This window comes from Kribbella yunnanensis, from assembly GCF_039529655.1.
GTDB classification, from domain to species: Bacteria; Actinomycetota; Actinomycetes; order Propionibacteriales; family Kribbellaceae; genus Kribbella; species Kribbella yunnanensis.
This window is the reverse complement of record NZ_BAAANF010000006.1, coordinates 1-57,671: the sequence shown is the minus strand read 5'-3', so window position 1 is coordinate 57,671 and position 57,671 is coordinate 1. Positions and strand designations below refer to the sequence as shown.

48 protein-coding genes (1 of these 48 running past the window's edge) are annotated in these 57,671 nt (G+C 67.5%); 20 read left to right on the top strand and 28 right to left on the bottom strand.

Going from position 1 to position 57,671, the window contains the following annotated elements:
* From ABD231_RS09825 to ABD231_RS09810, 4 genes are all read right to left on the bottom strand, one after another.
* Positions 1 to 937, bottom strand: partial view of a nitric oxide synthase oxygenase gene (locus ABD231_RS09825; protein WP_344148467.1) — the 5' portion only. Its footprint begins 308 nt before the window's first position; 937 of the gene's 1,245 nt are visible here — the first part of the coding sequence; its start codon is at positions 935 to 937; its stop codon lies off the left edge, out of view.
* Positions 934 to 1,404 (bottom strand): hypothetical protein, encoded by a 471-nt coding sequence (locus ABD231_RS09820; protein ID WP_344148465.1) that lies wholly within the window; start codon positions 1,402 to 1,404, stop codon positions 934 to 936. The genes ABD231_RS09825 and ABD231_RS09820 overlap by 4 nt, the downstream gene beginning before the upstream one ends.
* Positions 1,352 to 2,641 carry a globin domain-containing protein gene (locus tag ABD231_RS09815; RefSeq protein WP_344148462.1) on the bottom strand — a complete coding sequence of 430 codons (1,290 nt, stop codon included), beginning with the start codon at positions 2,639 to 2,641 and terminating at the stop codon, positions 1,352 to 1,354. Before ABD231_RS09815 ends, ABD231_RS09820 begins: the two co-directional genes overlap by 53 nt.
* Positions 2,642 to 2,921: 280 nt before the next feature.
* Positions 2,922 to 3,854, bottom strand: coding sequence for a TIGR01777 family oxidoreductase (locus ABD231_RS09810; protein WP_344148460.1), 933 nt, complete (start codon positions 3,852 to 3,854; stop codon positions 2,922 to 2,924).
* Positions 3,855 to 3,906: 52 nt separating this feature from the next.
* Here ABD231_RS09810 and ABD231_RS09805 point away from each other — a divergent pair, with 52 nt between their 5' ends.
* Both ABD231_RS09805 and ABD231_RS09800 read left to right on the top strand, forming a co-directional pair.
* The gene (locus tag ABD231_RS09805) at positions 3,907 to 4,647 is read left to right on the top strand and encodes a sugar phosphate isomerase/epimerase family protein (protein ID WP_344148457.1); all 741 of its coding nucleotides are present in this window, start codon (positions 3,907 to 3,909) and stop codon (positions 4,645 to 4,647) included.
* A 73-nt stretch (positions 4,648 to 4,720) separates the two neighbouring features.
* A complete protein-coding gene (locus ABD231_RS09800) occupies positions 4,721 to 5,965 on the top strand; it encodes a glycoside hydrolase family 18 protein (protein ID WP_344148454.1) in 1,245 nt (414 codons plus the stop codon).
* Positions 5,966 to 5,999: 34 nt separating this feature from the next.
* Here ABD231_RS09800 and ABD231_RS09795 read toward each other — a convergent pair whose 3' ends face one another.
* The 5 genes from ABD231_RS09795 to ABD231_RS09775 form a co-directional block, all read right to left on the bottom strand.
* A complete protein-coding gene (locus ABD231_RS09795) occupies positions 6,000 to 6,857 on the bottom strand; it encodes a class F sortase (RefSeq protein ID WP_344148451.1) in 858 nt (285 codons plus the stop codon).
* A gap of 1 nt (position 6,858) precedes the next feature.
* Positions 6,859 to 7,737 carry a hypothetical protein gene (locus tag ABD231_RS09790; RefSeq protein ID WP_344148448.1) on the bottom strand — a complete coding sequence of 293 codons (879 nt, stop codon included), beginning with the start codon at positions 7,735 to 7,737 and terminating at the stop codon, positions 6,859 to 6,861.
* Positions 7,738 to 7,964: 227 nt separating this feature from the next.
* Complete coding sequence (locus ABD231_RS09785; RefSeq protein WP_344148445.1) at positions 7,965 to 8,903, bottom strand: zinc metalloprotease; 939 nt, start codon at positions 8,901 to 8,903, stop codon at positions 7,965 to 7,967.
* 118 nt (positions 8,904 to 9,021) lie between these two features.
* The gene (locus tag ABD231_RS09780) at positions 9,022 to 11,148 is read right to left on the bottom strand and encodes a bifunctional polysaccharide deacetylase/glycosyltransferase family 2 protein (protein ID WP_344148442.1); all 2,127 of its coding nucleotides are present in this window, start codon (positions 11,146 to 11,148) and stop codon (positions 9,022 to 9,024) included.
* Positions 11,145 to 11,621: a hypothetical protein gene (locus tag ABD231_RS09775; RefSeq protein ID WP_344148439.1), complete on the bottom strand. Its 477-nt coding sequence runs from the start codon at positions 11,619 to 11,621 to the stop codon at positions 11,145 to 11,147. Before ABD231_RS09775 ends, ABD231_RS09780 begins: the two co-directional genes overlap by 4 nt.
* A gap of 423 nt (positions 11,622 to 12,044) precedes the next feature.
* Between ABD231_RS09775 and ABD231_RS09770 the strand changes: the two genes are divergently transcribed.
* The 4 genes from ABD231_RS09770 (at position 12,045) to ABD231_RS09755 (ending at position 17,824) form a co-directional block, all read left to right on the top strand.
* Positions 12,045 to 13,013: an EfeM/EfeO family lipoprotein gene (locus ABD231_RS09770; protein WP_344148436.1), complete on the top strand. Its 969-nt coding sequence runs from the start codon at positions 12,045 to 12,047 to the stop codon at positions 13,011 to 13,013.
* Positions 13,010 to 14,350 (top strand): iron uptake transporter deferrochelatase/peroxidase subunit, encoded by a 1,341-nt coding sequence (gene efeB / locus ABD231_RS09765; protein WP_344148433.1) that lies wholly within the window; start codon positions 13,010 to 13,012, stop codon positions 14,348 to 14,350. The genes ABD231_RS09770 and efeB overlap by 4 nt, the downstream gene beginning before the upstream one ends.
* Before the next feature lie 24 nt (positions 14,351 to 14,374).
* Positions 14,375 to 16,018, top strand: a complete 1,644-nt coding sequence (locus ABD231_RS09760; protein ID WP_344148430.1) for a phospholipase C — start codon at positions 14,375 to 14,377, stop codon at positions 16,016 to 16,018.
* 114 nt (positions 16,019 to 16,132) lie between these two features.
* Positions 16,133 to 17,824: a DUF885 domain-containing protein gene (locus ABD231_RS09755; protein ID WP_344148427.1), complete on the top strand. Its 1,692-nt coding sequence runs from the start codon at positions 16,133 to 16,135 to the stop codon at positions 17,822 to 17,824.
* Here ABD231_RS09755 and ABD231_RS09750 read toward each other — a convergent pair.
* Positions 17,769 to 18,446 (bottom strand): phosphatase PAP2 family protein, encoded by a 678-nt coding sequence (locus ABD231_RS09750; RefSeq protein WP_344148424.1) that lies wholly within the window; start codon positions 18,444 to 18,446, stop codon positions 17,769 to 17,771. The two genes, ABD231_RS09755 and ABD231_RS09750, sit on opposite strands and share 56 nt — an antisense overlap.
* Positions 18,447 to 18,450: 4 nt before the next feature.
* A complete protein-coding gene (locus ABD231_RS09745) occupies positions 18,451 to 18,714 on the bottom strand; it encodes a hypothetical protein (protein ID WP_344148421.1) in 264 nt (87 codons plus the stop codon).
* Between the two features lie 99 nt (positions 18,715 to 18,813).
* Here ABD231_RS09745 and ABD231_RS09740 point away from each other — a divergent pair, with 99 nt between their 5' ends.
* Positions 18,814 to 19,284: a MarR family winged helix-turn-helix transcriptional regulator gene (locus tag ABD231_RS09740; protein WP_344148418.1), complete on the top strand. Its 471-nt coding sequence runs from the start codon at positions 18,814 to 18,816 to the stop codon at positions 19,282 to 19,284.
* Positions 19,281 to 19,667 (top strand): MerR family transcriptional regulator, encoded by a 387-nt coding sequence (locus ABD231_RS09735; protein ID WP_344148415.1) that lies wholly within the window; start codon positions 19,281 to 19,283, stop codon positions 19,665 to 19,667. Before ABD231_RS09740 ends, ABD231_RS09735 begins: the two co-directional genes overlap by 4 nt.
* A gap of 4 nt (positions 19,668 to 19,671) precedes the next feature.
* Here the strand turns inward: ABD231_RS09735 and ABD231_RS09730 are convergent, their stop codons facing one another.
* The 4 genes from ABD231_RS09730 to ABD231_RS09715 form a co-directional block, all read right to left on the bottom strand.
* Complete coding sequence (locus tag ABD231_RS09730) at positions 19,672 to 20,619, bottom strand: aldo/keto reductase (RefSeq protein WP_344148412.1); 948 nt, start codon at positions 20,617 to 20,619, stop codon at positions 19,672 to 19,674.
* Positions 20,620 to 20,662: 43 nt separating this feature from the next.
* A complete protein-coding gene (locus ABD231_RS09725) occupies positions 20,663 to 21,166 on the bottom strand; it encodes a nuclear transport factor 2 family protein (protein ID WP_344148409.1) in 504 nt (167 codons plus the stop codon).
* A gap of 63 nt (positions 21,167 to 21,229) precedes the next feature.
* The gene (locus tag ABD231_RS09720; protein WP_344148406.1) at positions 21,230 to 22,192 is read right to left on the bottom strand and encodes a DUF1444 domain-containing protein; all 963 of its coding nucleotides are present in this window, start codon (positions 22,190 to 22,192) and stop codon (positions 21,230 to 21,232) included.
* Positions 22,193 to 22,502: 310 nt separating this feature from the next.
* Positions 22,503 to 22,952: an Lrp/AsnC family transcriptional regulator gene (locus ABD231_RS09715; protein WP_132414440.1), complete on the bottom strand. Its 450-nt coding sequence runs from the start codon at positions 22,950 to 22,952 to the stop codon at positions 22,503 to 22,505.
* Between the two features lie 157 nt (positions 22,953 to 23,109).
* On the opposite strand from ABD231_RS09715, the gene ABD231_RS09710 reads away from it, so the two are divergent.
* Entirely contained in the window at positions 23,110 to 26,592 is a 3,483-nt protein-coding gene (locus tag ABD231_RS09710) for an indolepyruvate ferredoxin oxidoreductase family protein (protein ID WP_344148397.1), read from the top strand.
* Here ABD231_RS09710 and ABD231_RS09705 read toward each other — a convergent pair.
* Positions 26,589 to 27,212: an SAM-dependent methyltransferase gene (locus ABD231_RS09705; protein WP_344148394.1), complete on the bottom strand. Its 624-nt coding sequence runs from the start codon at positions 27,210 to 27,212 to the stop codon at positions 26,589 to 26,591. The two genes, ABD231_RS09710 and ABD231_RS09705, sit on opposite strands and share 4 nt — an antisense overlap.
* A gap of 80 nt (positions 27,213 to 27,292) precedes the next feature.
* Here ABD231_RS09705 and ABD231_RS09700 point away from each other — a divergent pair, with 80 nt between their 5' ends.
* A complete protein-coding gene (locus ABD231_RS09700) occupies positions 27,293 to 28,081 on the top strand; it encodes an alpha/beta fold hydrolase (protein ID WP_344148391.1) in 789 nt (262 codons plus the stop codon).
* On the opposite strand, the gene ABD231_RS09695 is transcribed toward ABD231_RS09700, so the two are convergent.
* The 3 genes from ABD231_RS09695 to ABD231_RS09685 all read right to left on the bottom strand — a co-directional run bounded on the left by ABD231_RS09695 (position 28,068) and on the right by ABD231_RS09685 (position 31,350).
* A complete protein-coding gene (locus tag ABD231_RS09695; RefSeq protein ID WP_344148388.1) occupies positions 28,068 to 28,889 on the bottom strand; it encodes a hypothetical protein in 822 nt (273 codons plus the stop codon). The genes ABD231_RS09700 and ABD231_RS09695 overlap by 14 nt on opposite strands.
* A gap of 10 nt (positions 28,890 to 28,899) precedes the next feature.
* Complete coding sequence (locus ABD231_RS09690; protein ID WP_344148385.1) at positions 28,900 to 30,282, bottom strand: hypothetical protein; 1,383 nt, start codon at positions 30,280 to 30,282, stop codon at positions 28,900 to 28,902.
* Positions 30,283 to 30,399: 117 nt separating this feature from the next.
* Positions 30,400 to 31,350, bottom strand: coding sequence for a zinc-binding dehydrogenase (locus ABD231_RS09685; RefSeq protein ID WP_344148381.1), 951 nt, complete (start codon positions 31,348 to 31,350; stop codon positions 30,400 to 30,402).
* 80 nt (positions 31,351 to 31,430) lie between these two features.
* Between ABD231_RS09685 and ABD231_RS09680 the strand changes: the two genes are divergently transcribed.
* The 4 genes from ABD231_RS09680 (at position 31,431) to ABD231_RS09665 (ending at position 35,965) form a co-directional block, all read left to right on the top strand.
* Positions 31,431 to 31,775 carry a TetR/AcrR family transcriptional regulator gene (locus ABD231_RS09680; RefSeq protein WP_344148378.1) on the top strand — a complete coding sequence of 115 codons (345 nt, stop codon included), beginning with the start codon at positions 31,431 to 31,433 and terminating at the stop codon, positions 31,773 to 31,775.
* A gap of 84 nt (positions 31,776 to 31,859) precedes the next feature.
* On the top strand, positions 31,860 to 33,140 hold the full coding sequence (locus tag ABD231_RS09675; protein WP_344148375.1) for a serine/threonine-protein kinase: 1,281 nt from the start codon (positions 31,860 to 31,862) through the stop codon (positions 33,138 to 33,140).
* A 161-nt stretch (positions 33,141 to 33,301) separates the two neighbouring features.
* Positions 33,302 to 35,233 carry a LamG-like jellyroll fold domain-containing protein gene (locus ABD231_RS09670; RefSeq protein ID WP_344148372.1) on the top strand — a complete coding sequence of 644 codons (1,932 nt, stop codon included), beginning with the start codon at positions 33,302 to 33,304 and terminating at the stop codon, positions 35,231 to 35,233.
* Positions 35,234 to 35,266: 33 nt separating this feature from the next.
* The gene (locus ABD231_RS09665; RefSeq protein WP_344148369.1) at positions 35,267 to 35,965 is read left to right on the top strand and encodes a GAF and ANTAR domain-containing protein; all 699 of its coding nucleotides are present in this window, start codon (positions 35,267 to 35,269) and stop codon (positions 35,963 to 35,965) included.
* Here ABD231_RS09665 and ABD231_RS09660 read toward each other — a convergent pair.
* From ABD231_RS09660 to ABD231_RS09650, 3 genes are read right to left on the bottom strand one after another with little or no spacing between them, the layout of a single operon-like run.
* Complete coding sequence (locus tag ABD231_RS09660; RefSeq protein ID WP_344148366.1) at positions 35,962 to 36,801, bottom strand: carbohydrate ABC transporter permease; 840 nt, start codon at positions 36,799 to 36,801, stop codon at positions 35,962 to 35,964. The genes ABD231_RS09665 and ABD231_RS09660 overlap by 4 nt on opposite strands.
* A 1-nt stretch (position 36,802) precedes the next feature.
* Positions 36,803 to 37,693, bottom strand: coding sequence for a carbohydrate ABC transporter permease (locus ABD231_RS09655; protein WP_344148363.1), 891 nt, complete (start codon positions 37,691 to 37,693; stop codon positions 36,803 to 36,805).
* 5 nt (positions 37,694 to 37,698) lie between these two features.
* Positions 37,699 to 38,976, bottom strand: a complete 1,278-nt coding sequence (locus ABD231_RS09650; protein WP_344148360.1) for an ABC transporter substrate-binding protein — start codon at positions 38,974 to 38,976, stop codon at positions 37,699 to 37,701.
* Positions 38,977 to 39,118: 142 nt separating this feature from the next.
* On the opposite strand from ABD231_RS09650, the gene ABD231_RS09645 reads away from it, so the two are divergent.
* The 3 genes from ABD231_RS09645 (at position 39,119) to ABD231_RS09635 (ending at position 45,396) form a co-directional block, all read left to right on the top strand.
* Positions 39,119 to 40,762: a hypothetical protein gene (locus ABD231_RS09645; RefSeq protein WP_344148357.1), complete on the top strand. Its 1,644-nt coding sequence runs from the start codon at positions 39,119 to 39,121 to the stop codon at positions 40,760 to 40,762.
* A 74-nt stretch (positions 40,763 to 40,836) separates the two neighbouring features.
* A complete protein-coding gene (locus tag ABD231_RS09640) occupies positions 40,837 to 41,838 on the top strand; it encodes a LacI family DNA-binding transcriptional regulator (RefSeq protein WP_344148354.1) in 1,002 nt (333 codons plus the stop codon).
* A gap of 42 nt (positions 41,839 to 41,880) precedes the next feature.
* Positions 41,881 to 45,396 (top strand): S8 family serine peptidase, encoded by a 3,516-nt coding sequence (locus ABD231_RS09635; protein ID WP_344148351.1) that lies wholly within the window; start codon positions 41,881 to 41,883, stop codon positions 45,394 to 45,396.
* 44 nt (positions 45,397 to 45,440) lie between these two features.
* Here the strand turns inward: ABD231_RS09635 and ABD231_RS09630 are convergent, their stop codons facing one another.
* The 5 genes from ABD231_RS09630 to ABD231_RS09610 are packed head-to-tail and all read right to left on the bottom strand — an operon-like array spanning position 45,441 to position 51,688.
* On the bottom strand, positions 45,441 to 47,183 hold the full coding sequence (locus ABD231_RS09630; protein ID WP_344148348.1) for a glycoside hydrolase family 35 protein: 1,743 nt from the start codon (positions 47,181 to 47,183) through the stop codon (positions 45,441 to 45,443).
* 9 nt (positions 47,184 to 47,192) lie between these two features.
* Entirely contained in the window at positions 47,193 to 48,539 is a 1,347-nt protein-coding gene (locus tag ABD231_RS09625; protein ID WP_344148345.1) for an ABC transporter substrate-binding protein, read from the bottom strand.
* A gap of 38 nt (positions 48,540 to 48,577) precedes the next feature.
* Positions 48,578 to 49,969: a ricin-type beta-trefoil lectin domain protein gene (locus ABD231_RS09620; protein WP_344148342.1), complete on the bottom strand. Its 1,392-nt coding sequence runs from the start codon at positions 49,967 to 49,969 to the stop codon at positions 48,578 to 48,580.
* A 10-nt stretch (positions 49,970 to 49,979) separates the two neighbouring features.
* Positions 49,980 to 50,786: a carbohydrate ABC transporter permease gene (locus ABD231_RS09615; protein WP_425554165.1), complete on the bottom strand. Its 807-nt coding sequence runs from the start codon at positions 50,784 to 50,786 to the stop codon at positions 49,980 to 49,982.
* A 29-nt stretch (positions 50,787 to 50,815) separates the two neighbouring features.
* Positions 50,816 to 51,688, bottom strand: coding sequence for a carbohydrate ABC transporter permease (locus ABD231_RS09610; protein WP_344148336.1), 873 nt, complete (start codon positions 51,686 to 51,688; stop codon positions 50,816 to 50,818).
* 111 nt (positions 51,689 to 51,799) lie between these two features.
* Between ABD231_RS09610 and ABD231_RS09605 the strand changes: the two genes are divergently transcribed.
* Positions 51,800 to 52,810: a LacI family DNA-binding transcriptional regulator gene (locus ABD231_RS09605; RefSeq protein ID WP_344148333.1), complete on the top strand. Its 1,011-nt coding sequence runs from the start codon at positions 51,800 to 51,802 to the stop codon at positions 52,808 to 52,810.
* A 3-nt stretch (positions 52,811 to 52,813) separates the two neighbouring features.
* Here ABD231_RS09605 and ABD231_RS09600 read toward each other — a convergent pair whose 3' ends face one another.
* Positions 52,814 to 53,443 (bottom strand): DUF1961 family protein, encoded by a 630-nt coding sequence (locus ABD231_RS09600; RefSeq protein WP_344148330.1) that lies wholly within the window; start codon positions 53,441 to 53,443, stop codon positions 52,814 to 52,816.
* Between the two features lie 98 nt (positions 53,444 to 53,541).
* Here ABD231_RS09600 and ABD231_RS09595 point away from each other — a divergent pair, with 98 nt between their 5' ends.
* Together ABD231_RS09595 and ABD231_RS09590 are read left to right on the top strand one after the other, a co-directional pair.
* The gene (locus ABD231_RS09595) at positions 53,542 to 55,341 is read left to right on the top strand and encodes a heparinase II/III family protein (RefSeq protein WP_344148327.1); all 1,800 of its coding nucleotides are present in this window, start codon (positions 53,542 to 53,544) and stop codon (positions 55,339 to 55,341) included.
* Positions 55,341 to 57,203, top strand: coding sequence for a DUF2264 domain-containing protein (locus ABD231_RS09590; RefSeq protein ID WP_344148324.1), 1,863 nt, complete (start codon positions 55,341 to 55,343; stop codon positions 57,201 to 57,203). Before ABD231_RS09595 ends, ABD231_RS09590 begins: the two co-directional genes overlap by 1 nt.
* The last annotated feature ends 468 nt before the right edge of the window (positions 57,204 to 57,671 follow it).

Sequence of the window (57,671 nt, the reverse complement as noted above, 5' to 3'; positions counted from 1 at the left end):
TCTCGTTCGAGGTGTCGAGGCCCATCCGCTCCGCGATCTCGGGGACCAGCGCGTAGCGGTCGGTGTCGCCGAGGTTGCGGGCGCCGATCTCGGTGCCCATGTACCAGCCGTTGAAGGGTGCGGCCGGGTAGGAGACACCGCCGATGATGAGGCGGTTGTTGCTGATCACCGGGACCGCGTGCCACCGCAGTCCCAGGTCGGCGAACCACGGCAGCTCGGGATGCGCGAGCGAAACCTCATGCACCGCGGATCCGGGCAACTCGAACATCCGCACGCCGTCGTCGACGGTCTCCACGACAAGCGGGAGTACGTCGAAGTCTCCCGGCGAGCCGGGTGGTCGCCAGCCCCGGTGCAGGAGTTCCGTGGTGAAGGCGCGGTAGCGGGGGTCGCCGATGATCCGGCCGTCGGGCTGTTCATAACCGGCGTACCGGATCAGTTGCTCGCTCCAGATCCGGGGCGCGGGCCGGGCAGGCGTCTCGGGAGCGAACACGCTGATCATCGGCCGGATCTTGCCGCCGTTGTGGGCGACGCGGAGGTGATCGAAGCAGTGCTCGGCGACTTCGCCGGCGGTCGAGACGGTTCGCAGGTCGCGCACTTGCAGGCTTTGCCAGTACAGCCGTCCGATGCAGCGTGCGTTGTTGCGCCAGGCGACGCGGGCGCCGAAGACCAGCTCCTCGGCGGTGTGCCAGTAGGTCCCGGTCAGGTCGATCTCGCGCCGGACCGCGGCGATCCGTGCCTCGATCGGCCCGGGGTTCTCCGAATGAAACAGCTGCAGGAATTCTTCGGCGGCGGCTTGCACCGCCCCGGTATCGATAGCGGGTTCGGGAGCTGGTTTGCTCACCTCGGGGCGTGCGCGGACTCGCCCAGGGCTGGGGGCGGCCAGCCGGCCGGCTCGTGGGGCGCGACGCCGGCCTGCCCAGATCCGAACCACGCTCATCGATCCGCAGCACCCGGCGTACCGGGCGGTGGTGTATTGGCGAGGTGGTCGACCTCGTTCGCGAACGACTCCACGATCGACTGCATCTGCGCCTGGGCGGTCTGGGCGTAGGTGCGCACCTGCTGGCCGGCCGTGTCCATCGCCTGCGCGACGATCCGGCGCTCGTGCTCACGCGCCTGACCGATGCGTTCGCGGGTGTCCCGGCTGACGTCCTGAACCATCTCCTCGACCACCAGTTGCGCCTGGCTGAACATCTGGACGACCTGTTCGTTCACCCGGTTGCCGGCCTCCTCGTAGTGGGCCAGCTCCGCCTGGACACGCTGGAGTTCGGACCGCCCGCGCTGCAGCTCGGCCAGCAACCGCTCGTTCTTGGCGCGGGCGTCGTTGAGCTCCAGCTCGGTGGTCTGGACCTGATCAGCCAGCAGATCGAGGTATTCGTAGACCTTTGCCGCGTCGAGCCCGCGCATCCGGCGCCGGAACTCCTCGGCCCGGATCGAGCGCGGCGTCTGGTACGCCGATACGTGGCGGCTGTGCTTGCTGATCGTCACTGGGGGTCTCCTGACCCGCGGCGTGCTCGCCCGCGGCCGCATAGTAGAAGTGCTCGTACTGGATGTGCTCGGGTTGCATCCCCGCGGCGGCCAGCTGTTCCAACGTGTGCGCGACCATCTGCGGGCCGCCGCACACCATCGCCGTACGTCCGGTCAGCAGTTGCCTTGCCGCGACCGTGCCGACCTTGCCGCGGGTGCCGGGATAAGACGCGTCGTCGGACACCACCTCCGTGTACTCGAACCACGGCCGGAGGTCGGCCAGTTGGCGCAGCCGCGGGCGGTCGTACAGATGCCACGGCATCCGGACACCGTGCAGTAGGTGGACCAGCGGTCCGATCCCCGTGCGCTGCCACTCGTTGTCGATCTGCTCGAGTACGGCGAGGAGCGGCGCGAGGCCGGTCCCGCCCGCGACCAGCAGCAGCTCGCGCGGATCGCCTTCGCGCCGGGTCAGCCGCTCGCCGACCGGTGCCCCGAGCTTCACGATGTCACCGGCCTTCAACGACCGCACCACCGCCGGGCTCACCTGACCGCCGTCGATCTGCTGTACATGCAAGTCGATGGAGCCGTCATGGCGCGGAGCGTTGGCCGGACTAAAGTACCGCCACTGCCGAGGGCGCTGCGGGATCTCCATCGACACCGACTGGCCGGGGCGGAACTGGAACGGGCTCCTGGGTCGAACCGTCAGCAAGGTGAGATCCATAGTCCGCCGCTCGGCCGACACTACGTCAGCCTCCCAGTAGTCCGGGCTGGACTCCGACGAGTTCTCCGCCGCCTCGACCATTATCCGCGCGACCACCTGGTACGCCGCCGTCCAGTGCGCGGCGAGCTCCTCGTCCCACTCGGACCCGAGGAAGTGCATCAACGTCGCGCACAACGAAGCGCCGACGACGTCGTAGTGCTCCGCCATGACGGCGTACTTGCGATGATCGCGACCGAGATGCCGCAGGAACGCGGCATCCTTCTCGAGCTGATCGGCATGACTGACGATCCGCCCGAGCGCGCCCACGAACTTGTCCCGCTGGTTGGACATCGACAGCGGGAACATGGTGCGGACTTCCGGGTGTGACACGAACAGGTGCGAGTAGAAGTACAGCGGCACCTGGTCCCCGAAGGTGGTGACCTGGTCCCAGCTGCGTTGCAGGGCATACGCGTCCATCGAGATCTGCTATCCGGCTCGGAACGGCAGCTCCTCGAGAGCAACGGACGGCCCGGACAGATGCTGTGGTGACAAGGGTTCCCTCCCAATCCAGTCCCCGAGTCGGTGTTTCACCTCTCCGACCTACCCGTGGTGCGGTAGGCCGAAACCGGAGAAACGGACTCAATAGTCTCGAAAATCAGAGTGGAGCAAAACCCCTTGTACACAAACAAAACGCTTGATGCAGAAGCATCGCGTCACGTGCAGGTCGCCGATCGTAGACCTGTTCCCCCTGTGCTGGCTACCTCCTGGCCTTTCTGTTGCTAGCGGCAACTAACTCTCCGGCCGCGCCCGACCATTCTGGGTAATTGAAGGTGAAGCCTGCCTGGGTGAGTCGGCCGGGGATGACTCGGCGGCTCTTCAGGAGGAGTTCGGTGTCGGAGCGGAGTACTAGGGCGCCTAGCTCGGCCATCCACTTGGTGGCGGGGAGACCGATCGGCATGCCGATTGCTTGGCGGAGTGAGCGGATGAAGTCGCGTTGGGGGAGTGGGTTCGGCGCGGCCAGGTTCACTGGGCCGGTGAGGTCGCTCTCCAGCAGGAAGGTGACTGCGCGGGCTAGGTCGGTCTCGTGGATCCACGACATGTACTGGCGACCGCCTGCGATCGGGCCGCCGAGGCCGAGTCTCGCCATTCGGCGGAGCATGTCGAAGGCGCCTCCGCGATCCGGTGACATGACGATCGCTGTGCGCAACGCGACCTTCCGGGTGTTCGGCGTACGGGCCTGCTCCTGCTCCGCCTCCCAGGCGGTGGCGATGTCGATGCTGTACTTCCAGTACGCCGGTACGTCGGGCTCGTAGCCGCCGATCACACCGTGCTCATCGTGGGCCGGGCCGAACGTGTGGGCGTAGATCGTCGCCGTGCTCATCTGCAGCCAGACGCGAGGCGGCGTACCGGCGGCGGCGATTGCCTCGCCGACGACCCTCGCGGAGTCGACGCGGGAATCCATCATCTCCTGCAGGTTCGCCGGGGTGTAGCGGCAGCTGACGCTGCGGCCGGCCAGGTTGATCACCGCGTCGGCGCCGTCGAGCTCCTTCGCCCACGGCCCGAGCGTCCGCCCGTCCCAGCGCACTCCGGACGACCTGCCGATCACGACGACCTCGTGACCCTGAGCCGCGAAGTACCTGGTCAGAAACGAGCCGATATGCCCGGTCCCGCCGGGGATCACGATCTTCACGTCTCGACGGTAGCAGTGGAATTGAACGCGTTCAAATCTTTAGGCTTCGACCGTGCCGAACCTGATCGCCCTGCAGATGTGGTCCTTGCATGACGAGGCCGGGAGGGATCTGCTGGGTGTCTTGGAGCGGGTCGCCGAGATCGGGTACGGCGGGGTGGAGAGCTACGACCTGTACGGCCATGCTCCGAAGGTGGTGCGGGCACGTCTTGACGGCCTCGGACTCGAGCTCTGTAGCTCGCACGCTCCGTTCCCGGCGGGAACCGCGGCGACCGCGATCCTCGATACGTACGCCGAGCTGGGCGCCGGCACGCTCGTGTGGAGTCTCGAGCCGGATGAGTTCACCACTCTCGACGGGATCCGGCGGGGCGCGGAGCGGATCAACGAGGCGGTGGGCAACGCCGCGTCGTACGGGATGCGGATCGGGTACCACAACCACTTCGCCGAGTTCCGGAACTCCTTCGGCGGGCGATCGGCGTACCAGGTCTTGCTAGCTGAGCTGGACCCGGCGGTGGTGCTGGAGCTCGACGCGTACTGGGCGCAGACGGGCGGTGTCGATCCGGTCGGTCTCGCGGCCTCGCTGGGGGAGCGGCTCGAGTACGTCCACCTGAAGGACGGTCCGGCGCAGGGGATGGATGACCAGCTGGTCCCGTACGGCGAGGGCGTGGTCGACGTGGCCGGGGTCGTCCGCGCCAACCCGTCGGTTCGGTGGAACATCGTCGAGGTGGACCGGTCGTCGTACGAGAGGTTCTGGCTGCTGAAGAACTGCTACGAACGCCTCGTCGAATTAGTTTAGGAACTTTTGTTTCTTAACCTACGGTGCTGGGGAGGATGCGGGCAGTCGCCCTGTCATACCCGGAGGAACCACTATGAGAATCCGCCCCATCTCATCCGTTCTGACCGCGGTCGCGCTGCTGGCAACCGGCCTGATACCGGCCGCCGGCGCGTCCGCGGTACCCCTCGCCGAACCGAGTGCTCCGGCCGCTGCCGCCCCGGCGGCCGGCAAGCGCGTCGTCGGGTACTTCACCGAATGGGGGGTCTACGACCGGAACTACCACGTGAAGAACATCAAGACGAGCGGATCGGCCGCGAAGCTCACCAACATCGTCTATGCCTTCGGCAACACCACCGGCGGCCGGTGCGTGATGGGTGACAGCTACGCCGCCTACGACAAGGCGTACGACGCGGCCGGGTCGGTCGACGGAGTCGCCGACACGTGGGACGCCGGAGCGCTCCGCGGCAACTTCAACCAGCTTCGCAAGCTGAAGAAGCAGTTCCCGAACATCAAGGTCGTCTGGTCCTTCGGCGGCTGGACGTGGTCCGGCGGCTTCACGCAGGCTGCTCAGAACCCGACTGCCTTCGCCGACTCCTGCTACCGCCTGGTCGAGGACCCGCGGTGGGCCGATGTCTTCGACGGGATCGACATCGACTGGGAGTACCCGAACGCCTGTGGGCTTTCGTGTGACACGAGCGGTCCCAACGCGTTCAACAACGTGATCACCGCATTGCGCAACCGGTTCGGCTCCTCGGCGCTCGTCACCGCGGCGATCACCGCCGACGGCACGAACGGCGGCAAGATCGATGCCACCAACTACGCGGCGGCGGCCGGCAAGCTCGACTGGATCATGCCGATGACGTACGACTACTTCGGTGCGTTCAACGCGCAGGGCCCGACCGCGCCGCACTCGCCACTGACGTCGTACAGCGGGATCCCGACGGCCGGCTTCTACAGTGACGCCGCGATCCAGAAGCTGAAGAGCAAGGGCATCCCGGCCTCGAAACTGCTGCTGGGTATCGGTTTCTACGGCCGCGGCTGGACCGGCGTCACCCAGGCCGCGCCTGGTGGTCGCGCAACGGGTGCTGCTCCCGGCAAGTACGAGGCCGGTGTCGAGGACTACAAGCTGATCTCGACCCGGTGCCCGTCGAACGGCACTGTTGGCGGTACGGCGTACGCGTTCTGCAACGGGCAGTGGTGGGGCTATGACACCCCGGCCACGATCCGGAGCAAGATGACGTACGCGAACGGCCAGGGTCTCGGCGGCGCGTTCTTCTGGGAGCTCTCCGGAGATACCGCGAGCGGAACCCTGATCACCGCGGTCAAGACCATCGGTTGATCTGTCGAGCTGAGGCAGCACCTCGGGTGCTGCCTCAGCTGGTTCGTTGCGCGATCACGACAGCGTTGCTGAGGTAGACCTTGCCGTTCCAGTCCTCGCAGGTGATCAGGACCAGGCGGCCTGGTACGGACTGGTCGAGGATGCGGGTCGCGTTTCTCGCGAAGGACTGCTTGCGGTACGTCGTCACGCTCGTGACCCGATAACCGAGCTGTCCGCGGGCGGTGCTCACGCCGACCGCGTCGCCTGGTTGAAGCTGCTCGAGGTTGTCGAACGCGCCGCCGCCGGCGTGGACCGTGTGGCCGGCGATGACGGCTGATCCGCGCCGCGCTCCGGGTAGCGCGCCACCGTTCCACCAACCCACCTTCCGTGGATTCGACGGTGGAGTCAGCGCGCCTTGCCTGGTGGAGATCCCCTGTACGGCGGCCGATACCCGCAACCGTGGAATCGACAGCCGCACGGGCTTACCGGGCCGGGCGGCCTGCGGTCGCGCAGTTCGCGGCTGGGCAGTTGGCCGTCGGGTGGTCGCCGGTCGGACGGCCGGCCGCCGGGATGATGCCGCCGGGGTGGGCCGCGTTGTGCTCGGCGTGGGTCGGGTGGTGCGCAGGCTGGGCGGCGTCGTGCTCCCACGCAGGAGGATCGGCGTCGGGAGCGCGCTGGTTGCGGGATCATCTGCGGTCCCGGCCAAGAGGATTTCGAGGCCCACGGGGTGCGAGAGGCGCTCGGCGTGCGCGAGTGGTTTGGCGGCGGCAGGTTCCGTTGACTGGCCGGTTACTCCGGCTGGGTCGCCGACCTGGAGGGAGCCGCCGACCAGGGCGAGTGCGACGGCGGCCAAGGCGAGCGACCCGCCCCACCGGAGTGGAGCGGGTCGACCGCCGCGATGGGCCGTGGTCACGTCAGCTGCTGTGCCGGCCCCGGCGCCGGAGGACGATCGCCGCACCTGCGGCGAGCATCAACCCGCCGGCCACGAGCAATCCGCCGCCCAGCAAGGAGAATGGGCTGCTGCTGTCCGTCGTACCCGGATCGCCGCCGATGCCTGCGTCGACCACTGTCGGCACACCTGTCGTCGGCTCATCCGAGCTCGGCGCTACCGGCGTACTGGTGGTGGTTGAGCTGTGACCACCGGTCGGCTTCGTCGTCGGAGCCGTTGTCGGAGCCGTGGTAGGCGGCGTCGACGCGGGCGTCGTTGGCGGAGTCGTGGGTGGTGTTGTCGGCGGAGTGGTGGGTGGGGTCGTGGGAGGCGTTGTGGGTGGAGTGGTTGGGGGTGTGGTCGGAGGCGTGGTGGGCGGGTTGCAGCCCTTGACCCAGAAGACCTTGTGCTTGGTGTCCGCGCCCTTGGAGCCCTGGGCGTGAATGGTGATCTTCACGTGGTAACCCTGCTGCGGATGCGGCTGACCGGTGAACGCAAGGGTGTACGTCACCTTCGCGTCCAGGTCGTTGCCGCCGCCGGCCGGGTCGCCGCCGATGAACGGTGTCAGATCACCGGACTTCACCTGCAGGCCGCCGTTCGCGGTCGGCGCCTGGTCGGCGAAGATCACGCTCGCGGACAGGTTTCCCTCGTCATAGTTGTAGAACTCGACCACGAACGTGCAGCCCTGGTGCGGGTTGTTGTCCGGTGGTCCGCTCTGGATGTCGACGCCCTCGATCTTGATCGTGCCGTTGTTCCCCGGCGCTTGCGGGCCGGTGGCAACGAGTGGCGCTGCGACCGACGCGGCCGCGGGTACGGCCAGGGCAGCGGCTCCCGCCAGTAACGACACTGTCCCTGCGGCGGCCACCAGACCACCTAGCCGGGACCGGCTTCCTCCCCGTGCGACCATGCTCTTCCTCGATTCGGATCTCCGTCATCTGTTGAAGGGGCCCCACAGCAGAAGTATGCGCGTTTCGTTGCCATGAACAACAACTCACGGTAACGATTCAGGGGTCGAATCGCTATCAAGATCACGGTCCGTAAATGCCAACAGCCGCTCCGTCACTGCCGGAGCGGCTGCTGCGAGCGGGTGGTTCAGGCGCGGTACGCCGTCCACATCGAGCTGATCCGGGAGCTCTGGCCCGGGGAGAACTGGTTGTAGCAAGTGTCGTACGAGTAATCCATGTAGTTGTGGATCGGGTCCAGACCCGGCAGCGAGCAGGAGTCCCGGCCCTCCGGGCAGCCGTTCGTCGAGCTGCTCTGCGCGGGAGTGTCCGACACCTCGTCGTTCGTGCTCGTGCAGCCGCCCTGGAACGTGTGGTAGAGCCCGAACCAGTGCCCCGCCTCGTGAGTCGCGGTCTCACCGAGATCGTAGTTGGTCGCCGTACCGCCCGGCAGGGACGTGTACTGGACGCGGATCCCGTCGATGCCCGGGTTGCGGGCGTAGTCCCACGGGAAGGTCGCGATGCCGAGGTAGGCGAAGTCGACCAGCCAGATGTTGAGCGCGTTCGCACCGCCCTTGCGGGTCTGCTTGCGGTACGTGCTGCTCTGCTTGTCCTTGTGCCAGTTGTTGTTGTTGTACCGGAAGGTCCCGGCCAGCGTGAACGTGAAGCCAGTGTTCGCTGCCGCCGATGACTCCTGGCCGGCGAACGTCTTGTTCAGTACGGCGATCTGATCGGCGATCTGCGTGTTGGTCACATCGCCGTTGCCGGCGGCGTCGCGCATCACGTGGACGTAGACCGGGACGCTGGCCGCGGCCAGCGCGCCCTTCGGAACGCTGACGCCCCGAGCAGCCTTTGCCTTCAGCAACTGAGCGGTCCGCGCCTGAATGGCCTTCTGCTCGGCCAGGCTGACCTCACGGGTGTCGGCGCCGCGACCACCCTTGGCAGCCGCACTGGCAGGCGGCACGAAGCAGTCGTTCGTCGGTGCTGCCGGCAACTTGGCCGTTGCCTGCCCGGTCACCGGGCTGAAGGCGAGCGCTGCGCCGGTCAGGACAACAGCCAGCGCTCGTGGACGGGGGACGAGAGATCGCATGGGGGTGCGCTCCTCCGGGATCGGGCCGCTCGGGCGGGCGGCCGGTTGACCGGAATACTGCGAGTCCGATCGCTGATCCGGAAGCGATCAGGCGGAAATATCGGGAAAATCAGGGAAATCATTCGCTTGTCGAGGCGTTCGGCGGGAGGGCCAAACCGCCATACCGCTCCATCCGTTGCCAACCGAGCCGGGACCCGGCCAGTGCGGTGAAGAGCGACTGGATCACCACCAGGTACATCAGCTGCCGATAAACGAACTGTTGCAGCGGAAGGCTCCAGAGCGGACCGGGCCTCTCGCCGTCCAGCCGGAACGCATACAGCCCCATGCCAAACTGGAGTGCCAGGAAACCGGCCCAGACCAGGCCGACCCGCCACGGGTTCAGGAAGAGGAACCCGTAGAGCGCGAACACGTCGACCACTGGCGCCAGCAGCGGCAGCAGGACCTGGAACAGCAGCAGGTAGGTCAGTCCGCGCCGGCCGAGCTTGCCTGCTTGGCCGCGCTGCACCCAGGCGCCGCGATGCTTCCACATCGCCTGCAGCGTCCCGTAGCACCAGCGGTACCGCTGTCTCCACAACGCCCCGAGACTCGCGGGCGCCTCGGTCCACGCCCGCGCGCGTTCCTCGTACACCACGCGCCAGCCGTCCCGGCAGAGTGCCATCGTCAGGTCGGTGTCCTCGGCAAGCGTCACGTCGCTGAGCCCGCCGATGCGTTCGAGCGCGCCGCGCCGGAATCCGCCGATCGCGCCTGGCACGGTGGGCATGCACTCGGCGAGGTCGAACAATCTGCGGTCGAGGTTGAAACCGACGACGTACTCGATGTGTTGCCACCGGCCCAGCAATCCTTGGCGGTTGGCGACCTTCGCGTTCCCGGACACGGCTCCGACGGCCGGATCGGCGAAGGGCTGCACGAGCATCCGGACCGCGTCGGGTTCGAAGACGGTGTCGCCGTCCACCATGACGACCAGCTCGTACGACGCGGCGCGGAGCCCGGTGTTCAACGCGGCCGGCTTACCCGCGTTCGGCTGCCGGATGACGCGGACGCCTGGCAGGTTCAGCGACTCCACCAGATCCGCGGTGCCGTCACTCGAGCCGTCGTCGACCACGATGACCTCGAGTGGATGATCGGAAGCGACCAGTGATCGCACCGCCGCCTCGATACCGGCCGATTCGTTGTAGGCCGGGACGATCACGGAGACCGGCTCGGTTACCGGCTCACCGCGTGGCTCGTAGCGGTCTCGCGCGTGCCGCTTGGCCGCGACCACCGTGGTGATTGCGCGCAACACGCTCAGCGCACCGGCGGCGTACAGGAGCCACATGATGATGCCGAGCGCGCCGTCGCTCAGCCGCATCGCCCAGATGACTGCCTGCCCTCGTCCGCGCTCCACCGTGCTGGCCTCGTGAACCGGCTGGGAGATCCCGACCGTGTCCGACACGGTTGCGAAACGGAAGTGCCGCGCCTTAAGTGCAGGAATGAGTTTTTGCAGCGCGTCCAGCGTCTGGGTTCGATCGCCGCCCGCGTCGTGCATCAGCAACACCTGTCCGGTGGTGCCCTTCGGCGTCGAGTTGGCGATCACCCGCGCCGTACCCGGTCGCCGCCAGTCCTCGCTGTCCTGGGTGGTCAGCACCGTCAAATAGCCGGCCGCGCGGGCCTGCTTGATTGCCGACCAGTCGGTGTTCGTGAGGGCGTTCGCCTCGGACGAGTACGGCGGCCGCAGCAACGACGTACTGACGCCTGTTGCGCCCGCCAGGATCAGCTGGCTCTGTCGCAGTTCGAGGGACCGTCGCCAGCCCGGCGCGGTCGCCAGATTCGTGTGGGTGAAGGTGTGCAGGCCGATTTGGTGGCCTTCAGCAACAATCCGGCGCGCCAGCTCCGGATGCGCGGCCACCTCGGTCCCTACCACGAAGAACGTCGCCTTGACCTGCTGCGCCCGCAACAGATCCAGCACCTTCGGAGTCCAGACCGGGTCCGGCCCGTCATCGAAGGTGAGCGCGATCGTCTTCGCGTTGGGCCGGGCCGAGCGCGGCGAGGCAGCCGTCGCGTCGATCAGCGGCCCACCCGCAGCGACCTTCGCTGGTACGGCGTCGTGCGAACCCACCGCGGTCACCGCGCCATCGGGCGCGCTCCCGAAGAGGTGGTGCGTGTACCCATGCAGCAACAACGAACCGCACAGCGTGACAAGCAGAATCGTCAGAACGATCCAGTGCGTCCGCAGTGGAACCTCACGGGCCCGACGAGCACGTGTCACGGGCGCGACGGCGACTTGGTCCGCCCAGGAGGCGCCGTCGGCTTCCCGTGCCCCGGCGTCTTCGTCGGCTTCCCCGGGGTCACCGTCGGCGTCGCCGTACTAGGTGCCGTAGGCGTCACCGTCACCGGGCTCGACGGAGCGGCACTTGGTGTGGTTGTCGCGACCGGCACGCTGGTCGGCCCAACGACGGGTCGCACCGAACCAGGACCGGTCCTCGTGGACTCGGTCGGCCTCGGAGTCTCCGTCGCACGCTGTACTTCCGGCGTCACCCGAGGCACAGGCGGCCGCCGACCGGCCTCCGGCAACGGAATCCACGGCGTATCGACCTGCGGCCCACCCAGCACACTGCTCACCAGCAGCACCACATACCCCACAACCGGTACGGCGAGGACCACCCCGAGACGACGGATCCTGCGACGGCGATGCCCGGACGAGTCCACGAACACCGGACTCCGGGCGGAGAGCGGCTTCACAATCGCGTGATCCTACTCGCCTTTGCCACCAAGCATTCCCAGCCAAACGTTTGCTTGCCACCGACCGAACCTCCCGCCGGACGACACACCGGCCGACGACAAACTGGTGAACGGGTGGGTGGGGTAGGCGAACGCGGGGTTGCCGTGGGGGCAATTCTCGGGGACGTTTCCATCGTTGGTGGAAGCAAGTGGGTTTGGGCGGCTTAGCGTCGGGGTGATCAGTCGTTCACCCCTTCGGAGTTCCTTGTGCGCTTGGGTTTTGTTGGTGCGCTGGTTGTGTGTTTGCTTGCTGTCGCTGGGTGTTCCGGGGGTGGCTCTGGGGCTGGTCCGCTGACCGTGACGGTGGCGCGGGGGAACTGTGGTGGCGGGTGGGAGCGTCCGCGGGGTGGGTTGCAGACGATCCAGGTGAGCAATGCGGGGACGGTGACGACTGAGGTCGATCTGATCGATCCGGGGACTGGTGGGGTTTACGCCGAGGTTGAAGGGCTGGCTCCGAACACGACGCGGCCGTTGCGGGTGACGCTTGGCCGGGGGAGTTATGCATTTCGGTGCTTTGGTGAGGACACCGAGGCGGTGACGGGGCCGGAGATTCGGATTACCGACGGGCCTCCTCCGGTGGCGGCGGTTTTGCCGGTCAGTGGTGAGGACCTTGCGGGTGCGGTGCGGGCGTACCGCGGGTATGTCGCCGACGGGCTGGTGACATTGGGGCGCGAGGTCGGGGTGTTGGTTGGGGCGTTGCGTGGTGGTGATCTGGGGGCGTCTCGTGCGGCGTGGTTGACGGCGCATCTGGCGTATGAGCGGTTGGGGGCGGCGTACGACACGTTCGGCGATTTCGGGGACAAGATTGATGGGTTGCCGGACGGGTTGCCTGGTGGTGTGCGGGATGGCGGCTTCGTCGGGTTGCGGCGGATCGAGTACGGCTTGTGGCACGGGCAATCGCCTGCCTCGTTGGTGCGGGTTGGTGTGCAGCTCGGGTCGGACGTCGCGGGGTTGCGTGCCGAGTTTCCGCAGGAGCGGACTGATCCGAACGACCTGCCGTTGCGGGCTCACGAAATCATGGAGAACGCACTGCAGTTCGAGCTGACCGGTCAGGCCGACCAGGGCAGCGGTACCGGGCTCGCCACGGTCGGGGCGAACCTGGACGGGACGCAGGCTGTGCTGAATGCGCTCGCGCCGGTGATGAGCAAGCGGTACGCCGGTTGGTCGCGCGTGGCCCCGTGGATCGCGAAGACCCGGGCACTGGCCGGTACGGCGAAACGGCCGGATGGCACGTGGATCGCGCCGACCGCGCTGGATCCGCGGACCCACGAGCGACTCGATGCCGCGGTCGGACAACTCGTCGAGGAACTAGCCCCGATCGCCGCAATCGGCGACGTCCGGAGGACCTCATGAGCACCGAGAAGACGGGCGAGGAGCGCCAAGGCACGGGGCGACGGGCATTCCTACGCGGCGCACTGGGCGCCGGGGTAGCGGGGGTCGCGGTGGGGGCGAGCGGTGGTGCCGTGATCGCCGGCGCCGGGCGGGCGGACGTGGCGGGGTCCGGCGCGGCACCTGTGGGCGGGCAATCGGACGCGGTGCTCGCGGACGGGCGCTCGGGCGCGGCCCCTGCAGCGGGACGGTCGGGCGGGGCCGCAGCTGCCGTTCCGTTCCATGGGGTGCATCAGGCTGGGATCATCACGCCGGCCCAGCCTCACGCCGTGCATGTGGCGTTCGACGTGCTGGTCGACAACCGGGCGGAGCTCGCCGAGCTGTTCCGGACGTTGACTGACCGGGCGCGCTTCCTCACGGCTGGCGGCACTCCACCTGATCCGGGGATCTCCGCGCCGCCGACCGACTCCGGCGTACTCGGGCCGACCGTCCCGGCGGACCGGCTGACGGTGACCGTCGGGGTCGGGGCTTCGTTGTTTGACGAGCGGTTCGGGCTGGCGGCGCGCAAGCCGCGCGGCCTGACGCCCATGACGACCTTCCCCAACGACCACCTCGATCCGGCCGAGTCCAACGGCGACCTCAGCATTCAGATCTGCGCCGACAACCGCGACACCGTCATCCACGCTCTGCGCGACCTCGCCCGCCACACGCGCGGCGCGATGCAAGTCCGATGGCGCTACGACGGCTTCAGTTCACCTCCGCGACCAGCCGGCACCCCGCGCAACCTGATGGGCTTCAAGGACGGTACGTCGAACCTCGACCCGACCGACAAAGCCTTGATGGACAAGCTGGTGTGGATCCAGAAGACCGACCAGCCGTGGGCAGTCGGCGGCAGCTACCAGGTCGTGCGCCGGATCCGGATGCTGGTCGAGTTCTGGGACCGCGTGTCGATCAACGAGCAGGAGAACATGTTCGGCCGCCGCCGCGATACCGGCGCACCACTCGACGGGAACGACGAGTTCGACGTACCGGACTTCGCCGCCGACCCGATCGGCGCCGCCGTCCCGTTGACGAGCCATATCCGCCGGGCGAATCCGCGCACCCCGCAGAGCGACGACAGCCGGATCCTGCGCCGCCCGTACAACTACGACCGCGGTGTCGACAACGTCGGCAATCTCGACATGGGGCTGGTCTTCGTCTGCTTTCAGCAGGATCTGCAGCGCCAGTTCGAGACCGTGCAGAACCGGCTGACCGACGAGCCGCTCGTCGACTACATCCAACCCGTCGGCGGCGGCTACTTCCTGGTCCTGCCCGGCGTCCAGAACACCGACGACCATTTCGGCCGCGGGCTATTCACCTGAGCTGTTCCCATCAAGGAGGAATGCGTGGTCATCAAGCCGCGTAACTGGAGCAAAAGAACCCGTACGGCGGCGATCGCCGGCGTGGCCGGAGTCAGCGCACTGGCGCTGGTCGCTGTGGCCGGCCCGGCCTGGGCGGGTGACGGCTGGTGGCATCACGGCGGCGGTCATCATCCCCAGCCGCCGGTGAGTGCGAGCACGCCGATCAAGCACCTGGTCGTGATCTTCGACGAGAACATCTCGTTCGACCACTACTTCGGCACCTACCCGAACGCCGCCAACACCGACGGCACGAAGTTCAAGGCCGCGCGCAACACCCCGCGAATCAACGGCCTGACACCCAAGCTGCTCAAGCAGAACCCGAACCAGAACAACCCGAGCCGGCTGAGTCACGAGCAGGCGATGACGTGCGACCAGAACCACGGGTACGGCGCGGAACAGAAGGCGTACAACGGCGGTAAGGCCGACAAGTTCGTCGAGTACACCGAGACCGACAAGTGCACCGGCCAACCGATCCTGTACGGCGCGCCCGGTCTCGTCATGGACCGCTACGACGGCAACACGGTGACCGGGCTGTGGAACTACGCCCAGCACTACGCGATGAGCGACAACTCGTACGGCACCGTGTTCGGCCCCTCGACGCCCGGGGCGCTCAACCTGATCTCGGGGCAGACGCACGGTGTGTACGCCGTCGATCCGATCACCGGCAAGAAGGTCACCGACGCGTACACGGTCGCCTCCCCAGACGCGAACGGCGTTGGCACGGTCATCAACGACCCGGACCCCGCCTTCGACGACTGCTCCGGCAACAATCACACCGCGAAGAACGCGCTCGGTGCGATGACCGGTAAGAACATCGGCGACCTGCTCACCAAGCAGGGCACCACCTGGGGCTGGTTCCAAGGCGGCTTCCGCCCGACCGGTACCGCGAGCGGGTACTCGGTCTGCGGCGCGACGCACCAGAACGTCGGTGGCAACACCGTGGTCGACTACAGCCCGCACCACAACCCGTTCGAGTACTACAAGTCGACCAGCAACCTCAAGCACCTGCCGCCGACCTCGGTCGCGAAGATCGGGCACACCGACCAGGCCAACCACCAATACGACCTGACCGACTTCGATGCCGCCGTACAGGCCGGCAACCTGCCGTCGGTGAGCTTCCTGAAGGCGGGGGAGTACCAGGACGGTCACGCCGGCTACTCCGACCCGCTCGATGAGCAGCAGTTCCTGGTCAGCAAGATCAACGAGTTGCAGAAGTCGAAGGACTGGGCCTCCACTGCGGTGGTTGTCGCCTATGACGACTCCGACGGCTGGTACGACCACGTGACACCGCCGAACGTCAACGGCTCGAGCGACGCGGCCAACGACCAGGCGGCCCTGTGCGGCACCAAGCCCGCCGCCGGCGGCTACGCGGACCGGTGCGGCTACGGCCCGCGCCAGCCGCTGCTGGTCATCAGCCCCTACAGCAAAACCAACTACGTCGACCACCAGCGCACCGACCAGACCTCGATCCTCAAGTTCATCGAGGACAACTGGCGGACCGGCCGGATCGGCGACGCCTCGTACGACGCGCGTGCCGACTCGCTGACCGGCATGTTCGACTTCTGGCACCGACCGAACAGTCGCCCGGTCATCCTCGACCCCAGTACCGGAGCCGTCACCAAACACTGAGTTGATTCCAACGCTGGCTTGAATTCGAGCACCGAGAAAGGGGTCCGAAAGTCCCGGGAAAACCTGCGCAGCAAGGCATTCCGGGCATGGCCGTGACGGCGGTACGGTCGCTCGATGACGGACACCACGGCACCCACCAGCCCGATCGACGAGCTCTCCGAGCGGTTCCTCGCGGCCCATGCCGAGTTGTCGCCGGCCGCGGCGACGCTGATGGGGATGCAGGGGTACGACGACAAGCTTCCGGATCGATCACCGAGTGGCTTCGAGGCGCTGATCGAGCTGCATCGATCGACGATCGCCGAGGCGAAGTCCGTGGCCGTCTCCTCGTTACGGGAGGAGACGGCCAAGGACGCGCTGCTGGAGCGGATCGAGCTCGAACTCGAGCGGTACGAGGCCGGCGTCCCGCAGTACGAGCTGAACGGGATCTCTTGTGTGCCAGTCGAGATCCGGGCGGTCTTCGACCTGATGCCGACCGCGACCGACGAGGACTGGGAGCAGCTCGGCACCCGGCTGAACCAGGTCGGTACGACGCTCGACGGGTACCGCGAGACCCTCCTGCAGCAGGCCGCGGCGGGTCGGGTCTCGGCCGCTCGGCAGGTCCGGGTACTGGCCGAGCGGATCGCCAGCTGGACCGGTGCCGAGGGCAACGACTACTTCATCGGGTTGACGGCGACAGCGCCTGAGTCTGCTGTCAGAGAGCTTGTCGAGGCAGCTGCGATCGCAGCCAGCAAGGCGTTCGGGGAGTTCGGTGAGTGGTTGACCGCAGAGTTGTTGCCGCAGGCACCTGAGCGGGATGCGGTCGGCCGCGAGGTCTACCAACTCGCCTCGCGATATCACATCGGTGCGACTCTCGATCTGGAAGAGGCGTACGCCTGGGGCTGGCAAGAGCTGGCCCGGATCGAGAAGGAGATGCAGACCATCGCGGCCGCGCTGAACGGCGGCGACCGCAGTATCCCGGCGATGGCCGCCGTACTGGACGCGGATCCGGCCCGCAAGATCCACGGCAAGGAGGCCTTCCGCGACTGGATGCAGGAGCTCGCGGACAGCGCCGTACAGGAACTCGGAGCCAAGCACTTCGATATCCCGGAGGCGATCGGGCGGATCGAGTGCATGATCGCGCCGACCTCGGAGGGCGTCATCTACTACACCCCGCCGAGCGAGGACCTGACTACTCGTCCCGGCCGCATGTGGTGGGCCGTCCCCGACGGCATCGAGGACTTCGCCACCTGGCGCGAGGTCACCACCGTGTACCACGAAGGTGTCCCCGGCCATCACCTCCAGGTCGGCCAGACGATGGTGCGCGCCGACCTGCTGAACCGCTGGCAACGCCTCGGCTGCTGGGTCTCCGGCCATGGCGAAGGGTGGGGCCTGTACGCCGAACGTTTGATGGAAGAGCTGGGTTATCTAGACGAGCCGGGCGCCCGGTTCGGCATGCTCGACGCCCAAGGCTTCCGCTCGGCCCGGGTCATCGTCGACATCGGCATGCACCTGGAGCTGGAGATCCCACGCGACAACCCCTTCGGGTTCCATCCCGGTGAGACCTGGAACGCGGATCTCGGCTTCGAGTTCCTCCGAGCCCACTCGCGGATGGAGACCGAGTTCCTGCAAGCCGAGCTCAACCGCTACTTGGGCTGGCCCGGCCAAGCGCCGTCGTACAAGCTCGGCGAACGCATCTGGCTGCAAGCGCGCGACGAAGCCAAACAACGCCAAGGCGCCGACTTCAACCTCCGCACCTTCCACCGCGACGCGCTCAACCTAGGCTCGCTCGGTCTCGATCCTCTCCGCCGCGCACTCGCTCGCCTTTGAGCGACTGGACTGTGCCGAGGAGGGCTAGCCAGGTGAGGGCCAGGGTCCAGCCGGCCAGTACGTCGGTTGCCCAGTGGTAGCCGAGGTAGATGCGGCTGAGGCCGATGGCGAGGCTGAGTAGTAGGGCTGCGGCGGTGCCGGCGAGTTTGGTGAGGCGGGTGGCGTTCGAGTGCCAGAGGAGTGCGGCTAGGAGGAGGAAGAACACGGCCGAGCTGAGGCTGTGGCCGGAGGGGAACGAGAAGCCGGTGCTGACGGTTCCGACGACGATGGAGGCGTCGGGGCGGTGGCGGCCGATGAGGAGTTTGAAGCCGAAGGTCAGTGCGGCGGCGCCGAGCATGCCGACGGTCAGGAAGAGCGCGGGGCGCCAGCGCTGGGTGAAGAACCGGAGCAGCAGCGCGACGACGATGGTGAGCGCGGTCAGGACCCAGATCTCGCCGAGGTGGGTGATGGCTCGGACTAGTGGGGTCAGCGCGGCGACCCGGTGATTCATGAAGGTTGTGGTCAGTTGCGGGTCGAAGGCGGCCAGGTCGTCGCCTTCGGTGGCGGCATCGGCGAGGTTGGCGAAGACCGTCGTACCGAGGCCGACGACTGCTAGCCCGGCTACCACGCGCGCTGTCCTCATACGGTTAGAAGATATACAACCCGGTGACAGCGGTCGGGGCGATGCCGAGCAGAAGCCAAGGGGACAGGGGCGTACGGCGGAAGATGGCGAGGATGCCGGCCACCGTCAGGAGGCCGATCACGCCGGACATCGCCCAGAGGCCGACACCACGACCGAAGTCGTCGCTCGCGATACCGATGCTGTAGACAGCGAGAGTGACCGCCGGGACGCTGCCGACATGGAAGACGATGGCGGAGGCGACCCAGCGCTGAACGGTCTCGATGTTCATCGGGCGGGGTGTGCGCCGGCGTCGCTGGGTCTGGGCCACGATCTCTCCAATACTTAGTGTGCTAATCATTAGCCTACATAAAGTTGCTACACTAAGCACATGACCGAGACCGAGATCACGGCGGATCAGAACCCCCTGGCGCTGGAGCACCAGGTCTGTTTCGCGCTGGCGGTCGCCGCCCGGACGGTGATCGCGCTCTACCGCCCGGTCCTCGAGCCGATGGGGCTGACTCACCCGCAGTACCTGGTGATGCTTGCGCTCTGGGAGCACGAGCCGGTCTCGGTGAAGGACCTGTCCCGCATGCTCCAGCTCGAACCGGCAACCCTGTCGCCGCTGCTCAAACGCCTCGAAGCCGCCGGCCTCCTGCGCCGCGACCGGTCCGCGACCGACGAGCGCTCCCTGGCTGTAGCCCTCACTCCGCAAGGTCGCGCGCTTCGCGACCAGGCCCTCGCCGTACCGCCGGCCATTGTCGAGCGCCTCGGCATGGACGTCGACGAGCTGATGGACCTGCATGGCCGACTCACCAGAGTCATCGCCGCCGCAACCGGCGTGGAAAAATCGACCGCATGACGCGGAACGGTAAGTACTCACCGGGCGAGGCGGCCGATGTAACCGGGCTCAGCCTGGACACTCTGCGGTACTACGAACGCGAGGAACTGATCGGCCCGATCGAGCGGCTGCCCGGTGGACGTCGGGTCTTCACCGAAGGTGATATCGCGTGGATCGGGGTCGTGAGCTGTCTCCGCGATGCCGGACTGGGGATTGCCGACATCCAACGGTTCACCACACTGCTTCGTACGGCGGGCGACCCGGCCTCGCGCGTTGAGTTCCTGCGCGAGCGCCGGGCCGCGTTGATCGAACACATGGCCCGGATGGACGCGGCCCTCGGCGTACTGGACGACAAGATCGAGTACTACGGCGCCCGGCAAGCCGAGAAGTCCGCCCGAGCCTGACGAGCTACCAAGCCGCGTCGAGCTCCGCACGCAGTTCCGGAGCGAGCTCCAGACGAGCACCCGTGATCGCGGCGGTGAGCTGCTCCGGCCGGCTCGCGCCGACGATCGGGCGGACCGGGGGAGTGCCGCCACACAGCCAGGCCACGACGACACTGCTCCGGCTTACGCCGAGCTCCGCGGCCACCTTGCCGAGCGCCTCCAGCCGCCGGGTGGTTCCCGGGTGCTCGTAGGCCTCGTCGAGGGGTCGGTCGTCCCGTTCGTAGGAACCCGCCATCAGCGGGGTGTACGCCCACAGGTCCCAGTCCTGCTGATTCTCGACGAAGTCGAGGACCTCGTCGGTGATCCACCCGAAGCGGTGATTGTGGACGTGCCCGCGGACGAACGGCCGCGGCTGCACGTACGAGTAGCGCAACTGCGATGCGCTGGGCTCCACCACACCCAGCTGCGCCGCGAGTCCCCGAGCTCGCTCGACGCGCCAGAGCGCCCAGTTCGACAAGCCCACCTTGCCGATGGTGCCTGCCGCATGATGCCGTCCGAAGGCAGCGATCGTCTCTTCCATCGGCGTGTTCCGGTCGTCGCGATGCGCCCAGTACAGGTCGATGTGGTCGATCCCCATCCGCCGCAGCGACGTCTCGAGCGCCGCGTCGATCGCCGCCGTACCGAGTCCTTCGCACTGCTCCGGATAGCCGCCGACGACAGTGGGCTCCCACCCGACCTTCGTGGCGATCCGCACCTTGTCCCGCACACCGGGCCGCTGCGCCAACCACCGCCCCAGCAACTCCTCGCTCTGCCCGCCAAAGCCAGTCTCCGACTGCCAGAACGCGTAACAGTCGGCCGTGTCGATCCACACGCCACCCTCCGCGACGTACTGGTCCAGCAGGGCGAACGACGTCTTCTCGTCGATCCTGGTCCCGAACTCCATCGCACCCAAGGCAAGGTCAAGTCTGCTCATACCGGCAGCTTTCCTGCTGGAGCGCGCTCCAGGTCAAGCCGATTCAGAGGAACTTGGGAACCAGCCGGTCGGCGGTGCGCAACGCAAAGGCGAGGGGGAGGGCCAGCAGCCCGGCAACAGTTCCGTGCAGCCGGCTCCGACGCCTGGTCGAAACCCTCGGCGGCAGAGTTGCGAACAGCGTGGCCAGCGCCGGTAGCGGCCGGACGAAGATCGTGTTCTCGACGATCTGAGCCTCCGGATTGAAGCGCAGCAGATTGTGAGCCTCGAGCGGCACCCCGCGAACCGTTGCGCTGAAGGAGAACGACCATTCAGCACCGCGACTGAGCGGCTCGGTGGTCTGCAGATCCTCCAGTACGGCGAAGATGTCGCGATGCAGGGCCACGACCTCGTCCCTGCCTTCGAACGACAACCGCATCGTCATGGGGGAGTGGAAGACGACGTCCGGTGCGAACAGGTCGGTGAGCGCATCGGCATCTCCGCGTTCCGCAGCAGCACGGAGAGTGGCGACGGCGGCCGAGGACTTCTCGTCGGGCGTGGGAGCAGGCATAAGACCTCGCTTGTCTGTGCGGTTCCGGCCACGAGCTGACTCGATTTCACTACATCCACCAGGTCAGGGAACGTTCGCTCGTGCCTCGGCTTCGAGGCGACGCATCGCGGCTGAGAAGCGGGGGACGCGCTTGAGGTCCGCTTTGCCGGTGCTGTAGTCGGTCAGCTGATACCACTCGTTGTCCGTCACGTAATAGATGTGCGGGCTGACGGCGCCTGGCGATTCGGAGTAGCCGCGGGTCGCCATCTTGGTCATTTCCAGCATGGCGTAGACCACCGCCGGGTCCCGCATCACGTGCACGAGCAGCAGGTCTCGGGCGGGCATGGCGACGACGCAGCCGAACGGGGGATTCTCGACGTGTAGCGACTCGCGCAGGACGGTGTCGAGGACCAGTGCCCGGGAGGCGGTGAACATGGAGCCGCTGAGCATCGCGACCTGCGCGCCCTGGCAGTCGACGTACTCGACGGTGTCCTTGAGCCGGCGAAGGTTTGCCAGGCCGATCCGGTTGATGTCCTGCCAGGGGAGGCCGAGGCTGTCGACGTCGAAGTGCATCGCGACCGACCGGCCGGCGTAGGTGGCCGGCGCCATCCGCAGGCCAGGCACGAACTCCGGAACGCGCTCGGCCCACTCCGGGTTGATCGTCGACGCGTCGACCAGGCGCAGGTAGAGCTCGTTGTCCAGATCCTCCGGAACCGCCGGCGGCGCACCACCCGGGGCCATCTGATCGAAGTGCGCCGCCACGGCAGCGCGCCACTGCTGCCGCGGCAGCCCGCTGACGGTACGGGCGAGATTCATCAGGCCGGCGGACATCCCGCCGTCCGCCGGAAGTCCGTCGTCGCCGACGGACAGCAGCGCACCCGACCCGTCGTACCGCATCGGGAACCCGCGGGCCGAGCACGCGTCCTCGGCCAACCGCACCAGGCGGTCCACCTGTGTCATCGTCAACGGCACCAGCACCGGGTGCAGCCGATCGTCCTTGCACAACTTGCCGCCCACGCGGCGCTTGACCTTCCTGCCAGCACTCATCGAGCACCTCCTTTGCCCAAGAACATATGGACTTCGGAGCCCCGAAAACCGCCGACTTCACAATCTGTGGATAACTGCCCAGTTGCACGGTGGCTTCAGTCGCACCCCTCGACGCCCACTCGATCGGCGACTGTGCGGACCGTGTCGTCGGCAACCGATTTCCGGCGACACAGAGGCCACAGTCGGCAGCACACTGGTCGCATTCGGCACGGTGGCTTCGGTCGCGGCGGTGGTGGGTGGACCTGCGGCACGGTGGCTTCGGTCGCGGGTGATGGCATGCTGCACGCGCTTGAGCACGCTTCCGGTCGACTTAGCCGCGGCGGGTCCATTGTTCTAGTACGACGAGGGTTTTGGTGCTGGCGATGGCTTCGGCGGAGCGGAGGGAGCTGACGACTCGGCGGAGGTCTTCGACGCCTTCTACCTGGATGCGGACCAGGGCGTCGGGGTCGCCGGCGAGGGTGAGGACCTCTTTGACTTCGGGGATCTGGGCGACGAACTCCATGATCTGGGCGAGGTCGAGGTCGTCGGCGAAGTGGAGTTCGGTCATTGCCTCGATGCCGGTGGCGATCCGGCCGTGGTTGATCTGGACGGTGTACCGCTCGATCACGCCGAGCTTCTCCAGGCGGGCGATCCGGCGTTGGACCGGCGCGACGGTGAGGCCGACGGCGGTTGCGATCTCGCGGAGCGGGCGGCGGGCGTTCTCGCGCAGCAGGTCGAGGATCGCGCGGTCGGTGGAGTCGAGGGTCGCCGGTTCGGGCACGCAACAGACTCTACCTCGGACATCGGATCTGTTGCGGCCCAGAGCCGCACCGAGTCGTGGAGATTGCGGATCGTCGCCAAACTCGACGATGACTCTTGTGACCGGGCCCACCAGCCCCCAGGCTCGTGGGAACCGCCGCGGACCCCCTGGAGAGCCGATGACCACCATCGCCCCCGCCGAGATCACAGTGGAGCGGCTCGCCGCGCCGCCGTACGACCTCGGCGACCGTTTCCGGCCGTCCGGACCCTCGACGCTGCTGACCGGCGTCCAGGCGATCGCGCGGCTGCTCGTCGAGCATCGTGCGCTCGACCGGCGCAGAGGGCTGCGGACCGCGTCGTTCGTTTCGGGCTACCAGGGCAGCCCGCTCGGTGGGCTCGACAAGCTGTTGGCGGATCTGCAGGACGTCATGGACGAGAACGACGTCCGGTTCGTCCCTGGCCTCAACGAGGAGCTCGCCGCGACTTCGGTGTGGGGCAGCCAGATCGAGTTGCCGCTCGGCGTCGGCACACACGACGGCGTCACCGGCTTCTGGTACGGCAAGGGCCCGGGCGTCGACCGCGCCACCGACGCGCTGCGTCACGCCAATATGTACGGCGTCAATCCGCGCGGCGGCGCCGTCCTTCTGGTCGGCGACGACCCGGCCTCGAAGTCATCGACCGTGCCGGCGGTGAGCGAGCGGTCCCTGGCCGCGCTGGGTATCCCGGTCCTCTTTCCGCGCAACGCGGCCGAGATCGTGACGCTCGGTCTGCACGCGATCGAGATGTCCCGTACGACGGGCTGTGTCGTCGCGCTGAAGATCGTGGCGGATGTCGCCGACGGCGCCTGGGCAGTCGGCGACGACACCGGCCGGGTAGTCCCGGTCGTGCCGACCATTGAGTGGGACGGCAAGCCCTACACCTACAAGCAGCGCCCGATGGTTCTTCGCCCCGATGCCATCGTCGGCGCCGAGGCGGACATGGTCGGTCCGCGGACCGAGCTCGTTCGCCAGTACGCCGTCTCCAACGGGCTCGACGTCGTCGACATCGACTCGGACCACGCACGCGTCGGTTTCGTTGCCTCGGGCAGCTGTTACGACTCCATGCGTCAGGCGATGACCGATCTAGGTGTCACTCCCGAAGCGCTTACCCAGGCAGGGGTCCGAGTACTGCGACTTGGCCTGATGAGCCCGGTTGCCCAGGGCACCATTCGTGCGTTCGCCGAGGGCCTCGACCGGATTGTCGTGATCGAGGACAAGACGTCGTTCGTCGAAACCCAGATCCGCGACATCCTCTACGGCACGCCGAACGCGCCGCAGATCGTGGGCAAGCGCGACACCGACGGCCGCACGCTGATCCCCGCGGACGGCGAGCTCACCTCGGGCCGGTTGCTCTCCCCGATGCGGCACCTGCTGGCCGAGCTGGTCGCGATCACACCGCCCACCCCGAAGCGGATCCCGCTCCCGCTGCTGTCGACCAGCAGGTCGGCGTACTTCTGCAGTGGTTGCCCGCACAACCGTTCCACCGGACTCCCCGAGGGGTCGATGGGCGGCGGTGGGATCGGCTGCCACGCCATGGTCACCATCTCCGATCGCGAGGACAGCGCAGTCACCGGTGTCACCCAGATGGGCGGCGAAGGTGCGCAGTGGATCGGCCAGGCCTGGTTCACCGATGCCGGCCACATCTTCCAGAACGTCGGCGACGGTACGTTCTTCCACTCCGGTCAGCTCGCGGTGCAGGCCTGTATCGCGGCCGGGGTGAACATCACCTACAAGGTGCTCTACAACGACGTCGTCGCGATGACCGGCGCCCAGGACGCCGAGGGCGCGCTCAGCGTGCCGCAGTTGACGCACAAGCTGCACACCGAAGGCGTGAAGAAGATCGTCGTTTGTGCGGACGAGCCGGACCGGCACCGCAGCCGTGACCTTGCGCCCGGCACGCTGCTCTGGCACCGCGACCGTCTCGACGAGGCCCAGCGGATGCTGCGCGAGATCCCCGGCGTGACAGTACTCATCTACGACCAGCACTGCGCCGCCGACGCCCGCCGTCAGCGCAAGCGCGGCAGCCTGCCCACCCGCACGCAGCGCGTCGTCATCAACGAGGCGGTCTGCGAGGGCTGCGGGGACTGCGGTGTGAAGAGCAACTGCCTGTCGGTGCAGCCGGTCGACACCGAGTACGGCCGCAAGACGCGGATCGAGCAGACGTCGTGCAACACCGACTACAGCTGCCTCGACGGTGACTGCCCGTCGTTCGTGACGGTGGAGACTGCGCCCGCGAGAAGCAAAGCCGCCCCGAAGCGCAAGGCGTTCCCGACTCCGCCAGCGGTCGCGCCGAGCAGCGCCGAAGAGCGGGTCACCAGCACCCAGAACGTATTCCTGGCCGGCATCGGCGGTACCGGCATCGTCACGGTCAACCAGGTGCTCGCGACGGCCGCACTCCGAGCCGGGTACGCCGCTGAGTCGCTCGACCAGACGGGGTTGAGCCAGAAGGCCGGCCCGGTCACCGGCCACCTGCGGTTCGCCGCCGGCGACCTGGAGCCCGCCAACCGCCTCACGCCCGGATCCGCGGACTGCTTCCTCGGTTTCGACCTGCTCACCCTCGCCGAGGACCGAAACCTTGCCTACGGCAACGTTGCCTCGACCCGGACGGTCGTCTCCACCAGCCGCACCGCCACCGGCGCGATGGTCTACGACCCAGCCGTTCAGCACCCGGACGAGGCAGGCCTGCTGGAGCGGGTCCGCACGGCCGGCGCGGAACTGTTCGACTTCGACGCACTCGAGGCCGCCGGACGAATCTTCGGCAACACGATCGCCGCGAACTTCCTGCTCGTCGGCGCCGCCTACCAGACCGGCGCACTCCGGCTCCCGGCCGCGGCTATCGAGGAAGCCATCAAGATCAACGGCACCGCCGTCGCCGCGAACGTGGCCGCCTTCCGCTGGGGCCGCGTAGCGGTCACCGACCCCGCGGCCTTCAACGCCGCCGGAGCAACCCCAGCCCGGCAGGTGGCGCGCGACGTACCGGCATCGGTTGCTGCTGCCGGTTTCCAGGGTGAGCTGCACCGCCTGGTCGCCCAGCGCGCCACCGACCTGGTCGGCTACCAGAACGTCAAGCTGGCCAACTCGTACGTCGCCCTCGTGGCGCAGGTCGCGGCCGCCGAGCAGGCGGTCACCACGGACACGCGGTTCAGCGAGGCGGTTGCCCGCAACCTGTTCAAACTGACCGCCTACAAGGACGAGTACGAGGTTGCCCGGCTCCTGACCGACCCGGAGTTCCTCGACTCCACCGGCGGGGCCTTCCCCGGCGGCGTGGTCTCGTTCAAGCTGCACCCGCCGGTACTGCGGGCGATGGGCCGCACGAAGAAGATCTCGTTCGGCCCCAAGTCGCACGGCACGCTCCGCGCGATGGCTCGGCTGAAGTCGCTCCGCGGAACCCGCGCCGACCTCTTCGGCTACGCCCACCTCCGCAAGCTCGAGCGGTCACTCCGCGACCACTACCGCACGCTCGTGCTCGAACTGGCTGCCAATCTGGACCAGGCGTCGTACGACCGCGCCGTGCAGCTCGCCGAACTGCCCGACCTCGTCCGCGGCTATGAGTCGGTCAAGCTGCGCAACGTCGACCGCTACACCGAGGAGCTCCGGAAGCTGGGTGTCGAACCGCCGGCCTAAACCGACAGCCGACGGGCCTTCACCGTGCCGTCTTTGTAGTGGAACTCCTTGCCGTCCATCAGCTTGACGCTGTCGTGGGCGGCGGTGGTGAGCAGTTCCCAGCGACCGTCGTCGAGGCCGAGGTCGGCGACGACCTCGGCCGGCGTCGGGAAATGGACGTCGCCATGGGCCTCGTGGTGGGACTTGATCGGGAACTCGAGGTGTCCTTCCACGAGCAGGATGCCGCCGACGGCGACCGCGGCGGCGGCCTCGCGGAGGATCTCCTCGCGGGGCAGGTCGATCGTCGAGTGCAGGAACTGCGCCGACACCAGGTCGAAGATCCCGGCGGGGAACGTCTTGCCGAGCTCGTGCTGCTGGAACTCGATCCGGTCCTCGACACCGGCTTCCTTGGCGTGCTCGGCGGCCCGGCCGAGTGCGATCGGCGAGACGTCGACGGCGGTCACCTGCCAGCCCTGCTGGGCGAGCCAGATGGCGTCGCCGCCCTCGCCTGAGCCGAGGTCGAGCGCGCGCCCAGGCGCCACGCCGGTCACCTCGACCACCAGCGCGGCATTCGGCTTACCGCTCCAGATCCGGGTGCTCTCGGCGTACCGGGCGTCCCAATGTTCTTCTGCTGTCGTCATGTAACCAGCCTCCGACCTCTACCGCCTGATCGACAAACTTCGTTGCTGTTCCGGCAAGTACTGACATAGGCTCCGGAACCATGTTCGGTGTGCAAGGCAGGACAGCCCATCTCCAGTGGTACCGGACCGATGCGGAACCGGCCGAGGTTGCGTTCCTGCACGGCTTCTCCGATTCTGCCCGGTGCTGGGAACCGCTGCTCGCCGCGCTGCCCGGGATCCGGGCGCTCGCGATCGACGCGCGCGGGCACGGCGACTCCGGGCTGCCGGCAGAGCCGCTTGGGTACGACGCACTCCGCGACGACGCGGCCGTCGTACTGGCGGACCAGCCTCGTGACGGCGGGGTCGTCGTGGTCGGGCACTCGATGGGCGCGATGTCGGCCGCCTACCTGGCTGCGGCGCGGCCCGATCTGGTTCGTGCGCTGGTGCTCGAGGACCCGCCGCCTGGTCAGGCGGACGCCGGTCAGGGCGAGCCGTGGTCCGTGCCTACGTGGTTGGCGGACCTCCAGGCGCTCGACCTGCCGGACCGGATCGCGCGCGGCCGAACCGACGAACCCGATTGGCCCGAGGACGAGCTCGAGCCGTGGGCCGAGTCGAAGGCTCAGGTCAACCCTGGGCTGTTCGAGCTGACGTTCCAGGACCCGGGCCCGCTGACCGACCTGCTGGCCGTGACAACGTGCCCGGTCCTGCTGATCCACGGGGACACCGAACGCGGTTCGCTGATCTCCAGCGAGTACGCCGAGCGCTGCGCGCAAGTGGCGGGCGGCGAGTTCCGGGCGGCCCACCTTCGTGGTGCGGGCCATTCGGTACGCCGGGACAATCGCGCGCAGTACCTCGACGAACTCAAGTCGTTCCTCGTCAAGAACGGATGATGCCCTGGCTGCTGGTGCGGTTGCCGTCCCAGTCGCCGACCAGCGGGCGGTCGCCGGTGTCGCCGTACCTGATCTTCTCGGTGGTTTCGGTGGGATCGATACCGCTCACGCGGAAGTAGAACGTGCTGTCGGCGGGGTTGTAGACGGCCGGCTCGTCGCGGCCGTCGCCGTTCCAGTCGCCGATCAGCGGCTTCCAGTACGGGTCGCCGTACACGAACGAGCGGGTGCTGCCGTCGGCGAGCCGCAGCTCGAAGGTCGCGTTCGAGGCGCGGTAGACGCCCACCTCGTCGGTGCCGTCACCGTTCCAGTCGCCGACCAGTGGGATCTGGTACGGCGTGCCGTAGACGACCGTGGTCGTCGTACCGTCGGCCGCGCGTTTGGTGAACGTGCCGGTGGACGGGGTATAGGTGCCGACCTCGTCGGTGCCGTCGCCGTTCCAGTCGCCGACGATCGGTTTGTCGCCGACCCCGCCGAACGGGATGGTGATCTGGCCGACGCCGCCGTTGAAGTTGTTGGTGAGGAAGAACTTGTTCTCGTCCGGGCTGTACGCGCCCGGCGTGTCACCGCCCGCGCCGTCCCAGTTGCCGGCCAGCGGCACCATCGGAGTGTTGCCATAGGCAAAGGCCGGGATCGTTGCCGTCCCCGACGTTCTGCTGTTCGAGAGGTACCAGTTGTAGACGCAGACCGCGGCGGGCGCTGCGGTCTGAGCCTTCTCGTGAGAGAAGACTTTCGGAACCGCGATGACTGCGGCGGCGACGGCGGCCGCGACGCCGCCGGTGATCAGTTGGCTGAGTAGTTGGGTGCGCATCACGTCCCCCTTATGCGTCGAGCCGGTACAGGGCGGCGGCCCCGGGTGCCAGGGTGGCGACGATCTTGGTCTTGTCCGCCTGCGCGGTGTAGGTGCGGGTCGCCGGGTCGAAGACCGAGACCTTGGTAACCGTTGCCTGGTTCAACGAAACGGTCGTGGTGCCGCTCGCGCCGTACTGGCGGTTGGCGATCAGCAGCCAGCGGGTGCGCGCCGCATCGGTCGGCCGGAACCGCCCCAGTACGGCGGGACTGCCCGACGTACCGCTGAGGTAGGTGTCCGGCGTGAAGCCGACCGTCCCTGGTGGTGGGGTGTGATTCGCGTGTACGGCGAGCTCGGACACCAGCGGTTTGAGCTCGGCGCCGACCGGGCGGAGCCAACTCGCGTTGATCGCCTTCGCGGCGTCGTACAGCGGGGTGTGCGTGCCGTCGAGCGTGGTGAGCGCGCGACCGAAGTTCTCGCCGCGCGCGGGGTCGGGCTGCCAGTAGGTGAAATACTGAATGCCCTTGCAGCCATAGGCGAGGCTCGTGTTGATGTTCCACAGCAGCTCGTCCCGCGTCGGGAACCGGTGGCCGTTGTACTCGACGCTCTGCACGAACACCCACGACGGAATGTTCGCGCGCAGAGCCTCGGAGCGAATGATCGCCCAGTTCTCGAAGTAGTTCGGGTCCTCGCCCGAGGTCAGCAAAGGGTACCGGTCGTACGACAGCATCGGCGGCCGGCACGTGTCGACGAACCGGCGAACCATCGCGCGGTACCCGTCGCCGGTGCCCGGCACCAGATTCGAGTACGGCGTGTATGACGGCGCCTGCTCGCGAGCGATCGCGAATGCCTTGCCCAGCGAGGGGAACTGCCCTTCCGGCGGCTCGTCACCGAGGCTGAATCCGGCGAACGACTCGAAACCGCGGTACTGGTTGAGCGCGTTGGTCAGCAACGTCCGGGCGTCCGCGGTGGTGATCGACATCGGGACCGATCGGTCGTCGCTGATCGTGAATCGCCGGGCCATGTTCTGCACATCGGGATCGCTCGAGACCAGGACCTTCAGCCCGACCTGCTCGGCGATCGCCAGGGTGTGCCGGATGATCGCCTGGTCGTCCAGATAGTTGCCGGTGATCAGGAAGTTGAACCCCGCCGCGCGGATCGCGTCGTACCGCGCGATGGTCGTCTGGAACGGCGGTGGCGGCCAGTACAGCCCGATCGGGAACTCGGCACCACCGACCAGCGGCAGTTCCACACAAGCCGCCGCCGGTGCGGCGACCTGCGCGGGCACCTTGGCGGAACCGGTCAGGCGATGGGCGAACGGGATAGGCGCGGCGGCCAGCGCCCCGATGACGGCGCCACGCAGCACCGCCCGCCGGCCGAACCCGGTGGCCGCCCTTTGTTCAGGAATCATCATGCTCCTTCTCTCTGGTCACGACGCAGACCAGAACAGCCGAAGCTTTCACGCAGGGCAATCCTTTAGGCCCAGAACGTAATGAACGCCTGGCGACCAATACCGGACAGCCGATGCACATCAGGGTTTGAGAACGATCCGTCCGAAGACGTGGCCGGCGTCCATCTGCTCGTGCGCCTTGGCGGCTTCGTCCAGCGAGAGGACGTCGTGAACCACGGCTTGGAGTTCGCCACGGGCCGCGGCCGCGAACTGGTCCCGGCGGACGCGTGCGCGGGCCGGCAAGTCGATCGTGTCCAGGCTGAACGTTGCCAGCGACAACGATCGCTGGAACGACCGCATCAGGTGCTCGGTGAGATCGGCCGGTAGCGGACCGCCGACGACGCCGAGCACGACCAGCCGGCCGTTGGGGGAGAGCCTCGGGAGGAAGGTTGGCAGGTCCGGTCCGGCGACCACATCGAGGATGACGTCGTACGTCGCGGGGCCGTCGCCGGCGCCTGAGCGATCGAGCACGTGGGTCGCACCGAGCTCGCGGAGGCGGTGACCGCGGTCGGGGGACGAGGTGGTCACCGCGACCGCGGAGGCGGCGGCTGCGAGTTGCACAGCGAGCAGGCCGATGCTGCCCGCGGCTCCTCGGATCAGGACAGACTCGCCAGGGGCGAAATGCGCGTGCTGTAAGGCGAAATGGGCCACTGCGCCGGAGCTGCCGAGTGCAACAGCCGCCTCGTTCGTCAGGCCCGCGGGAATCCGTTCGAGGTGGTCGACCGCCGCGACGGCCTGTTCGACGTACCCGCCGCCGGTGCCGGTGAAGGCCCAGACCCGTTCCCCGATCCAGGACGAATCGACCTCCGCGCCGACCGCGCTCACGGTTCCGGCGACCTCCGAGCCGAGGATGTGGCCGGTACCGAAGCCGTACCCGGCAAGCGTGCCGCGCCGGATCACGGCGTCGACGCCACCCACGCCGATGGCCTCGACCGCGATGCTCACCTGCCCGGGGCCAGGGTCCGGCGCCGGTACGTCGACCACCGCCATCCCGTCCGGTGCTCCGAATGTCCGGACCGCAACTGCTCTCACTGATCTGCTCCCTCTGAGTCTGTCTGCCGGTGCTTCGGACGTTAACGGACGCCTGCGTCCGGTTAGGTAGAGTGAGAGCGATGACCGTCGAACTGTCTCGTTCCCTGCGCGCCGACGCCGCGGACAACCGCGACCGGATCGTCGCGGCGGCGTACCGGCTGTTCGCGGCCGAGGGGATGACAGTGACGATGCGGGAGATCGCCCGGCAGGCAGGAGTCGGACCGGCGACGCTGTACCGGCACTTCCCGACCAAGCAGGATCTCGCGGTCGAGGCGTTCGCCGAGCAGGTGCGGATCTGCCGCCAGGTCGTCGACGACGGGCTGGCCGAGCCCGACGGCATCCCGGGTCGGACAGCGCAGCAACGTCGTACGGCGTCACGCCGGTTCGCTGCGCTCACGATCGAGGCGTTTCGCGCGCGATTCTGAAGTGTTTGGTCGCTCCAGGTAGTCTCGTCGTTTGGCGCCCGGGCGAGCGGGTTGCCGTGTCGACGGGGTGGGTACGAGGAACGGATGTTGATCGCAGGGCGGTACCGGCTAGGCGCGTCTCTTGGGCGTGGCGGCATGGGGGAGGTGCATCGCGCCACCGACGAGGCACTGGGTCGGGTGGTCGCGGTGAAGACGATGCTCCGGTCCAGCGCGGATCCATCGGCCTCCGAGCGCTTCCGCCGGGAGGCGCGGGCGGCCGCCCGGTTGAGCGATCCCCACATCGTCGCGGTCTACGACTTCGGCCAGCACGACGACGCCTTCTACCTGGTGATGGAGCTGGTCGAGGGCCGTTCGGTCTCCGGCGAGCTCGCTGACAGCGGACCGTTGTCGTGGCAGCGGGCGACCACGATAGTCGAGCAGGCTGCCGCCGGACTGATGGCCGCCCACGCCCAGGACGTCATTCACCGTGATATCAAGCCCAGCAACCTGCTGGTCACGGCGGATGGGACGGTCAAGGTCGCGGACTTCGGTATCGCGCAGATGCCGGGGGCCGAAACCAGTGAGCTGACGATGACCGGTCAGATCCTGGGTAGTCCTTATTACTTGGCGCCGGAGCGTGCGCAGGGTCTGCAGTCCGGTCCCGAGGCGGACATCTACGCGCTGGGATGCGTTCTGTACGAGCTGGTCACCGGCCGGCCGCCGTTCATGGGCGATCATCCGACGGCGGTGCTCTATCAGCATGTGGACGCCGAGCCGGTTCCGCCCAGTGAGCTGCGCCCTGAGTTGGCCGGGCCGTTCGAGGGCGTGCTGCTGCAGATGCTCGCCAAGGATCCGGCGGAGCGTCCGACGGCCGCGCAACTCGCTGCGGGCAATTGGATGCCGGCTGTCACCAATCGGCCCACCGAACCACTCATGCCCGCAGCCGTACCCGCACCCGCGCCTGTGGTGCCGACGAAGGCCGCGCCGAAGCAGCGGACGACCTGGCTGATCGCCGCCGCCAGCGTGCTCATCATCGCCGGTGCGATCACCGCTGCCGTCGTACTGGCGAACCGCGGTGATGACCTGCCGCCGACGGTCGACATCGGGCCGCGTCCGAGCAGCAGCGTCAGTACGTCGAACACACCGGGCCCGACCGCGCCGACGCAGTCCAGCGAGACCACCCGGCCGCCTTCGACCACACCGTCGACCGCGCCGAGCGCGACGCCGACTCCCACCCCGACGCCGACTCCCACGCCGACGCCGACTCCGACGCCCAGCCTGACGCCGACTCCCAGCCCGACGCCGACGCCGACTCCGTCACCCACGCCCTCGCCGACTCCCACGCCCACCCCGTCGCCGACCCCGACCGGCACCCCGGAGCCGTAAGCCCGACATCGTTGCCAACGGCCCCTGGCTGGCCGGCGAACTGTCACTGTGCGTCTGACCGCGGACACGCATCATCACCACCCGCAGAAATCTCGCCCGACCGATCGTGCTGCGGGCGTTGGCGTCGTACGCTGCCGCCAACAAAATGGGGGTGGGGCGGCATGGCACAGGCCGCGGGATACAGCTTCAATCCGGAGACCGTGTGGGGTGACACGGTCCGAGATCTCGCCGGGTACGGCTTACACGGCAAAGTCGTGGGGTCGGCAACGATTGTCCCGGCGAAGTACGGCGATGGTCTGAACTGCACCGGTGGCGCGCTGCGCATCGTTGCCGAGGACGACACGTACCCGACCAACACCGACGGCGGGATCAGCCTCGCCGCGTGGGTACGACTGAACAACAACACCGCGGCGGCGCGCTGCCTGGTGTCGGTCTCGAGTGATGACGACCTCAACGTGGCGCTGTACGCGTCCAACGCGGCCGGGCACGTCGAGGCCTGGATCGAGGGGACGACGTATGCGACGACCACCAGCATCCGGGACGGCGCCGAGCACCACGTGATGCTGGTGGTCAACCGGACCACGGGTCCCGGCGACGAGTGGGTGAAGATCGTCGTAGACGGGACCGTGGTGCTGACCGAGGCCGATCTCACCCTCGACTTCGACTACGCGGGTGACGTCACGGTCGAGGTCGGCCGGAATGTCATCGAGGGCGACGAGACGCTGAACGGCGTCGTCGACGACTTCCGCTGGTGGAACGATCCGATCGAATCGTCGTACTGGGCAACGGTTGTCGGGCAGGAGCAGATCGATCTGCAGCTGGCGATCTACCCGTTCGACAACGAGGCCAGCGACCGGAGCATCTACGGCCGGCATCTGATTCCGACGGCATCGGCGGCCTATACCTACGGGATGTACGGTCGGGCGCTGGTCTCGAGCGCGAGCCAGGCCGGAGCGTCCGGCCCGGTCAACCTGCCGGACTGCGACCGGCTGGCGATCACCGGGTGGGTCCGGCTGGACGTCGTACCGAGCAGCCCGGAGCCGATCCTGGCGATCGACGACCTGGCCGGGAACTCGCGCGTCCGGGTGGTCGTCAACGCCGACCGCACGGTCACCGCGACCTGGGTGACGATTGCCTACGGCACCAAGTCCGTGACCAGTACGGCGGAACTCGTGCACGGCGAGTTCGTCCCCGTGCACATCTCGATGAACCCGACGTACGTCGGCATCCGGATCGGCTCGCTGTCGCAGCAGACGACGTCGACCGGCAACGGCTTCCCGCATCTGACACCGACGGTCAACGGGCTCAAGGTCCTGTACGTCGGCGGTGACAAGAACACCGGCGGTGAGGTCACCTGGAACTACCTCACGCTGACCAAGAACTTCCTGCGCGAGGTCGCCGACACCTACTGGGCCGGCCCGCCGACCAACTACCCGTCGCGGCCGCTGAACATCGCTCGCCTGGTCGTCGACTTCAACGAGAACGGCGGCACCACGGTCAAGAGCAAGTCGCCGGCCGCGAGCCCGCTCACCCGGACCTCGGCCGGTTCGTGGATCCAGGGTGTGCACGGTGCTGCCTTGGCCGCCAGCGGTTCCGGCGGCAGTGTGACGGGCTCGATCGACTGGCCCGAGAACCCCAAGGGCTGGGCCTTCAGCGCGTGGGTGCGGTGCCGGGAGGAACCTTCTGGTGCGCGCTTTCTGGTGCTCCGCAACGAGGAACACGAGGTCGCCCACGCGGGACGCCTCTGGGGGAATCTCTGGACCCGCCTGTTCGGCGCCGATGGCAACACCGGCGCGATCTCGATCAGCTCGGCCCCGATTCCGCACGAGACCTGGACCCATGTCGCTGCCTCGTGCAACGGTCAGCGGACCCAGTTCTTCCTGAACGGTGAGCGGGTCACTGCTCTCACCTACGACGTCGGTGCTCTGCGAGTCCCGACCCAGATCGTCATCGGGGGCGACGGCGACGACGATTCCGTTGCCGACATGGACAGTCTTCGGCTCTTCGACACACCCGTGAGCCCGGCCAACATCGCGTGGATGTACCAGAACCCAGGCCAGTTCTACGACACGGAGGGCGCCGTACTGCTGTGAGTAGGGCTTGGCGGCCGCGGGTACTGAGCGGCTATGGATGCAACAGGACTTCTGCAGGCAGCTGAGCGATTGTCGAGGTCACTGACAGCCGGTGACCTCGACCACACGCTGAGTCGGATCACGGCCGCGGCCGTCGAGGTGCTGCCGGAGGTCGAGTACGCCAGTATCACGGTGAAGCACAGCGACGGCAGGCTCGAGACGATCGCGCCGACCAGCGATGTGCTGTGGGGTGTGGATGCGGCGCAGTACGAGTTGCGTGAGGGTCCCTGTTACGACGCCGCGACGGACGGTGTGCATGTCCTGTCACCGGACCTGGCCGCCGACCCGAGGTTCCCCCAGTACGCCGCGAGTGCGGTCGCGGCCGGGATTCTGGCGCAGGCCGGTCTGCGGTTGTTCGACGCACCGAAATCTCAAGGGGCATTGAACCTCTACTCGACGAGCGTCGGCTCGTTCGAGGATCTCGGAGCCGTCGGCGCCCTGTTCACCCACCAGTCGGCCGTTGCGATCGAGTACGCCCGGGAGATCCACAGCCTGCAGGACGCACTACGCACCCGCCGAACCATCGGCAAGGCGATCGGCGTCCTGATGGAGCGCTACACACTCACCGACCAGCGCGCATTCGCCTTCCTCGCCAGACTCTCCCAACAACGCAACATCAAACTCCACCGAATCTCCGAGGAGCTCGTCGAAGACGCCCAACTCCGCGGCGAACAAGGCGTAGGCACCGGCTAGTCCTTCAGGCCGGCTCCGATGTCGGCGCTCATGACGTATTTCTGGAAGACGAGGTAGAGGGCTACCAGGGGGATCATCGAGAGGACCGAGGCGCCCAGGAGGACTGACCAGTTGACGTTTTCGGCGCCGACGATGGTGGCTACGCCGATCTGGAGGGTGTATTTGCTGGGCTCGTTCAGGACTACCAGGGGCCAGATGTAGTCGTTCCAGCGCCATTGGAACGAGAAGATCGCCAGGGTGAGCATGATCGGGCGGGAGAGCGGGAGCATGATCCGGAACAGGGTCTGCAGCTCGCTGGCGCCGTCGATGCGGGCTGCTTCCAGCAAGTCGTTCGGGACGGTGAGGAAGAACTGGCGGAACATGAAGGTGCCGGTTGCTGTGATCACCGACGGTACGACGACGGCCGCGAGGCTGTTGTACATGCCGAGGTTGCGCACCACCAGGAACAGGGGCGCGAGGATGACCTCGCCGGGGAGCATCGTGGTCGCCAGGATGCAGATGGCGAAGGCCTTGATCCACCAGTTGGTGTACTTGGCCAGGGCGTAGCCGCAGGCGGCGCTGGCGATGATGGTGAGCACGGTGGCCGAGACGGCGACGATCAGGGTGTTGACGAAGTAGTGCGCGACGTCGAAGCTCGTCCAGGCCTGGGTGAAACCCTTGATGGTCGGGTGCTTGGGGAAGACCGTCAGCGGATACGAGAACAGCTCGCCGGCCGGCTTGAACGAGCTGAGCAGGAACCAGAGGACCGGAACGCCGTACACGGCGACCATGAGCCACAGGAGTGCGGTCGCCCAGATCTTCTTCGGGAGTTCGCCCGTGGAGGCGGTGGCGGCCATGTCAGGAGTCCTTCCGCCGGTTGAGGGCGAGCTGTACGAGCGCGATCACCATCAGGATCAGCATCAGCACGAACGACGCCGCGCTCGCATAGCCGATCTGGGCCCGCTGGAAGCCCTTCGTGTAGATGTACTGGACGAGCAGGTTGTTCGCCGTTCCAGGACCACCGCCGTTGATGGCCTGGATCAGCGCGTACTCCTTCATCGAGCCGAGCACGCTCAGCAGCACCACGATGAACGTCGTCGGCGCGATCGCGGGCAAAGTGATGTGCCGGAACTTGGCCCACCCGCCGGCGCCGTCGAGCGACGCCGCTTCGTAGTACGCCGTCGGCACGTTCTTGAGCGCGGCAACGAACAGCAGCATGTTGAACGCCGTACCGCCCCAGGCCGCGGCCACGATGACGACGAGCATCGACAGGTTCGCGTTCGACTGCCACGGCACCTCGCTGCCGCCGAGCGAGGTGATGACGTAGTTGACGAGGCCGAAGTTCTCGCCGAACATCCAGCGCCAGATGACGCCCGCGATGATCGGCGAGATCAGCCACGGCAGGAAGAAGATGATCCGTGCGACCGCCTTGCCCTTGGTGTAGTTCGTGACCAAGAGCACCGCCGTGGTCAGCGAGAGCACCAGCGTCAGCGGTACGACGCCCGCCGTGAACACCAGGGTCCGGATCAGGGCCGAGTAGAACGCGTCGTCCTGCAACAACCGCTGGTAGTTGTCCAGTCCGACGTACGGCGCGGTGCCGATCCCGGTGTAACTCGTGAACGAGTACAGCAGACCGGTCACCGCCGGCCAGACGAAGAACGTGATCAGCAGCAGCAGGTTGATCGAGATGAGCGCCAGCGGTGCTGCGGTGTAGTGGTTCAGGCGGCGGCGCGGCCACACTCCTTGCACCGGCGTCAGCCCAGCGAGGCGTTGAGGCCGTTGACGATGTTGTCGACCGTCTTCTGGACGTCCTGCTCACCGTTGACGAACTTCGCCAGCTCGCCCTTGGTCGGGTCCTCGCCGGCTTCCTTGCCCGCGAGCAGCAGCTTGGTCCCGGCGGCCTGGCCCGACGACGAGATCGGGTCGGCGAGCTCGATCTCCTTGGCGTAGAGCGCGAAGGCGTCCTGCGCGGCCTTGGACTTGAACGGGTACGTCAGCGTCAGACCGGACTCGACCGGCAGGTAGCCGTTGGCCTGCGCCAGCTTGGTGTAGTTGTCACGCTGGAACAGGAAGTCGACCCACTTCTTCGCCGCGCCGGCGGTGTCCTTGTTGTTGAAGGCAACGACCTTGCCGCCGAGGTTGATGTCGGTGGCGTGCACCGGACCCGGCGTCGGCGCGCTGGCCCAGTCGAAGTTCGTGATGCCTTCGGCGAAGTCCGGCACCTGCCAGACGCCGGAGAAGTACGCGACCACCTGACCGCTCTTGAACAGCGCGTTCGGGTCGCCGCCCGAGGTCCAGACCGACTTCGGCATCACCTTGTCGTCGTTCATCGCCTTGAACTTGGTCAGCGCGGCCACGGTCGCGGCGTCCGGCGTCTGGTACTTGTTGTCGGCGCCGAGCTGGAAGCCCTTGCCGCCGTTGTTGTAGATGAACGCCCGGATCCGGGCCGCCGAGTTGTCGTAGACCAGGTCGTACTTCGCACCGGTCGCGGTCCGCACCTTGGTCGCGGCGGCGAGGAACTCGTCCCACGTCCAGGTCTGGCTGGGATCGGCCGGTACGGCGACTCCCGCCTTGGTGAACAGGGTCTTGTTGATGAACAGCCCGGCCGCGGTGAGGTCGGACGGGATCGCCAGCACCTTGCCGTCCTGCTCGGTGATCAGGTCCTTACGGATCTTGTTCGTCTCGTTGTTCGCGGTCGCGCCCAGGTCCTGGAGCTGGTTGATCCACAGCGCGTCGAGCGACGGGACGCTCGCGACGTCGGGCAGCGAGTTGGCCTGGGCCGACTGCCGCAGCTTGTCCTGGTAGCCGTCGTACGGCTGGTTCACCACCTCGACGGTGATGCCTTCCTTGGCCTGGAATTCCTTGGCCAGGTCGGTGTATCCCTGGATCTGGGCGGCCGTCGACAGCCAGAAGGTGATCTTCTTCGCGTCACCCGAACCTGAGTCGCCGGACCCGGAACCGCAGGCGGTCAGCACCGCCGCGGTCGCCATGCCTGCCGCTAGCCACCGCCACCGCCGAAGGGAACCGCTCATCGTTTTTCTCCTTGTGTTCAACGCAGCCCGGGTAGGCGACGGTCGGACGCTAGGAGGCAAGCGCTTACCGCGTCAAGAGCTAATGATGTATCGATATACATTTAAGTCCTGACAAAAGGTTACTGAGCGGAAGGGTTCTGCGGTGGACCACGATTTCCTGGGGTTGCTGACGACTGCGGGCGAGGCGCAGATCACGCGGCTGCAGCGTGCCGGTACGGCGATTGGGAGCGATCCCAGACAGGTCGGGCGGGAGCTCCGGCGACTCGTGGCCGGGTACGTCGGAGAGTCGTCGTACCGTCACGATCCGGCCGTCCTGGAGTTGTTGCGGCAACTATCCGGGGAGCTCGCGGCGAGCCAGCACGCGGACGGGACCTACGACATCGGCAATCTGCATTCGCCGCCCGACACGGCCTTCCTGGTCCAGGATCTCTGTGTGATCTGGGAGTTGCTGAAGGACGACGATCAGGCGGTCGCGGCAACGATCCACGAGATCCTGGCGAAGGCCGGCCCGGCATTGGCGAGCGGGGGAGTGCACACGCCGAACCATCGCTGGGAGGTGTCGGCGGCAGTTGCCCGCATCAACCACATCCAGCCCGACCAGCGGTACGTCGACCGGATCGACGAGTGGCTGGCCGAAGGGATCGATGTGGGTCCGGACGGGATCTACAGCGAGCGGAGTTCGATCTACGCATCCGCGGTGACGAATCCGTCGCTGCTCACGATCGCCTGGCTGCTGGACCGGCCAGAGCTGGTCGAGGTCGTCCGGCGCAACCTCGAGGCGACACTGCACCTGCTGGAGCCGAACGGCGAGGTGGATGTGATCGCGTCCCGCCGGCAGGACCAGTTCCAGATCCAAGACGTCTGGAGCTACCTCCTCCAGTACCGCGAGCTGGCCATCCTGGACGGGGACGGCAGGTTCGCCGCGGTTGCTCAGGGCATCGAGCGTCGAGGTGCCGGCGAGTTGGGCGACTTCTGGGCTGAGGTGCTCGAACGGCCGGAGCTGGCCGCGAAGCTACCGCCGGTGACCGAGCCGTCGACCGACTTCGTCCAGGAGTTCCCGTCGCAGTCGTCAGTACGGATCCGGCGGGACACCCGTACGGCGACGATCTTCGGCGGGACGGACTTTCACGACGTACCGGTGATCGCGTCCGGCCTCTCGGTCAACCCGACCTTCTTCAAGCTGCGCAAGGGGGATGCGATCCTCGACTCGGTCCGGCTCGCACCGCAGTTCTTCGGCACCGGGCATTTCCACAGCGAGTACCTGCGGCGGTCATCGCCGTCCGTGGTCGAGCTCGGGGCCGAGGTCGCAGTGCCGTATTACCAGCCGTTGCCGCCAGAGCGTCGTGCTGCGGACGGCCGATATGCGCTGACACCCGACGGCCGGTTCTACGCGTCGATGGACTTCGGTCAACGGCCGCGGGACTACCGGACACTGCGGACGGTGATCACCGTGGCCGAGGTGGAGAGCGGGTTCGATCTGACCTTCGAGCTCTCCGAATCCGAGGCGCCGTACGCGATCGAGCTCTGCTTCCGGCCGGGTGGGGTGTTGTCGGGGGTCGACGAGATCGATGATTCCGGCAACTATCAGCTGGCGTCCGGGACCGGGGTGTACACGGTCGGCGACGACCGGATCGAGTTCGGTCCGGGGTCGGGGACGGCGCGCGTCCGGATGGATTCGGGGGAGCGGTACCGGATGCTCAACGGCTCGCTCGTCCCGGCCGGATTGCGGGTCTACCTGACCGGTCGCGCTCCCGGCGTTCAGAGACTCGAGATCCGTACTGTGTAATGGTCCTTGACCACGGGGTTGTTACCGCGAACACTGGCCTCTGGCGCACGTAAGCAGCAACCAGGGGGTTCGGATTGAGCACCGGCAAGCAAGCGAGTCTGACCGACGTTGCCGATCTCGCGGGCGTGTCGCACATGACGGTCTCCCGGGTGGTCAACAAGACCGGCCCGGTGAGCGCCGCGACCCGGGCCCGGGTGCTCGCAGCCGTCGAGAAGCTCAGCTACCGGCCGAACTCGGCGGCCCGCGCCCTGGTCACCGGCAAGACCGGAATCCTCGGCGTGGTCACCCTGGACTCCACCCTGTACGGCCCGGCCAGCACGCTGTACGGCATCGAGCACGCAGCGCGCGAGGCCGGGTACTCGGTCACGATCACCAGCGTCGGTACGCCGGACACTTCGGCCATCGCGGACGCGATCGAGAACCTGCGTCGCCAGGCGGTCGAGGGCATCGTGGTGATCGCGCCGCATGCGGCCGCGAGCAAGTCGCTCGAGGTTGTACCGCGTGACATCCCTCTGGTCGCGGTCGGCGGCGGTCAGGCCGCGCCGGTGCCGATGATCGCCGTCGACCAGTCCGACGGCGCACGTCGTGCGACCGAGCACCTGCTCGCGCTCGGTCACAAGACGGTCTGGCATGTGGCCGGTCCGGTCGACTGGCTCGAGGCACAGGATCGCGAAGCGGCCTGGCGGCAGACCCTGAAGCGGCACCGCGTCCGGGCACCACGCATCGTCCGCGGCGACTGGAGCTCGCGCTCGGGGTACGCCGCAGGCCAGGTGCTGGCCCAGGAGAAGGACCTCACCGCGGTGTTCGTGGCCAACGACCAGATGGCGCTCGGCCTGCTGCGCGCCTTCTCCGAAGCTGGGATCGCGGTCCCGAAGGACGCCCACGTGGTCGGCTTCGACGACGTACCGGAGGCGGCGTACTTCAGCCCGCCGCTGACCACTGTCCGCCAGGACTTCATCGAGGTCGGCCGGCGGACGTTCCGCCAGCTGGCCGAGCAGATCGCCGGCGGTGAGCCGGCCGTTCGTGACCTGGTCCCCGCAGAGCTCATCGTCCGGGAGAGCACCGGGCCTCGGTAGCCGAACCCAACGTTCGCGGGGAGGTCTTCGTCCTGTGGGGGCATGAGACGACGACGATTGGTGGTCGGGGCCTTGGCTGCCCTGCTCGGGGTCGGGGTGCTGGTGTACCAGCTGCCTGGCCAGCCGGCGGATGCCGCCGCGGCCCAGCCGGCCGGAGCCGAGCAGGTAGTGACCTTGGTGACCGGGGACAAGGTGGCGGTCCGGCCTGACGGTAAGACCTGGCAGGTTCGGGTCGAGCCGCGGGCTGGACGGCGGACCGGGTTTCTCCAGAACGTCGGCCCTGGGGGAGTGACGGTGATCCCGGCTGATGTGGCGCAGCTGGTTCGGGACGGCAAGTTGGATCGTGCGCTCTTCGACGTGACCGGGCTGATCGCGCGGGGCCTGGCGGACGGGAAGAGTCCGACGCTTCCGTTGCTGGTGCAGACCGATGGACGCCGGTCGGCCGGGACACTCGGCCGGATGACCCGGCAGCTCGCGAAGGGGAACTTGGCGGCCGTTTCGGCGCCGAAGGGTAAGGCGTTGAAGCAGTTGCCGGCCGGAATCAAGCGGGTCTGGTTGAACGGGCGCGCTAAGCCCACGTTGGACGTTAGCGTTCCGCAGGTCGGCGCACCGGCCGCGTGGCAGGCCGGACACAGTGGCAAGGGCGCGAAGCTCGCCGTACTGGACACCGGGTACGACGCCGCGCATCCGGACCTGCAGGGTGCAGTTGCCGCGAGCAAGGACTTCACCGGCGAGGGGATTCAGGACGAGGTCGGTCACGGGACGCATGTCGCGTCGATCGCGACCGGACGCGGTACGGCGTCGAAGGGCAAGTACACCGGGGTTGCCAAGGACGCCGGGCTGCTGATCGGCAAGGTCTGCACCTGGGAAGGCTGCCCGTGGGACGCGATCATCGCCGGGATGCAGTGGGCCGCGGACAGTGGCGCCAAGGTGGTCAACCTGAGTCTTGGCGGCGACGCATCTGACGGGACCGACCTGCTCTCGACGGAACTGAACAGGATCTCGGCGGCCACCGGCGCCCTCTTCGTGGTCGCGGCCGGTAACGCAGGTCCTGGCGGTCGGGTGTCGAGTCCGGCCGCGGCCGATCGTGCTCTCGCGGTGGGCAGTGTCACCAAGCAGGACGAGTTGAGCGAGTTCTCGTCGGTTGGCCCGCGGGCCGGCGACTACGGGCTCAAGCCGGATATCGCCGCACCGGGATCGGACATCGTGGCTGCCCGGGCGAAGGGCACGCTCGATGACGACGCGGTCGATGAGAACTACGCGCGGCTGTCCGGTACGTCGATGGCCGCGCCGCACGTGACTGGGGCTGCCGCGATTCTCGCCGCGCAGCACGCGGAGTGGACGGGCGAGCGGCTCAAGGCCGTCCTGATGAGCAGTGCGCAGCCGCTGGACGGCATCTCGGTCTTCGCTCAAGGTGCCGGTCGCCTCGACGTGGCCCGGGCTGATCGGCAGCAGGTCGTGACTGATGCGGCGGCGTTGCAGTTCGGTCGGCTGGTCTGGCCGCATGCGGATCGCGAACCCATTGCACGCAAGGTGATTTTCCGGAACCTCGGTACGACGGCGGTCACGCTGGCCACGAAGCTCGACGTACCGGATGCACCCGCTGGGTTCGCCAAGGTCGATGCCGCCACCCTCACGGTGCCGGCCGGTGGGCAGGCCGTGGCGACCGTGACCATCGACCCGAAGCTGGGGCGGCTGGGCACGTTCGAGGGGCGGCTCGTTGCACGCTCGGCTGACGGCAGCGTGGTGGTGCAGACGCCGTTCGGTGTGCACAAGGAAGAGGAGTCGTTCGACTTCGAGCTGAAGGTCATCGATCGCAACGGTGCGGTGCTTCCGGCGACCGGCTCGAGTGCGACCGCTCGCATCCTCAATCTGGATCGCCCGGAGATCGACCTCTTCCCGGTCGAGCCTGGCGAGAAGCTGCGGCTGCCCAAGGGCCGCTACCAGGTCGGTGCCTACGTCTACACGGCGAATGCCGGGTATGCGCTTCCGTCGGTGACGGCGTACGCGCAGCCGGAGCTCAGCCTCGACAGCGATCGAGTACTCACCATCGACGCCCGGCCCGGGAAGCCGGTACGTCACCGTGTCGATCGACCGGGTCGGACCAACGGCACCTTTGCGATGGTGACGACGACTGCGGCGGGTCGGAGCACCCTCTCGTCCTGGTTCGCCGACCGCTCCTTCGCGGTGCCGACGGCGGGATCGTCGGCGGACCTCGGTTTCCTGGACGGCTCGTCGACCGAGGCCGATGAGGTCGTGATCACCGACCAGCGCGGTACGACGATGCCGGTGGACTGGGCCTCCGGGGACGACACGCGGTTCATCGGGAGCCGCAAGCTTCGGACGGTGAACGTCGGTCATGCCACCGAAGCCGATCTCGCTCAGGTCGAGGTCAAGGGCAAGCTCGCGATGTTCACGCTGGATGTGAACGAGGTTGGCGATTATGCCGCCCGGGTCCAGCGGTTGGCGGAGCTCGGCGCGGCGGCCACGCTCAACTACCTGACGGACGAAAACGCGTGGCCGGGTGACGAGCCGAGCATTCCCAGTGTCGTTGCCGATGGCCCCGGTATTCGCAGGCTGGTGGCGAACGCCGGTGCGTGGGCGACTCTGACCGGACGCCCGCAAAGCCCTTACCGGTATGACGTTCTGTTCGGTCACCGGGGCGGGATTCCGGCGGCGATGGACCGGCGGATCCGCGATCGCGACCTGATCACCGAGCAGACGGCGTACCACGGCAAACCGGGCGAGGTCGTGTCCGTGCTGCCGGTCGGGTCGGCAGGAGACCTGGGGCGGCTGGGAATCCAGTGGGCCGAGCGGATCACGCTGCCGTTGCAGCGCACCGTGCTGAGGTCAGCGGCTCCGATCACCTGGACGGACGAAATGCTCACCGACAACGCTCGCTATCGGAGTGACGTGCTGAATCGAGGCCCCGGCCGGATCAGCACCGCGTGGCTCGCGCCAGTCACCGGCCCGGCGCCGGCTGTCGAGGCGATCCGGGACGGTGACGGGTTGTCGATCCGGTTGCCGCTTGTCTCCGACGGCGCTGGTCACGCGGCGAGCGCGTCCAACGAGGGCTACGAAGGATCAACCACCCTCTGGCGAGGCGACCAGCAGATCGCTCATTCCGACCGGCCTGGCGATCCGTTGACGACCGAGGTCGCGGGGGAGCAGGCGACGTACCGTCTGGTTGCGACTGCCCGTCGTACGGGGCAACCGACCCAGGTGAGCGCCGAGTGGACCTTCCGCTCCGGCCGGACGGCGGCCGCGCAACCGGTGCCGTTGGTGACAGTCGGCCTGCAACCGCCCGTCCGCCTCGACAACACCGCGCCGGGTGGGCGAACCTTCCGGATCCCCGTCACGGCCCGGCAGTCGGCCACGGTCGTGTCGGTCGAATACTCGACCGACAACGGCAAGACGTGGACCAACGCCGTCCTCGCGAATGGCGTGGCCACGGTCAAGCATCCCGCCACAGGCTGGATCTCGCTGCGGTCGAGCGCCAAAGATGCTGATGGCAACAAGGTGGTGCAGACGACGCTAGCCGCCTACCAGGTGAGGTAGGACCCGGCAGCCCCCGAGCCCGCGCTGGGTTCGGGGGCCACCGTTCACAGATCCGTCGGGCCGAGATCCGGGTCGGGCGCGAACCGAGCCGTCGGGTCGGAGAGCGTGTCCAGCTCCAGTACGACGAGCTCGTTGGTGCCGGCTCGTAGGGCGGGGCCGGGGATGTAGAGGGTGTGTTGTGGGCCGCGGCGCCAGTAGCGGCCGAGGCAGAAGCCGTTGATCCAGGCGAACCCCTTGCCCCAGGCATCCGTCCGGAGGAACAGATCCGTGGCTTCCGCAACGGCAAAGAACGCTCGGTAGGCAGTAGGTCCGACACCTGCCGCGGACGGCAGCGTGTCCTTCCAGAGCTCCGGTACGGCGTCGAGGTCGATCGCCAGCGTCTGCCAGGCGGACGGGGTGTGCGCCCCGACCTGAAGCGGCCCGATCAGCCCCTTCGGCTCACCGATCCGCGCACCGTAATTGACCCGACCCTGGTCCTCGACGATCAGGTCAAGTCGGCCACCGCGGGGGAGGGTGATCGCGCGGTCGTGATCCTCGCGGCTGAGCACCCCGACCGGATCGCCGTCCAGGAAGACGTGCGCGCGATCGCGAACCTCGCCGAGTGCGAGGACCGCCGGGCCGTCGACAGCGACCTGCGTGCGGTACAGAGCGAACTGCGCGTCGAGGTCGTCCAGCGTCGGAAGCTCGTCGTGCGCGCGCCAAGTACCCCAGTCGTCCGGCCGGTCCAGCAACCGGATCGGCTCGCCAAGTGTCGCGCTGAACTCCGCCACCGGCGGTTGCAGCTCAAAGTCAGGCAGCGGCGGCACAGGGGCATGCCGCGCGATGACCTCGCGGAAGGCGTGGAACTTCGCCGTCGGCCGGCCGGCCTCGTCGAGCGGGGCGTCGTAGTCGTACGACGTGATGGTCGGCCGGTAGACGCCCTTGTCGTTGGCGCCGTTGGTCAGGCCGAAGTTCGTCCCGCCGTGGACCATGTAGATGTTCACCGAGGCGCCCGCCGTCAGGAGTGCGTCCAGTTCGGCGGCCGCCTCGGTGGCGGAGGTGGTGTGGTGCGGTCCGCCCCAGTGGTCGAACCAGCCGTCCCAGAACTCCATACACATCAGCGGACCGGTCGGTTGATGGGTCCGCAGTGTCGACAGGCGCTCGACACTGCGTGATCCGAACGAACCGGTCCGCAGTACGCCGTCGATCCCGCCCGCGGTCAGCATCGCGTCCTCGGGCTGGTCGACGGTGACCAGTGGCACCGTGATGCCTTCGGCGCGGAACAGTTCGACCAACCACTTCAGGTACGTCGAATCGTTGCCGAAGGCCCCGTACTCGTTCTCCACCTGCAGGAGCAGGACCGGTCCGCCCTGATCCACCTGCAGAGGGCACACGATCCGCAGTACCTCGCTCAGGTACTCGCCCACCGCGGCGAGGTACTGCGGCTCGTACCGGCGCACCCCCACTCCTGGCTGCCGGAACAGCCAGGCGGGGAGGCCGCCGTTGTCCCACTCGGCGCAGATGTACGGGCCGGGCCGGACGATCGCATGCAGACCCGCTTCGGCGACCCGGCGCAGGAACAGCTCGAGATCGAGCATCCCGGTGGTGTCGAAGACACCGCGCCGGGGTGAGTGCGCGTTCCACGGGACGTAGGTCTCGATGGTGTTGAGACCCATCAGCCGCGCCTTCTCGATCCGGTCCGCCCACTGGTCCGGATGGATCCGGAAGTAGTGCAGCGCACCGGACAGAATGCGGAACGGCTTCCCGTCGAGCAGGAACTCCGACTCACCGATTGCGAAGTCTGACATTTTTTCCTTTCAGCCGTTGACCTGGAAGCCTTGCTGATTGCCGTAAGCAACCAACGCGTCTTGCCACGCCTTCAATCCGTCATCCAAACTGCTCTTCGCTTGGTAGGACTTGCCGACAGTGTCACCGTAGATGCTGTTCCCGTAGAGCTGGAACGGCAGGTAGCTCCACCCGGGTGCCACCGTGCTCGCGGCTCCCGTAAGCACCTGGTTGATCTGCTGCCCACCGAAGTACGCGCTCTTCTTGTCCACGAAGTCCGGCGCCTTCAGATCGGCCGTGGTGGCCGGGAAGCCGCCGCTGGCCAGGAAGGTCTTGACACCGTCACCGTGGTTCAGCCACCGAACGAAGCCCGCCGCGAGGGCCGGGTTCGCGCTCTGCTTGAGGACCGCCTGCGTGCTGCCGCCGTTCTCGGCCGTGACCGGCTGACCGTCGTACGTCGGCATCGGGGCGACCCGCCACTTGCCGGCACCGGCCTTCACCGAGGACTCCATCACACCGGGCATCCAGGCGCCGGTCGGCAGCGTGGCGATGGTGCCGTCACCGAGTGCCTTGAACCATGCGTCGGACCAGCCGGGAATGCTGGACACGAGTCCACCCTGGACGAGCTGGTTCCACTCGGCGGTCCACTTCTTGGCGCCGTCGTCGGCAAGGTTGATCGTGACGTTCTTGCCGTTCGTGGTGAACGGCTTGCCACCGGCCTGCCAGATCATGCTGGTCGTGAAGCCCGCGTCACCGCTGTCGTTGGTGATGAACTTCTTCGGGTCGGCCTGGTGCAGCTTCTTCGCCGCGGCGACGTACTCGTCCCAGGTCTTCGGCACGGTCAGGCCGTACTTGTCGAAGACCTCCTTGTTGTAGAACAAGGCCATCGGGCCGGAGTCCTGCGGCAGTCCGAAGAGTCCGTCACCGGCGTGTACGGCGGTCCAGGTCGACGGCGTGTACGCCGACTGGAACTGGTCGAACCCGTACTGCCGCAGATCCACCAGCGAGCCGGGCAGCGCGAACTGCGGCAGCGCCTGGTACTCGATCTGCGCGACATCGGGAGCACCCGAGCCGGCCTTGATCGTGTTCTGCAGCTTGGTGTAGTGGTCGTTGCCGGTTCCGGCGTTGACGTAGTTCACCTTGACGTTCGGGTACGCCTTCTGGAACGCGTCCACCTGCGCCTGGGCGGACGGCGTCCAGCTCCAGTAGGTGATGGTGCCGCCCTTTTGCAGCGCCTCGTCGACGGCCGCGGGCGAGCCCTTGGCGCTGTCGCCGCCTCCGGTGCCGGAGTCCTTGCTCGATCCGCAGGCGACCAGAACCAGCGACATCGCTGCGATCATCGCGCCGGCGGCCACCAATTTGCGGGTGGTTGACTTCATGGCCATCTCTTTCACTGTGTGCACAGCCCTTTCACTGTTTACGCTCGCGCCCACTGCTGGTTCGGCTGGCCCGTGCAGGCCTTCAGCTGAACCGGCGAACCGTTCGCTGTTCCGGCGGCCTGCAGGCAGAGCGCCGGGTTGTTGATGCTGGAGATCGACTTGTCGTCGTTGAGTTGCCAGGTCTGGTTGATGGCACCCGTGCAGTCGGTGATGACGACCGAGCTGTCGGCGCCCGGCGTCACACACTTGTCGGCGTACACGGTGAGCTGCTTCTCGGCGGTCAGATTGAAGCTCTGGTTGCCGCCGCCATTGCAGTCCCACAGGTCGAGCGCCGTACCGTTGGTGGTCGAGAAACCCGGTACGTCGACGCAGCGGTTGCTCTCGACTCCGCGCAGCGGCTCACCGGGCGGGGCCGGCGGCAACGTGTTGACCGGCTCCTTCTTGAGCAGACCCCAACCCCACTGCAGCTGGGCCAGGCCGCTGGCGCTGTTGACCTTCAGATCGCGTTCGCTGACCTGAGTGGTCATCGAGTACGAGTCGCCGTTGCGCAGACCGGGCCAGTACACGATGCCCATCCGCTGTGCTCGGGCCGTCTCGGTCAGGGCTCCCAGGTACGCCGTGGAGGTGTTCCCCTCGTGATTGCCGTAGTTCAGGCCGATCGTCATCGGGGAACCGGCCTCGTCGATGATCGTGCGCCAGCCGTACTCGCCGATCCGCGGCCGCAGGTTCGCGAGCCAGGCAGCCTCGGTGGTGTCGGACGCCCAGAAGCCGTAGAAGTGCAGCGACAGCAGCGTGCCCTTCAGCTCGGGCGCAGCGCCGACCGCGGTGACGTTGTCGTTGTAGCCGGTACCGGAGATGACCAGGCGTCCGCGGGGCACGTCCGAGTGCCGGTCGGCCCAGGACGAGGCGAGCGAGATCCAGTCCGGCGCCGAGTAGCCGAACGGTTCGTTCATCGGCTCGAAGTAGACCTTCGGATTCTTCCGGTACGCCTTGAAGACCGTGTCCCACATCGCGGTGAAGGCGGCGGTGTCGTCGACCCGGCCGTCCTTGGCGTTGTCGGCCTCCCAGTAGCTCAGGATGACCTTGAAGCCCTGGTCGGTCGCCGCATCGATCGCGGCGCGGTAGGACGACCACCAGTTCGTCCCGACGCTGGACGGGTTGATCGGCAGCCGGATGGTGTTCGCGCGCAGCTCGTTGCGGAACTCGGTGAGGATGCCGGTCGACTTCCGGTACGTCGTCCAGTAGCTGTCCGCCGTACTGAGTCCCGACGGGACGACCTCGTCGTCGGCGTAGTTGTCGCGCGGGTCGGCCCAGTTCACGCCACGGAAGTCCGCGGTGTTGGGCTTGGGCGGCGTTGCGGCCGCGGGAACCGTGAGGGTGGCGGCGACGGTGGCGAGGGCCACGGCCGCCCGCCAGAGGGTGGATTTCATCGGACTCCTATCACTTGATACTCCCGGCACTCAGGCCGGATTGCCAGAAGCGCTGGAGCAGCAGGAACGCCACGACGAGTGGCACGATGGTCAGCAGCGAGCCGGTGATGACCAGGTTGTAGATCGGGTTGGCGCCGACTCCGGTGGCCTGGTTGTTCCACTGGGTCAGACCGACCGTGAGCGGGTAGAGGCTCGGTTTGCTGAGCATGATCAGCGGCAGGAAGTAGTTGTTCCAGGTCGCCACCACCGCGAACAGCAACACCGTCACCACACCAGGCGCGAGCAGTCGCAAGGCCACGGTGGCGAAGATCCGTACTTCGCCCGCACCGTCGATGCGGGCCGCTTCCAGCAGCTCGACCGGGATCGCCTCGGAGGCGTAGACCCACATCAGATACAGGCCGAACGGGCTGATCAGGGACGGGATGATGATCGCCCACACGGTGTTGGTCAGACCGAGCTTGGAAAACAGCAGGAACGTCGGTACGGCGAGCGCCGTACCGGGGATCGCGATCGCACCGAGCAGTACGGCGAAGACCGCGCGTCGCCCGGCGAACTTGTACTTCGCCAGTCCGTAGCCGGCCGCGGTCGCGAGCAACGTGGCCCCGCCGGCCCCGACGACGACGTACAGCAGGGTGTTGCCCAGCCAGCGCAGGAAGATGCCGTTGTTGTAGGTCAGCGTCTGCTTGATGTTGGCGAACAGCGCGAAGCTGTCGCCGAACCACAGACCGGGGGTGGACAGCAGGTCGTCCTGGGTCTTGGTTGCGCTGATCACCAGCCAGAGCAACGGGACGAGGGTGTAGATGAGGTACAGGACCATCAATCCGGTCAGGACCCGCGATGACTTCTTCACAGTGCCTCCCGGGATCCGCGGAGCTGGACGACGTACGCGATGATCGCCGTCAGGACGCCCATCACGATCGCCACCGTGGCGGAGTAGTTGAACTGCTGGCCGGCGAACGAGAGGTTGTAGGCGTACATGTTGGGCGTGTAGTACGTCGTGATCACGTTCGGCGCGAGGGTGCGCAGGATGTTCGGTTCGTTGAAGAGCTGGAAGCTGCCGATGATCGAGAAGATGGTGGCGATCACGATCGCTCCGCGGAGCGCGGGCAACTTGATCGCTCGCACGGTCCGGATCGCGCCGGCGCCGTCGATCGCGGCCGCCTCGTACAACTCACCGGGGATCGTGCGCAGCGCCGAGTAGAAGATCAGCATGTTGTAGCCGACGAACTCCCAGGTGACGATGTTGGCGATCGACGGCAGCATCCAGGAACCGCTCAGCGGCTGGATCACGGTGGTTCCGAACAGGTCGTTCAGATCCGCGGCCAGGCCGAAGGTGTCGCCGTACAGGAAGCCCCACATCAGGACGGCGACCACGCCCGGTACGGCGTACGGCAGGAAGATGACGATCCGGAAGAAGCCCGCGCCGCGCAGCCGGGCGCTGTCGATCGCCAGCGCGGCGAGCAGCGCCAGGACGAGCATCACCGGGACCTGCACGACCAGGAACACCAGCACCCGGCCGGCCGACTCCCAGAACTTCGGGTCCCGCAGCACCTCGGTGTAGTTGTCCAGGCCGACGAACACCGTGCCGCCGAAGAACGCCTGGTCCCGGTACAGGCTCAGATACACCGCGTATCCGATCGGGGCGAGAAACGTGAGTGCGAAGACGGCCAGGAACGGGCCGACGAAGACCCAGCCTTTCGCCTCTTGCCGCCGCGACATCGCGTCGACCTCCTGATGATTGTTGACGTTAACACCGACGGCGGGGACGCTAGCTTGTTAACGTCAACATGTCTAGAGTGTGGCTTTCAGCAGGCGGACGGAGGGGTGGAAATGCGCAGGCGAGGACCCTCGATCGCCGACGTGGCGCGGCTGGCCGGTGTCTCCGGACAGACCGTGTCCCGGGTCGCCAACGACCGGCCGAACGTCGACACCGCCACCCGCGACCGGGTGCTGGCCGCCATGCGCGAGGTCGGTTACCGGCCGAACAGCGCCGCTCGCGCGCTGCGCAACGGCCAGTTCCGCAACATCGGGGTGATCGTCTTCGAACTGTCCAGCTTCGGGAACACCCGCACGTTCAACGCCGTCGGTCAGGCCGCCACCGCGGCCGGCTACGCGATCAACCTGATCCCGCTGCTCGACGCCGACCAGGGCAAGGTGACCGGCGCGTTCACCCGGCTGCAGGAGCAGGCGGTCGACGGCATCATCATCCTGATCGAAGCCCACCAGCTCGACGAGGCCGAGATCCATCTGCCCGAGGGTCTGCCGGTCGTGGTGGTCGACTCCAGCGCGCACTACGACTACCCGATCGTCGACACCGACCAGGCGCAGGGGGCCCGGATCGCGACCGAACACCTGCTGGACCTGGGGCACGAGACCGTCTGGCACCTTGGCGGGCCACCCACCTCCTTCGCGGCAACCCGTCGCCGCCGTTCGTGGGAGGAGACTCTGGCCGCGCGTGGGTGTCCGGTCCCGCCGCTGCTAGTCGGTGACTGGTCGGCTGCCTCCGGGTACGCCGTCGGTCGCCAACTGGCCGCGGATCCGGCGGTCACGGCCGTCTTCGCCGCGAACGACGAGATGGCGCTCGGCCTGCTCCGCGCCCTGCACGAAGAAGGCCGTGACGTTCCCGGCGACGTCAGCGTGGTCGGCTTCGACGATCAGGAATCCTCCGCCCAGTTCTGGCCGCCGCTCACCACTATCCGGCAGTTCTTCCCTGAGGTCGGGCGGCGAGCGGTCGAGGCGTTGATCGCCGAGCTCGGGGTCGAGGAGCACCACCATCGCCCGGTCAGCGTTCCGACCGAACTCGTCATCCGAGCCAGCACTGCGCCACCACGGGCAGGGTGACGCTCAGGCGTGGGTCACGCGCAAGTTCGCGTACTCGCCGATCATCGGGGCCATCTGGCGCAGGCCGAGTTTGCCGCCGGTCAGCGGATGGTCGTCGTACCACTCGAAGCTCACGAGGTCGTTGACGGCGAACGTGATCAGCCCGCGGCGTACCGACAGCTTCATCCGGTACGGGCCCTGCGCGTCAGCGACCGACGGCAGGGGGTCGGGGCCCTGGGCAACGAGCTGGAAGCCGTGGCTCTTGCGCAGGTTGCAGGTGTGGAAGGCGCGCTCGTCCGGCCAGCGGCGGCGGAAATAGGAGACGTGGTAGGTGTCGAGGTCGCCGTGGTGGTACTGCTCGTACGGCCCGGTGCGCGGCGCCAGGTCGAACAGGTCCTCGCCGTTGCGGCCTGCCGCGTGGAAGAACAAGATGCACAGGCCCGGCTCGCGAATCGGCCAGAAGTCCCACTCCACCACGATGTCGGCCGGGAAGTTCTCCGGGCACCAGAGGACGACGTTCGCATCCTGGCCGTCGTCCGGCGACCGCGTGCTCTCCAGCCGCAGCCGGCCCATCGGGAACGAGACAGCGCCGTCGCCCTCGAGCCGGAAGCCGGCCAGATCGTCGGCCGTCGCCAGCGGGTTGTTGTACAGCACCCGCGGCAGCCTACGTCACCTGGTTCCGAGTCAGAGCGGGTCTGTTCGAGTGTGATCGGTTGGTAGTCGGTGCGCTCGGCGCACGAGAGCATGGCCGGATGACCATTGCTCGGCGCTGGCAAGCGCTGGATCCGGCGGTCCGGGCTGAGGCTCTGGAGTCTGCGCGCGTGCGGAGCGGTGTCCCGGACATCGACCGGCGCGAGGTGTGGGCATCGCGTGCGTCGGTGGCAGTTGTCGACCGCGCTGCGGCGAATCGCTCCCGGCCGTGGCCGCACACGTTGCTGTCGGACTTCGCGCGCTATTGGCGTGACGGCGTACGGACGGCGTACGAAGGGCCGGTGGGGGAGCGGCTGCGGCGGACGAGTGCAGCGGTGCAGGCTGCTGTGCTGACTGCGGATCAGCTGTACGTCGACGAGGCCGCCGACGGACTGTTGTTGCTGTGTGAGCAGACGACGTGGTGCTGGGCGGCGCATGAGTCGTTCGCGACGGCTCGGGGAGAGGTCGTGGCGGATCCCGGTACGCCGTACCTCGATCTGGGGGCCGCGGAGACGGTGGAGGTGCTGGCGTGGGCTGATCTCGTGCTCGGGTCGGCGTTGGATGCGCGCGTGCCGGGTCTGCGTCGGCGGCTGCGGGACGAAGCCGATCGGCGAGTACTGCGACCGTTCCTCGAGGACCGACGTTGGCACTGGCTCGGGCTCGACGGTCACCTGCACAACTGGAACCCGTGGATCCACGGGCATGTCCTGGCCGCGGCACTGTTCCTGGAGGACGACCCGGTACGGCGGGGGCAGGTGGTGGACCTGGTTGTCGACGGGCTTGACCGGTATCTGCGCGCGCTTCCGGCCGACGGTGGTTGCGACGAGGGTTACGCGTACTGGTGGAACGGGCCGGCGCGGTTGGCGTCTGCGCTGGAGTTGCTCGACCGGATCACGCTGGGTGCGCTGGATCCTTGGTCTGTTGAGCCGTTGCCGGAGCTCGCCCGGTATCCGCAGCGGATGGCGTTGGGTGACGGCTGGTACGTGAACGTCGGTGACGGCCCGGCCCGGCCGAACCCTTCGCAACCGTGGGATGTCCTGCACCGCTGGGGGCGCCGGATTGGCGATCGGGAGGTGATGGCGCAGGCGGCCGCCCACCGCGATCAGTCGGGTGCCGTCGTTGGTCTCGGCCGAGCCTTGGTCGCATTGGTCGACGACGAGTGGTTGCAGGCGACCGTCGTACCGCTGCCGTTGCCTCGTTCCAGTTGGCTGCCTGAGGTGCAGTTGCTGGTGACTCGGCAGGAGGGTGGTTCCACCGCGGGGTGGACGTTGGCCGTCAAGGGTGGGCACAACGACGAGAACCACAACCACAATGACGTGGGCTCGTTCATCGCCGCGCTTGACGCGGTTCCGGTGCTGATCGATCTGGGGCAGCCGACGTACACCGCGATCTCGTTCTCGGATCGCCGGTACGAGCAGTGGGTGGTCCGGAGTGAATGGCACAACGTGCCGATCGTCGATGGCCGCGAACAGGAGGCTGGTTCGCGATGGCGAGCGGGAGACTTCGTCGTACAGGGCAATGGCGTCGACGTTGATCTGTCGGATGCTTATCCCAGCGGGAATCTTCGCCGGGTGGTGACATTGGATCGGTGCGTCCGGGTTGTTGACACCTGGGCTGCGGGGAGCGAGGTCGTCGAACACTTCGTGATTGCCGGACAGCCGGTCGCGCACGAGCCTGGCCGCCTCGTGGTCAAGACGCTCGGTGGCAGCATTGCCGAACTGCGGTGGGACGCGGGTCTCGGTACCGGGGAGCTGTCGCGGCGTGTTGTTGACGATGAGTTGCTGCAGGGGGTGTGGGGTTCTGCCGTCCATCGTCTGATCCTTGCGGCAGGCAACAATCGATTCGAACTGACGGTGACCTGATGACGGATGCTCGCTTCACTGGACTGACCCGCGACTCCTGGTCCGCGGTCGCCGATCAGCTGCTGCTGTCGTTGCGCGGGTGGGCCTCGCCCGATCATGCGCGGATCGACCTGCCTGGACAGCAGAGTGCGTACGGGCCAGACAGTGATTCGCTGGAGGCCTTCGCGCGATCCTTCCTGCTGGCGGCGATCCGGCTGAAGGGGGAGGACGGCAAGGATCCGCACGACCTCGCGGGGTGGTACGCCGAGGGTCTGCGTGCTGGCACAGGTCCGCAGGGGTGGCCGCGGCCCGACCAGCTTGGCCAGGCCAAGGTGGAGGCCTGCTCGATCGCGCTCGGGTTGCACCTGAGCCGGCCGTGGTTGTGGGACCGCCTCGACGACCGCGATCGTGCGCAGATCGTCGCCTGGCTGGCGACCGTGGTCGGCGAGCAGTATCCGCCGATCAACTGGGTCTGGTTCCAGATCGTCGTGGAGACGTTCCTGAAGTCGGTCGGTGGCCCCTGGTCCCGCGACGACATCGAGAGCGGTCTCGCCGTGCACGAGTCCTTGTATCGCGGTCACGGCTGGTACGCCGACGGTCCGGAGCGCGCGTTCGACCACTACAACGGCTGGGCGCTGCACGTCTATCCGTTGCTCTGGGCATCGATGGATCCCGGGCTCAGCGACGTCAAGCTGCAGGACGCGTGGCGGGACCGGTTGTCGGAGTTCCTCGACTCGACGGTGCACCTGATCGGCGGGAACGGTTCGCCGCTGGTCCAGGGCCGCAGCCTGACCTACCGCTTCGCCGCCGCGGCACCGCTGTGGATGGGCGCGATCACCGGAGCCACCGAGCTCGCACCCGGTGTCCTGCGCCGGGCGAGTTCGGGAATCCTCAAACACTTCCTCGATCACGACGTCCCCGACGAGCGCGGGTTGCTCACGCTCGGCTGGTACGGCGAATGGCCGGCGATCGCGCAGTCGTACTCCGGCCCGGGCTCGCCGTACTGGGCGGTGAAAGGGATGCTCGGCCTGATGCTCCCGGCCGACCATCCGGTGTGGACCGCGGCCGAGAAACCCTTACCTGTCGAGGATTCGGACTTCACTCGCGAGATCGCGGAGCCGGGTTGGCTGGTCAGCGGAACGCGGTCCGACGGGATCGTCCGGGTCGTCAATCACGGCACCGACCACTCGAACCCCGGCGACGAGCGCGCCGACTCACCGCTGTACGCCCGCCTCGGCTACTCGACCCACACCATGCCACCACTCAGTACGCCGTACTGGGCGCAGCCGCTCGAGAACAGCGTCACTATCGTGCACCCGGAACTCGGCCTCGCCCACCGCAACGGCTTCACCACCGTCGCCCCTAGGTCGTCGATCAGCGAGCTGCACTGGGTCCGAACCACCGACGACCAAGGCCCCGAACACGGCTCAGGACGCGGCGGAGCGGTCATGCCCGGGCCTGTTGTCGCGATGACGTCCGCCCTTCACGGCAGCCACGAAGTACGTGCAGCCCGCATCGACCCGAACGCCGATCTGGGCCTCGACTGGCAGATCGAATTCTCCGGCTGGCCCCTCACGTCCGACCTCATCACCGTCGCCTCGCGAGCCGAAGTCCGCGCCAACAACCTGGTCTCCACCATCAAGCCCTACACCGGCTTCGACTCGACCGGCATCCGCCGTACCGAGGACTCCCAGCCGCTCGGCAACCGCACCGCAACCCCGTACCTACGAGCCCCCGCCACTCCCGGAAACCTCTACGTAGCAGTCATCTCCCTCTCCGGCCCGACCCCCGAACCCGAACCCCGAATCCACCTGACCGCCACCCACCTCCACCTCACCTGGTCCGACAACACCCAAACCACCCACCCCCTCCCGACCCCCTGACCCAGCCAACCCCCGCGCGGCACGGTGGCTTCGCTCGCGCGCGACCGAACTCGGCCGGACTGGCTGCAGCGGACCTACACCAAGCACCCGCGGCCGCCCCGAACCGACCCCCAGACGGGTTGCCCCTCGAGCTAGGGGGTTACCCGTCGAGATTCTCAGGGGGCAACCCCCTCTCTCACGGGGCATCCCCTCGGATGGGGGTTGCCCGTCGAGGTGGGGCCCCCAAAGTCGGTTGGTTAGGCGGTTCGGGGTGGTGTCAAGGGCGGTGCTGTACGGCGCCGCTGGGGAGCCCTACCCCACCGAATCGGCGGGTAGCGCTCCCCAGCCGTGTGGAAAGGGGGTGCTGGTCTCCCCAAACCGGTTTGGGGAGGACGCCGGCCGGCGCGAACTGGTTTGGGGCGGATGCCGGCCGGTGTCGAACTGGTGTGGGGTGGATATCGGCCGTATTCGGGGGCCGGATCCTCCCCG

Bases quoted from the DNA above. Each gene is read 5' to 3' on its own strand.
- ABD231_RS09625 (WP_344148345.1), bottom strand. From the start codon at position 48,539: ATGAAGTCAACCACCCGCAAATTGGTGGCCGCCGGCGCGATGATCGCA.
- ABD231_RS09700 (WP_344148391.1), top strand. From the start codon at position 27,293: ATGTTCGGTGTGCAAGGCAGGACAGCCCATCTCCAGTGGTACCGGACC.
- ABD231_RS09740 (WP_344148418.1), top strand. From the start codon at position 18,814: ATGACCGAGACCGAGATCACGGCGGATCAGAACCCCCTGGCGCTGGAG.
- ABD231_RS09665 (WP_344148369.1), top strand. From the start codon at position 35,267: ATGGATGCAACAGGACTTCTGCAGGCAGCTGAGCGATTGTCGAGGTCA.
- ABD231_RS09820 (WP_344148465.1), bottom strand. From the start codon at position 1,404: ATGCGCGGGCTCGACGCGGCAAAGGTCTACGAATACCTCGATCTGCTG.
- ABD231_RS09730 (WP_344148412.1), bottom strand. From the start codon at position 20,619: ATGAGCAGACTTGACCTTGCCTTGGGTGCGATGGAGTTCGGGACCAGG.
- ABD231_RS09630 (WP_344148348.1), bottom strand. From the start codon at position 47,183: ATGTCAGACTTCGCAATCGGTGAGTCGGAGTTCCTGCTCGACGGGAAG.
- ABD231_RS09755 (WP_344148427.1), top strand. From the start codon at position 16,133: ATGACGGACACCACGGCACCCACCAGCCCGATCGACGAGCTCTCCGAG.
- ABD231_RS09595 (WP_344148327.1), top strand. From the start codon at position 53,542: ATGACCATTGCTCGGCGCTGGCAAGCGCTGGATCCGGCGGTCCGGGCT.
- ABD231_RS09650 (WP_344148360.1), bottom strand. From the start codon at position 38,976: ATGAGCGGTTCCCTTCGGCGGTGGCGGTGGCTAGCGGCAGGCATGGCG.
- ABD231_RS09690 (WP_344148385.1), bottom strand. From the start codon at position 30,282: ATGATGATTCCTGAACAAAGGGCGGCCACCGGGTTCGGCCGGCGGGCG.
- ABD231_RS09590 (WP_344148324.1), top strand. From the start codon at position 55,341: ATGACGGATGCTCGCTTCACTGGACTGACCCGCGACTCCTGGTCCGCG.
- ABD231_RS09705 (WP_344148394.1), bottom strand. From the start codon at position 27,212: ATGACGACAGCAGAAGAACATTGGGACGCCCGGTACGCCGAGAGCACC.
- ABD231_RS09785 (WP_344148445.1), bottom strand. From the start codon at position 8,903: ATGCGATCTCTCGTCCCCCGTCCACGAGCGCTGGCTGTTGTCCTGACC.
- ABD231_RS09675 (WP_344148375.1), top strand. From the start codon at position 31,860: ATGTTGATCGCAGGGCGGTACCGGCTAGGCGCGTCTCTTGGGCGTGGC.
- ABD231_RS09800 (WP_344148454.1), top strand. From the start codon at position 4,721: ATGAGAATCCGCCCCATCTCATCCGTTCTGACCGCGGTCGCGCTGCTG.
- ABD231_RS09815 (WP_344148462.1), bottom strand. From the start codon at position 2,641: ATGGACGCGTATGCCCTGCAACGCAGCTGGGACCAGGTCACCACCTTC.
- ABD231_RS09680 (WP_344148378.1), top strand. From the start codon at position 31,431: ATGACCGTCGAACTGTCTCGTTCCCTGCGCGCCGACGCCGCGGACAAC.
- ABD231_RS09745 (WP_344148421.1), bottom strand. From the start codon at position 18,714: ATGAACATCGAGACCGTTCAGCGCTGGGTCGCCTCCGCCATCGTCTTC.
- ABD231_RS09720 (WP_344148406.1), bottom strand. From the start codon at position 22,192: ATGAGTGCTGGCAGGAAGGTCAAGCGCCGCGTGGGCGGCAAGTTGTGC.
- ABD231_RS09615 (WP_425554165.1), bottom strand. From the start codon at position 50,786: ATGGTCCTGTACCTCATCTACACCCTCGTCCCGTTGCTCTGGCTGGTG.
- ABD231_RS09605 (WP_344148333.1), top strand. From the start codon at position 51,800: ATGCGCAGGCGAGGACCCTCGATCGCCGACGTGGCGCGGCTGGCCGGT.
- ABD231_RS09725 (WP_344148409.1), bottom strand. From the start codon at position 21,166: ATGCCTGCTCCCACGCCCGACGAGAAGTCCTCGGCCGCCGTCGCCACT.
- ABD231_RS09750 (WP_344148424.1), bottom strand. From the start codon at position 18,446: ATGAGGACAGCGCGCGTGGTAGCCGGGCTAGCAGTCGTCGGCCTCGGT.
- ABD231_RS09635 (WP_344148351.1), top strand. From the start codon at position 41,881: ATGAGACGACGACGATTGGTGGTCGGGGCCTTGGCTGCCCTGCTCGGG.
- ABD231_RS09660 (WP_344148366.1), bottom strand. From the start codon at position 36,801: ATGGCCGCCACCGCCTCCACGGGCGAACTCCCGAAGAAGATCTGGGCG.
- ABD231_RS09710 (WP_344148397.1), top strand. From the start codon at position 23,110: ATGACCACCATCGCCCCCGCCGAGATCACAGTGGAGCGGCTCGCCGCG.
- efeB (WP_344148433.1), top strand. From the start codon at position 13,010: ATGAGCACCGAGAAGACGGGCGAGGAGCGCCAAGGCACGGGGCGACGG.
- ABD231_RS09695 (WP_344148388.1), bottom strand. From the start codon at position 28,889: ATGCGCACCCAACTACTCAGCCAACTGATCACCGGCGGCGTCGCGGCC.
- ABD231_RS09735 (WP_344148415.1), top strand. From the start codon at position 19,281: ATGACGCGGAACGGTAAGTACTCACCGGGCGAGGCGGCCGATGTAACC.
- ABD231_RS09620 (WP_344148342.1), bottom strand. From the start codon at position 49,969: ATGAAATCCACCCTCTGGCGGGCGGCCGTGGCCCTCGCCACCGTCGCC.
- ABD231_RS09670 (WP_344148372.1), top strand. From the start codon at position 33,302: ATGGCACAGGCCGCGGGATACAGCTTCAATCCGGAGACCGTGTGGGGT.
- ABD231_RS09610 (WP_344148336.1), bottom strand. From the start codon at position 51,688: ATGTCGCGGCGGCAAGAGGCGAAAGGCTGGGTCTTCGTCGGCCCGTTC.